This window comes from Desertivirga brevis (genome assembly GCF_017355835.1).
In genome coordinates this window covers 1-57671 of record NZ_JAFEWF010000017.1, presented here as the reverse complement: position 1 = coordinate 57671, position 57671 = coordinate 1, and the positions used below count along the sequence as shown (strand labels likewise).

48 protein-coding genes (1 of these 48 running past the window's edge) are annotated in these 57671 nt (G+C 41.0%); 29 read left to right on the top strand and 19 right to left on the bottom strand.

Annotation, left to right across the window (positions count from 1 at the left end):
- The 3 genes from bglX to J4N25_RS26435 all read left to right on the top strand — a co-directional run.
- Nucleotides 1-1799, top strand: the 3' portion of a protein-coding gene (bglX, locus tag J4N25_RS26445; RefSeq protein ID WP_207424905.1) for a beta-glucosidase BglX. The gene continues 487 nt to the left of window position 1, outside the view; 1799 of the gene's 2286 nt are visible here — the last part of the coding sequence; its start codon lies beyond the left edge, outside the window; it ends in the stop codon at nt 1797-1799.
- 184 nt (nt 1800-1983) lie between these two features.
- Complete coding sequence (locus J4N25_RS26440; RefSeq protein WP_207424904.1) at nt 1984-2796, top strand: carboxylesterase family protein; 813 nt, start codon at nt 1984-1986, stop codon at nt 2794-2796.
- Between the two features lie 117 nt (nt 2797-2913).
- A complete protein-coding gene (locus tag J4N25_RS26435; RefSeq protein ID WP_207424903.1) occupies nt 2914-5793 on the top strand; it encodes a ligand-binding sensor domain-containing protein in 2880 nt (959 codons plus the stop codon).
- A 135-nt stretch (nt 5794-5928) separates the two neighbouring features.
- On the opposite strand, the gene J4N25_RS26430 is transcribed toward J4N25_RS26435, so the two are convergent.
- Together J4N25_RS26430 and J4N25_RS26425 are read right to left on the bottom strand one after the other, a co-directional pair.
- A complete protein-coding gene (locus J4N25_RS26430) occupies nt 5929-6336 on the bottom strand; it encodes a hypothetical protein (RefSeq protein ID WP_207424902.1) in 408 nt (135 codons plus the stop codon).
- A gap of 50 nt (nt 6337-6386) precedes the next feature.
- Nucleotides 6387-7505, bottom strand: coding sequence for a response regulator (locus tag J4N25_RS26425; RefSeq protein WP_207424901.1), 1119 nt, complete (start codon nt 7503-7505; stop codon nt 6387-6389).
- 294 nt (nt 7506-7799) lie between these two features.
- Between J4N25_RS26425 and J4N25_RS26420 the strand changes: the two genes are divergently transcribed.
- The 18 genes from J4N25_RS26420 to J4N25_RS26335 all read left to right on the top strand — a co-directional run bounded on the left by J4N25_RS26420 (nt 7800) and on the right by J4N25_RS26335 (nt 29377).
- A complete protein-coding gene (locus J4N25_RS26420) occupies nt 7800-8666 on the top strand; it encodes a universal stress protein (RefSeq protein ID WP_207424900.1) in 867 nt (288 codons plus the stop codon).
- A 124-nt stretch (nt 8667-8790) separates the two neighbouring features.
- Entirely contained in the window at nt 8791-9789 is a 999-nt protein-coding gene (gene gap, locus J4N25_RS26415) for a type I glyceraldehyde-3-phosphate dehydrogenase (RefSeq protein ID WP_207424899.1), read from the top strand.
- Between the two features lie 139 nt (nt 9790-9928).
- On the top strand, nt 9929-11119 hold the full coding sequence (locus J4N25_RS26410) for a phosphoglycerate kinase (RefSeq protein ID WP_242696039.1): 1191 nt from the start codon (nt 9929-9931) through the stop codon (nt 11117-11119).
- A 275-nt stretch (nt 11120-11394) separates the two neighbouring features.
- Nucleotides 11395-11859 (top strand): division/cell wall cluster transcriptional repressor MraZ, encoded by a 465-nt coding sequence (gene mraZ, locus J4N25_RS26405; RefSeq protein WP_207424898.1) that lies wholly within the window; start codon nt 11395-11397, stop codon nt 11857-11859.
- Nucleotides 11849-12754, top strand: a complete 906-nt coding sequence (rsmH, locus tag J4N25_RS26400) for a 16S rRNA (cytosine(1402)-N(4))-methyltransferase RsmH (protein WP_207424897.1) — start codon at nt 11849-11851, stop codon at nt 12752-12754. Before mraZ ends, rsmH begins: the two co-directional genes overlap by 11 nt.
- 87 nt (nt 12755-12841) lie before the next feature.
- Complete coding sequence (locus tag J4N25_RS26395; RefSeq protein ID WP_207424896.1) at nt 12842-13249, top strand: FtsL-like putative cell division protein; 408 nt, start codon at nt 12842-12844, stop codon at nt 13247-13249.
- Nucleotides 13250-13283: 34 nt separating this feature from the next.
- On the top strand, nt 13284-15407 hold the full coding sequence (locus J4N25_RS26390) for a PASTA domain-containing penicillin-binding protein (protein WP_207424895.1): 2124 nt from the start codon (nt 13284-13286) through the stop codon (nt 15405-15407).
- Nucleotides 15407-16867: a UDP-N-acetylmuramoyl-L-alanyl-D-glutamate--2,6-diaminopimelate ligase gene (locus tag J4N25_RS26385; RefSeq protein ID WP_207424894.1), complete on the top strand. Its 1461-nt coding sequence runs from the start codon at nt 15407-15409 to the stop codon at nt 16865-16867. The genes J4N25_RS26390 and J4N25_RS26385 overlap by 1 nt, the downstream gene beginning before the upstream one ends.
- Complete coding sequence (gene mraY, locus J4N25_RS26380) at nt 16867-18108, top strand: phospho-N-acetylmuramoyl-pentapeptide-transferase (RefSeq protein ID WP_207424893.1); 1242 nt, start codon at nt 16867-16869, stop codon at nt 18106-18108. The genes J4N25_RS26385 and mraY overlap by 1 nt, the downstream gene beginning before the upstream one ends.
- Nucleotides 18108-19502: a UDP-N-acetylmuramoyl-L-alanine--D-glutamate ligase gene (murD, locus tag J4N25_RS26375; protein WP_207424892.1), complete on the top strand. Its 1395-nt coding sequence runs from the start codon at nt 18108-18110 to the stop codon at nt 19500-19502. The genes mraY and murD overlap by 1 nt, the downstream gene beginning before the upstream one ends.
- Before the next feature lie 25 nt (nt 19503-19527).
- Nucleotides 19528-20724, top strand: a complete 1197-nt coding sequence (locus J4N25_RS26370) for an FtsW/RodA/SpoVE family cell cycle protein (RefSeq protein WP_207424891.1) — start codon at nt 19528-19530, stop codon at nt 20722-20724.
- 106 nt (nt 20725-20830) lie between these two features.
- The gene (gene murG, locus J4N25_RS26365) at nt 20831-21931 is read left to right on the top strand and encodes an undecaprenyldiphospho-muramoylpentapeptide beta-N-acetylglucosaminyltransferase (RefSeq protein WP_207424890.1); all 1101 of its coding nucleotides are present in this window, start codon (nt 20831-20833) and stop codon (nt 21929-21931) included.
- 216 nt (nt 21932-22147) lie between these two features.
- On the top strand, nt 22148-23503 hold the full coding sequence (murC, locus tag J4N25_RS26360; RefSeq protein WP_207424889.1) for a UDP-N-acetylmuramate--L-alanine ligase: 1356 nt from the start codon (nt 22148-22150) through the stop codon (nt 23501-23503).
- Nucleotides 23496-24371, top strand: coding sequence for a cell division protein FtsQ/DivIB (locus tag J4N25_RS26355; protein ID WP_207424888.1), 876 nt, complete (start codon nt 23496-23498; stop codon nt 24369-24371). Before murC ends, J4N25_RS26355 begins: the two co-directional genes overlap by 8 nt.
- Before the next feature lie 4 nt (nt 24372-24375).
- The gene (ftsA, locus tag J4N25_RS26350) at nt 24376-25725 is read left to right on the top strand and encodes a cell division protein FtsA (protein ID WP_207424887.1); all 1350 of its coding nucleotides are present in this window, start codon (nt 24376-24378) and stop codon (nt 25723-25725) included.
- 126 nt (nt 25726-25851) lie between these two features.
- Nucleotides 25852-27507 carry a cell division protein FtsZ gene (gene ftsZ, locus J4N25_RS26345; RefSeq protein ID WP_207424886.1) on the top strand — a complete coding sequence of 552 codons (1656 nt, stop codon included), beginning with the start codon at nt 25852-25854 and terminating at the stop codon, nt 27505-27507.
- Nucleotides 27508-27659: 152 nt separating this feature from the next.
- Nucleotides 27660-28901 carry an aminotransferase class I/II-fold pyridoxal phosphate-dependent enzyme gene (locus J4N25_RS26340; protein WP_207424885.1) on the top strand — a complete coding sequence of 414 codons (1242 nt, stop codon included), beginning with the start codon at nt 27660-27662 and terminating at the stop codon, nt 28899-28901.
- A gap of 284 nt (nt 28902-29185) precedes the next feature.
- Nucleotides 29186-29377: a BF3379 family histone-like protein gene (locus tag J4N25_RS26335; protein WP_207424884.1), complete on the top strand. Its 192-nt coding sequence runs from the start codon at nt 29186-29188 to the stop codon at nt 29375-29377.
- Nucleotides 29378-29460: 83 nt separating this feature from the next.
- On the opposite strand, the gene dapA is transcribed toward J4N25_RS26335, so the two are convergent.
- On the bottom strand, nt 29461-30336 hold the full coding sequence (gene dapA / locus J4N25_RS26330) for a 4-hydroxy-tetrahydrodipicolinate synthase (protein WP_207424883.1): 876 nt from the start codon (nt 30334-30336) through the stop codon (nt 29461-29463).
- Nucleotides 30337-30500: 164 nt separating this feature from the next.
- Nucleotides 30501-32513: an NAD-dependent DNA ligase LigA gene (ligA, locus tag J4N25_RS26325; RefSeq protein WP_207424916.1), complete on the bottom strand. Its 2013-nt coding sequence runs from the start codon at nt 32511-32513 to the stop codon at nt 30501-30503.
- 102 nt (nt 32514-32615) lie between these two features.
- Here ligA and J4N25_RS26320 point away from each other — a divergent pair, with 102 nt between their 5' ends.
- Nucleotides 32616-33206, top strand: coding sequence for a NanQ anomerase/TabA/YiaL family protein (locus J4N25_RS26320; protein ID WP_207424882.1), 591 nt, complete (start codon nt 32616-32618; stop codon nt 33204-33206).
- Nucleotides 33207-33272: 66 nt separating this feature from the next.
- Here the strand turns inward: J4N25_RS26320 and J4N25_RS26315 are convergent, their stop codons facing one another.
- The 4 genes from J4N25_RS26315 to J4N25_RS26300 are packed head-to-tail and all read right to left on the bottom strand — an operon-like array spanning nt 33273 to nt 36696.
- Nucleotides 33273-34280, bottom strand: a complete 1008-nt coding sequence (locus tag J4N25_RS26315; protein WP_242696038.1) for an MBL fold metallo-hydrolase — start codon at nt 34278-34280, stop codon at nt 33273-33275.
- Entirely contained in the window at nt 34277-35404 is a 1128-nt protein-coding gene (locus J4N25_RS26310; protein ID WP_207424881.1) for a putative type IX sorting system protein PorV2, read from the bottom strand. The genes J4N25_RS26315 and J4N25_RS26310 overlap by 4 nt, the downstream gene beginning before the upstream one ends.
- Nucleotides 35388-36074, bottom strand: coding sequence for an ACP phosphodiesterase (locus J4N25_RS26305; RefSeq protein WP_207424880.1), 687 nt, complete (start codon nt 36072-36074; stop codon nt 35388-35390). Before J4N25_RS26305 ends, J4N25_RS26310 begins: the two co-directional genes overlap by 17 nt.
- A gap of 52 nt (nt 36075-36126) precedes the next feature.
- Complete coding sequence (locus tag J4N25_RS26300; protein ID WP_207424879.1) at nt 36127-36696, bottom strand: NUDIX domain-containing protein; 570 nt, start codon at nt 36694-36696, stop codon at nt 36127-36129.
- A gap of 83 nt (nt 36697-36779) precedes the next feature.
- On the opposite strand from J4N25_RS26300, the gene tyrS reads away from it, so the two are divergent.
- The gene (tyrS, locus tag J4N25_RS26295) at nt 36780-38066 is read left to right on the top strand and encodes a tyrosine--tRNA ligase (protein WP_207424878.1); all 1287 of its coding nucleotides are present in this window, start codon (nt 36780-36782) and stop codon (nt 38064-38066) included.
- A gap of 303 nt (nt 38067-38369) precedes the next feature.
- On the opposite strand, the gene J4N25_RS26290 is transcribed toward tyrS, so the two are convergent.
- A complete protein-coding gene (locus J4N25_RS26290) occupies nt 38370-39359 on the bottom strand; it encodes a LuxE/PaaK family acyltransferase (protein ID WP_207424877.1) in 990 nt (329 codons plus the stop codon).
- Between the two features lie 336 nt (nt 39360-39695).
- Here J4N25_RS26290 and J4N25_RS26285 point away from each other — a divergent pair, with 336 nt between their 5' ends.
- Together J4N25_RS26285 and glgB are read left to right on the top strand one after the other, a co-directional pair.
- Complete coding sequence (locus J4N25_RS26285; protein WP_207424876.1) at nt 39696-42155, top strand: glycoside hydrolase family 31 protein; 2460 nt, start codon at nt 39696-39698, stop codon at nt 42153-42155.
- Nucleotides 42156-42168: 13 nt separating this feature from the next.
- Entirely contained in the window at nt 42169-44166 is a 1998-nt protein-coding gene (gene glgB / locus J4N25_RS26280; protein ID WP_207424875.1) for a 1,4-alpha-glucan branching protein GlgB, read from the top strand.
- A 58-nt stretch (nt 44167-44224) separates the two neighbouring features.
- Here the strand turns inward: glgB and J4N25_RS26275 are convergent, their stop codons facing one another.
- The 8 genes from J4N25_RS26275 to rpmB form a co-directional block, all read right to left on the bottom strand.
- Nucleotides 44225-45325, bottom strand: a complete 1101-nt coding sequence (locus tag J4N25_RS26275) for an Ldh family oxidoreductase (RefSeq protein WP_207424874.1) — start codon at nt 45323-45325, stop codon at nt 44225-44227.
- Between the two features lie 2 nt (nt 45326-45327).
- Complete coding sequence (gene bshC / locus J4N25_RS26270; protein WP_207424873.1) at nt 45328-46920, bottom strand: bacillithiol biosynthesis cysteine-adding enzyme BshC; 1593 nt, start codon at nt 46918-46920, stop codon at nt 45328-45330.
- Between the two features lie 49 nt (nt 46921-46969).
- Nucleotides 46970-48298, bottom strand: coding sequence for a 30S ribosomal protein S12 methylthiotransferase RimO (gene rimO / locus J4N25_RS26265; RefSeq protein WP_207424872.1), 1329 nt, complete (start codon nt 48296-48298; stop codon nt 46970-46972).
- Between the two features lie 321 nt (nt 48299-48619).
- The gene (locus J4N25_RS26260) at nt 48620-48832 is read right to left on the bottom strand and encodes a hypothetical protein (RefSeq protein WP_207424871.1); all 213 of its coding nucleotides are present in this window, start codon (nt 48830-48832) and stop codon (nt 48620-48622) included.
- Between the two features lie 19 nt (nt 48833-48851).
- On the bottom strand, nt 48852-49814 hold the full coding sequence (ftsY, locus tag J4N25_RS26255; RefSeq protein ID WP_207424870.1) for a signal recognition particle-docking protein FtsY: 963 nt from the start codon (nt 49812-49814) through the stop codon (nt 48852-48854).
- A gap of 278 nt (nt 49815-50092) precedes the next feature.
- Complete coding sequence (locus J4N25_RS26250; RefSeq protein WP_207424869.1) at nt 50093-50254, bottom strand: DUF4295 domain-containing protein; 162 nt, start codon at nt 50252-50254, stop codon at nt 50093-50095.
- A gap of 79 nt (nt 50255-50333) precedes the next feature.
- Nucleotides 50334-50516, bottom strand: coding sequence for a 50S ribosomal protein L33 (gene rpmG, locus J4N25_RS26245; RefSeq protein WP_207424868.1), 183 nt, complete (start codon nt 50514-50516; stop codon nt 50334-50336).
- Nucleotides 50517-50536: 20 nt separating this feature from the next.
- Entirely contained in the window at nt 50537-50770 is a 234-nt protein-coding gene (gene rpmB / locus J4N25_RS26240; protein WP_207424867.1) for a 50S ribosomal protein L28, read from the bottom strand.
- Between the two features lie 276 nt (nt 50771-51046).
- On the opposite strand from rpmB, the gene J4N25_RS26235 reads away from it, so the two are divergent.
- The 4 genes from J4N25_RS26235 (at nt 51047) to J4N25_RS26220 (ending at nt 55450) form a co-directional block, all read left to right on the top strand.
- Nucleotides 51047-51328, top strand: coding sequence for a DUF485 domain-containing protein (locus tag J4N25_RS26235; protein WP_207424866.1), 282 nt, complete (start codon nt 51047-51049; stop codon nt 51326-51328).
- Nucleotides 51325-53283 (top strand): solute symporter family protein, encoded by a 1959-nt coding sequence (locus J4N25_RS26230; protein ID WP_207424865.1) that lies wholly within the window; start codon nt 51325-51327, stop codon nt 53281-53283. The genes J4N25_RS26235 and J4N25_RS26230 overlap by 4 nt, the downstream gene beginning before the upstream one ends.
- Complete coding sequence (gene acs, locus J4N25_RS26225; RefSeq protein WP_207424864.1) at nt 53280-55190, top strand: acetate--CoA ligase; 1911 nt, start codon at nt 53280-53282, stop codon at nt 55188-55190. Before J4N25_RS26230 ends, acs begins: the two co-directional genes overlap by 4 nt.
- A 74-nt stretch (nt 55191-55264) precedes the next feature.
- Entirely contained in the window at nt 55265-55450 is a 186-nt protein-coding gene (locus J4N25_RS26220; protein WP_207424863.1) for a CsbD family protein, read from the top strand.
- Nucleotides 55451-55595: 145 nt separating this feature from the next.
- On the opposite strand, the gene J4N25_RS26215 is transcribed toward J4N25_RS26220, so the two are convergent.
- A complete protein-coding gene (locus J4N25_RS26215; RefSeq protein ID WP_207424862.1) occupies nt 55596-56261 on the bottom strand; it encodes a DUF6266 family protein in 666 nt (221 codons plus the stop codon).
- 312 nt (nt 56262-56573) lie between these two features.
- The gene (locus J4N25_RS26210; protein ID WP_207424029.1) at nt 56574-57536 is read right to left on the bottom strand and encodes a transketolase family protein; all 963 of its coding nucleotides are present in this window, start codon (nt 57534-57536) and stop codon (nt 56574-56576) included.
- Nucleotides 57537-57671: the final 135 nt, after the last annotated feature.

The following is a 57671-nucleotide window of genomic DNA, read 5'->3' as shown; positions in this document are numbered from 1 at the left end:
CGAGGTGGGGGCGAATGTCGGAAGGTTCAGGGGAAGATCCCTACATCGGAGCGCAGATTGCAAAAGCGATGGTAAGGGGTTATCAGCAGTCGGACCTTAGCAAAAACAATACGATCATGGCTTGTGTGAAGCACTTTGCTTTGTATGGAGCAATTGAAGCGGGAAGGGATTATAATACCACCGACATGAGCCGCCTGAGGATGTATAACGAGTACTTTTTACCCTATAAAGCCGCAATAGATGCCGGCGTAGGAAGTGTGATGACGTCATTTAATGAGGTACACGGCATCCCTGCAAGTGCGAATAAGTGGTTGATGACAGACGTGCTGCGCAAACAATGGGGCTTTGATGGCTTTGTGGTTACTGATTATACAGCCATCAATGAGATGGTAGATCATGGTTTGGGGAATTTAAAAGAGGTTTCTGCCTTATCCTTGAAAGCTGGTGTAGATATGGATATGGTAGGAGAGGGCTTTTTAACAACTTTGAAGCAATCCTTACAAGAGAAAAAGATTACACAGGAGCAGATAGATATTGCCTGCCGCAGAATTTTGGAGGCAAAATATAAACTTGGGCTGTTTGAAGATCCTTTTCGTTATTGTGATGTTCAGCGCAGCAAAACCGAGATTCTTACTGAGTCTAACCGCCGTGAAGCAAGAAATATCGCTGCTCAATCGTTCGTATTGCTTAAGAACCAAAACAATGTTCTGCCCTTAAAAAAGAGCGGCACTATCGCTCTGATTGGTCCGCTGGCAGACGCCAAAGAGAATATGCCGGGTACATGGAGTGTGGCTGCCGATTTTAAGCAATCAATATCTGTACAGGCAGGACTGCAAAATGTGCTGGGGAATAAGGCAAAAGTACTATACGCTAAAGGTTCTAATCTAACGGCTGATAGTGCGCTAGAAGAAAGGGCGACCATGTTCGGTAAAACGCTCAACAGGGATAAACGTCCGGCGGATGTTATATTAAAAGAAGCATTGGCCGTCGCCAGAAAATCCGACGTAATTGTTGCTGCTTTAGGCGAATCAGCCGAAATGAGTGGAGAAAGTTCCAGTCGCACCAACATAGAAATTCCTGATGTGCAAAAAGACCTGTTAAAAGCCTTACTGCAAACGGGCAAACCAGTAGTATTGGTATTGTTCACTGGCCGGCCCCTCGCTTTAAAGTGGGAGGATGAAAACGTGCCAGCTATTTTAAATGTATGGTTCGGCGGTACGGAAGCTGGAAATGCTGTTGCCGACGTATTATTCGGTGACGTTAACCCTTCGGGAAAGCTAACCGCCACTTTCCCGCAAAATGTCGGACAGGTTCCTCTTTTCTATAATCATAAAAATACAGGAAGACCTTTAGCTCAGGGAAAGTGGTTCGAAAAATTCAGATCCAATTATCTCGATGTTTCAAATGATCCTCTTTATCCATTTGGCTTCGGACTGAGTTATACGACATTCAACTATGGAGACATTAAGCTGGACAAATCGTCTTTTAAGCCCGGTGAAAAAATTACTGCAAGTATTTCGGTGAGTAATACCGGATCGAGAGAGGGACAGGAAGTTGTACAACTTTATATACGGGATCTGGTAGGGAGCGTAACGAGGCCCGTTAAGGAATTAAAAGGGTTCCAGAAAATCCATTTAAAGGCAGGCGAGTCGCGGACGGTGCAATTTGATATCACAGAAGAAGATCTTAAATTCTATAATTCCGACTTAAACTTTGTGGCCGAGCCGGGGGATTTTAAGTTATTCATCGGCACGAACAGCCGGGACGTAAAAGAAGCAGATTTTAGACTGAACAGGTGATCCGGCTGGAATCCTGAAGGTAAATCTTCTTAAATTAGGAAAGTTAATAAGTCAAGGGATTTTTAAGGATCCTCTGACTTATTGATTGCCTTAAAAATAATTTCCTTTGAAAAGTAGTGAGGAGTTGAAACTGAACTGTCAGCCGGCAGACTGGGGCTCCAAATACTGAATTAAAGAACTGTAAATGAAACGAATTTCTTTTTTGCCAGTCCTCTTCATTATACTTTGTGTGGCAGGCGCTAAGGCTCAAAACCTTGATCTATACCAAAAACGGCTGTTCATTTCAAAAGCCGATACACTTCCTTACCGGATACTTTACCCCGAGAATTTCGATCCCGGGAAAAAGTACCCGGTAATGTTATTTCTGCATGGGAGGGGAGAGAGCGGGAAAGACAATCAAAAACAATTAACTCATGGAGGGAAGATGTTCCTTCGGGATAGCATCCGTAGTCGTCATTCCGCTATTGTTATATTTCCTCAGTGTCCTGCCGACAGCTACTGGGCTAATGTAAATATTGTTACTGATAGTTCCGGCAAACGGCATTTTAACTTTATAGAGGGCGGAGAACCCACTCTGGCCATGCAGATGCTCCTGGATTTTACTAATGATTTTCTAAGGAATCCGTTTGTCGATAAAAGGAGGGTTTATGTTGGAGGTTTATCTATGGGGGGAATGGGTACCTTCGAAATCTTAAGAAGGAAAGATAAAACGTTTGCTGCTTCGTTTGCTATTTGCGGAGGAGACCATATTGCCAATGTCAAGAAGTACAGAAGAGTTCCTTTATGGGTGTTTCATGGAGGCAAAGACGACGTTGTCCCGCCGAAACATTCAGAAGTGGTGGTAAATGAAATGAAAAAACTGGGAGGTTCTGTTCGATATACTCACTATGCTAATGCCAATCACAATAGCTGGGATCCTGCTTTTGCTGAGCCAGGCTTGTTAAACTGGCTTTTTTCTCATGAGAAGAAAAGCTGGTTAAGGCGTCTGTTTAACTGATCGAAATTTAAAGTCATCTGAAAGGATTTATTACAGGTTTAAGCCTTCCTTTGTATACTATTAGTTCATTTTGCTACATTTATCCCCTACTAGAAATTCGAAACTGACCAGTCTGGAATGAAGAGACCATTTGAGCTTTTGTGTTTTATTGTTCTTTTTTGTTTGCCTTTCCTGACTTATGCTATTGAAATAAAAAATGTAGGGGCCCCCTACGTTCAGAACTACCCAAAGTCGGTTTATCAGGCCGGAAATCAAAACTGGTCCGTGACCAAAGATGAAAGAGGCGTCATGTATTTCGGCAATTCTGAAGGGGTACTGGCCTTTGATGGCAAACATTGGGAGTTATATCAAATGCCCAACCGCCTGATAGTAAGAGCAGTTGCATCTGATAAAAAAGGCAAGCTTTACGTCGGTGGTTTCGGCGAGTTTGGTTATTGGTCGTACAACAATAAGGGCCGGTTTACTTATACATCACTTGCCACAAAAATTGATAGTAAATCCGTTTCACAGGATGAGATCTGGAAGATTTTTGTTGACGGGGAGCGGGTGATTTTTCAGTCGTTTTCAACCATCTACATTTATGAAAATGAGGGGATAAGTATTGTTAAGCCCAAACAATCTTTTCTTTTCTTAAATAAAAGCGGCAAGCGGTTTTTCGCAGGAATAATATCTGAGGGTTTGTATGAGCTGGTTGGGAAAGATTTGAGATTTATTCCTGGTAGCGAGTTTTTAAAAGATGGAATCTTAACGATTTTACCTTTTAAAGGGAATAGTCATCTTATTGGTACTGCCAGAGAGGGACTTTTTATTTACGATGGCAAGACGATTAGTCCCTGGGAGATCCAGGCAAATGCGCTTCTCAAGAAAAATCAGCTTAACAATGGAGTGGCTTTACCGGGGGGGTATTTTGCTTTCGGTACCATACTGGACGGAATAGTCATTGTTGATGGATCTGGTAATGTTGTACAGCGGGTTAATAAATCGGCGGGACTGCAGAATAATACTGTATTAAGCTTGTTTACGGATGATAAACAAGACCTATGGGTGGGCCTGGATAATGGAATAGACCGTATTGACATAACTTCTCCTCTTTATTTTTACGTGGATAAAGCCGGGAAACTGGGGACGGTATATTCCAGTATAATTGTAAATGATAAGATCTATCTAGGGACGAATCAGGGCTTGTATTACAGCAACTGGTCCTCAAGTGATAAACTGTTCCACTCCTTTGATTTTAAACTGGTTGAAAAATCGCAGGGGCAGGTATGGAACCTTTCCGTAATTGATGGACAACTTCTCTGCGGACATAACGAGGGGACTTTCAGAGTAGACAACGGATCTTTCCAAAAAATCTCCGAGATAAAGGGTGGTTGGACAATAAAAGAGCTTACTAGTTCGCAAGGTGTTCTGGTCCAGGGCACCTATACAGGGCTTGTAATCTATAAAAAAGATGCTTCGGGAAACTGGTTTTTTTCGCATAAGGTTAGCGGATTTGGTTCCCCTTCGCGCTTTGTTGAGCAGGATACTAAAGGGAATATTTGGGTGAGTCATGCAAACAGAGGGGTTTATAAGCTGAAACTGGACGCAGAGATGAGGCGGGATGTTTCTATCAAAAGCTATGACAAGAGCTCAGGGCTCCCGACTGATTTTCATGTAAATGTTTTTAATCTGGATAATAGAATTGTTTTCTCCTCTAATTCAGGTTTTTATATTTATGATGATATTGCTGACAAGTTTTTTCCTTATACACAGCTGAATGATAAGTTGGGTTCTTTTTCCACTTCAAACGGTATCATTCAGGCATCTGAGAATAAGTATTGGTTGATAAATCACGGTAAAGTTGCATTAGTCGAAATTGACGCCGGAAAGCTGTTCGTCGACTATGCGACATTCAGCAGCTTGAATGGCCGGATGGTCCAGTATTACGAAAATATCAGCCGCATAAGCAAAGACATTTACCTGATAAGTGTGGATGAGGGTTTTGTGGTTTTTAAAGAAACCCGAACAAAACGACCGAAGGGTCCGCTCCCAAAAGTATTAATTAGAAAAATTGAAAATATTACCGACTCATTAAATGTCTTAACCGAAAACGGAGATACCGATGTTGAAATACCTTATAGCAGGAATAATATCCGCATAACCTATTCGCTTCCGGAGTATACCGTAACTGCGGTCGAATATCAATATTTTTTAGAAGGCTATTCCAATAAATGGTCAGAATGGAGCAATCTGGCGGTAAAGGATTTTACGAACCTGAAGTATGGTGAGTATGTTTTTAAGGTAAGGGCAAGAGTTGGGGGCAGGGATCCTTCGAAGATAACGGTGATGCGGTTTACTATCCTTCCCCCCTGGTATGCTACAAATTTTGCAGTGGCGTTTTACGTTGTCCTTGGTCTGGTTCTGCTCTTTGTTATCAAGTATTTCTATGATCTTAAACTTAAAAAGCATCAGGAATTTATACATCAGAAATTTCAGAAAGAGCAGGAAGAGCTTCTTCAAAGAGAGGCTATAACTAATGAGCAGAAGATCGTTTCCTTAAAAAATGAGCAGTTACAATTAGATCTGGAGGGGAAGAACCGCGAATTGGCCAATTCTGCGATGAATATTGTTTATAAGAATGAGCTGTTACAAAAAATAAGAGATGAGTTAGGTCGCCTGAAAGATTCCGGTGGGAAGAAACTAGCCTCAGATCAGTTAAGAAAAATCAATAAAGTAATAGAGGAGGGAATGAACGATGAGCGGGATTGGAATCTGTTTGAAAAGAGTTTTAACGAGGCCCACGAGAGCTTCTTTATAAAATTGAAGTCTACGTACCCTGATCTGGTTCCTAACGATATAAAGCTTTGCGCTTACCTGCGTATGAATATGAGCAGTAAAGAAATGGCGTCCTTATTAAATATTTCTGTTCGCGGAGTAGAAATAAGAAGGTATCGCCTTAGAAAAAAACTGAACCTGGATCATGATAAAAACCTTGCTGAGTTTTTTATGGAGTTATGATGTGATGTAGCTCTCGAGTAACTTGGTACCTGCTTCCGGAACCTCCGCTGACAAGATGTGTTCCCAAGGCCAGAGCCATAGAGGATGAGAAGTTTACTAGAAAAGATACGTAGCTGCAAAAGACATGAATAGTGCTTATGGATTTATCTTAGCAAATATTACTCCTGCTACTACTGCCTGTACAAATCCGTACAAGAACCAACTTGCAACCATTGTTATTGTAATATCCAAGGAGCTGAATGTGATCCACATAACCGGTAGTAAGGCAACCAATGCATATATAAGACCAAATTCCAGCCCCCTAAGTAGGAAATGTCCGCTGAATAAACTCTTAAACCGCTCCCAAAACCAGGAAAGCGCAAAGCTGATAATGAATGCGTGCAGATAGAAAAGAACATCTCTGCTACCATCTGAGTTGAAAAGTGGGTTGTTGTATAATAAAAAGAATTCAGGAAAGAATCTAATGGCCAGGTATAGTCCGCCGTAGCTGATAATAAATAAACTAACACCAGCTATAATGCCTGAGTACAGTATCTTTTTCATTTATTGGTAGCCTTTTTATAACAAAACAGGCATAGGCGAAAATAGTCATTTTAACCAGGTTGCCCATGATTAGTATTTTTATGAATTATGATGTCAGTCATTTTTAGATTAGAGTCTGTGAAGGTTCGCAATCGTTCCTCGTCTAGAATAATAATGCGGCCATCTTCAATGTCGATGAGCTTTTCGCTTTTGAATTCCTTTAACAGTCGAATTAGTGACTCCTGTGCAGAGCCAATAATGTGAGCGAGATCTTCCCTTGAAATTTCTATTGAGGCGTAGCCTCTTCGTTTATTGCTGAATTTCTCGGCTACTTCGATGATTCCATTTGCTATCCGTTTCCGTAAAGGGTCGTATGCCATCTTAATAAGCTTTTCCTCTTTAACAGTTAAATTATGTGACAGAATTTCAATAAACTGTTTGGCGGTTTGCGTATCATGGTTTAACAGCTCCAGGAACTCTGCCTTAGGAATAAGTATGAGTTCAGCTTCTTCAATCACCTGTGCATTCTCGGTATAAAGGATCTGTTCAAAAACCTGCCTGTATCCTAGAAAGTCACCCGCGCCATAGATGTTGGTTATTAGTTCTTTCCCTTCCTGGTTGAACCGGTATTCCTTTAATTTTCCCGACACCACATAATACACGTTTGAGGGCACTTGTCCGGCAGTATATAAAATATGTCTCTTTTTAAAGCGGTAGGGCTCTTTGTTCCTGTTTTTAAATTTAATGGTACCTTCGGGAGTTGCTGATTTTGGCATTTCCTCAGTAGTATTTAAATCTGACGAAAAGCTTCTACGGAGATCATCTGATTTCTTCAGTCGCAGATCTATGGTCTGCAAAAGTTCTATTTCTTGAAAAGGTTTCACCAGATAGTCATCTGCACCCATTCCCATACCTTTTCGTAGATCATCAGATTCTTTTTTCCCGCTAAGAAAAACAAACGGAGTAAGCTTTGTTAGAGGGTGCCGGCTTAGAATATTAAGGACGCCGTACCCATCGATCCCAGGCATCATGACATCACATAATATAAGGTCTGGTCTTTCAATAAGCGCTTTTTCAATTCCGCTTTTACCGTCGGCAGCTGTAATAGGAATAAATTCGCAAAGCGTAAGAACTTCTGCGATGGTATCTCTTAAAGATTCGTCGTCATCGATTAACAAAATCTTTTTCATATTCATATTGTGTAAATACAGATAACCTGAAGTTGCAAATTATGGGAGGAATGCCGTGTTATCTTAGTAATGATTTAACAAGACAAATTTGTAAGATTGGATGTCTTAATAAAATGAGAAGGGTCATAATTTGAAAATAAAATATATGGAGATCTTTCATCTAATTAGTGTAGCCCTGCATTTTGTCATTCTCCCTCTCTCAAGGCAATGTAATTAGTGTCAAACGTATTAGTGATGCATGTCATTGAGCTTCGACGGCTTTTAACGCATTTTTATAAAAAAATACAAGCCGGTATGAGAACTATCCTAGTGTTGACAGATTTTTCGGAGAAATCAAAGCACGCTGCAGAGGTGGCCTGGACAATAGCTAAACAAGCCCGGGCTAACTTGCTACTTTATAATGCCTGTTATATTCCAGATTCTAAAGCTGTATTAGCAGGGCCGAATAGGTTATATTATGATAATTATACGATATATAACGATGCGACGCGGATAAATCTGCAGGTAATGGCAGAAAAGTTGATGGCGAAGTTGTGTGTTCAGGGCGAGGAGTTTAATCCCACCATCAGATGTACCCATGATATCGGTACCTTAAAGGATAATATAAAGTCGATTCAGGAAAGGGAGGATATCTGGATGATCGTAATGGGAGATAAGAGTGATGAGGGAATTATTCATCAATTAGTATATAGCAGTGATAGTAATGAAGTAGTTAATAAGGCAAAGTGCCCAGTTCTGCTTGTTCCGGAAAAGTTTACATTTAAGAGTATTAGGAAGGTTGCCTTCACTACCGATGTTTTTTCCAACGTGGATTTTCGTGCTCTGAATTATGTAGCTGACCTGGCAAAACCGTTTAATGCTGAAATACTGGTTACTCATATTAACTTAAGTGAGCTAGGCGAGAAAGCCGGCTCTGCTCATTATAAGGCAGTGCAGAAGGCGAAAGGCGATATTGAGTATGATAGAATAACTTACAAGGAGATATTGGCCGATGAAGTGCCGAAAACCCTGGCGCAGTACGCGTACAATATACATGCTGATATTATTACCCTCATTCACAAACGCTATTCGTTCTTTGAAGATTTATTTCATATCAGTACAACCAAAAGGATTATGAACTATCACCTTCTGCCAATGTTGATCTTCCCTTCGGAATTCTAGGTCATAACAGTTGTTTTGCAACGCTGAGATTAACGCCAGTAAGCTAATTCTAAATGCTAACTTTGACCGAACAAAAATAAGTACTCCGGGTTCGGAGACTAAACAGAGCATAGCATTTAGAAGGATGAGAATTGCAATAAATGGTTTTGGAAGGATCGGCAGAACAGTTTTAAGAACTTTGCTTGCTGGCAAAACAGGTGAAGTGGTAGCAATAAATGATTTAACAGACGCTGCAACCTTAGCACATCTGGTAAAATACGATTCTGTACACAGAGGGTTTAATGGAACCATTGAAGGTGGCGAAAAGGAGATTGTAGTTAATGGAATGCGAATTCCTGTTTTTGCAGAGACTGATCCTGTAAACCTTCCGTGGAGGGAGTTGGAGATTGATGTTGTCATCGAGTCGACGGGAAAGTTTACTTCAGAAGAAAAAGCTTCACTGCATTTACATGCAGGGGCTAAGCAGGTTATAATTTCTGCACCGGCTGCGACTAAAGGCGTGCCGACAGTAGTACTTGGCGTAAATGATCATGAAATAGACTTTACTGCGCCTTTGCTTTCTAATGCATCTTGCACGACAAATAATATTGCTCCAATGATCAAGGTGTTAGAAGATAACTGGGGAATTGTGAATGGTTATATTACTACCGTGCATTCTATGACGGGAGATCAAAACCTTCATGACGCTCCACATAAAGATCTTCGACGGGCGAGGGCTGCCTCGTCTTCGATCATTCCGACTACGACAGGAGCGGCAAAGGCAATCACAAATATATTCCCCCACCTGGAAGGAAAGCTGGGAGGTGCAGGGATAAGGGTACCTGTTTTAAACGGTTCCCTAACTGATTTTACCTGTATTCTAAAGAAGCAACCCTCGGTGGAGGAGATCAATGATGCATTTCGGCAAGCTGCAGAAGGGTATTTGGAAGGAGTAATGTTTTATACCGAAGATCCGATCGTGTCGGTAGATATTTTAGATAATTCTCACTCGTGTGTTTTTGATTCCAAACTTACTTCTGTGGTAGGCGGCTTAACTAAGGTTGTTGGATGGTACGATAATGAATACGGGTATTCAAGTCGTTTAGCCGATCTTATCAGAAAGATTGAGAATGTAAAAAGGTAGAGTTTTGGATAGTGCTTAGTGTGTTAAATACACTTTTGTTTTTAATTAAATTCGTGTAGTTTTACCGCTCTTGGAAAGCGGTATTCAAAATAGATGAACTGAATTTCTAATAACCCCATAATAAACAAATTTAATTCTGATGAAGACAATCGATAATTTGAATTTTGCTGGTAAAAAGGCGTTAATACGAGTTGATTTTAACGTTCCTCTTGATAAAGAATTTAACATCACTGATGATAATCGTATTCAGGGAGCATTGCCAACTATCAAAAAGATATTGAATGATGGAGGTGCAGTGATCCTTATGTCGCATCTTGGAAGACCGAAAGAAGGTCCTACCGAAAAGTATTCTTTAAAACACCTGGTAAATCATTTATCATCAGTGTTGGGGAAAGATGTACAATTTGCAGATGATTGTATCGGTGAACAAGCAATAGAAAAAGCAGCGGCTCTTCAATCAGGAGGGGTATTGTTGCTGGAGAATCTCCGTTTCTATAAAGAGGAAGAAAAAGGAGATGAAGCCTTTGCTGAAAAATTAAGTAAGTTAGGCGATGTTTACGTGAACGATGCTTTCGGAACTGCTCACCGTGCGCATGCTTCAACAGCGATTATTGCAAAGTTCTTCCCTGATGCAAAGTATTTTGGCTACCTGATGGCTGGAGAATTAGCAAATGCAGAGAAAGTGCTAAATAATGCTGAAAGACCATTTACAGCTATTATGGGCGGTGCGAAGGTTTCTGATAAGATCTTGTTAATTGAGCGTTTATTGGAAAAAGTAGATAATCTTTTGATTGGCGGCGGCATGGCGTACACCTTTGCGAAAGCACAAGGTGGAAATATCGGTAAATCTTTGGTAGAGGATGATAAATTAGAGTTAGCTCTTAGTTTAATTGAAAAAGCAAAATCAAAAGGGGTAAACCTTGTATTGCCTACTGACTCTATCATTGCTGATAATTTTGCAGCTGATGCTAACAGTGATATTGCAAGTAATGATGATATCAAAGAGGGTTGGATGGGACTGGATATCGGTCCTGATTCTGTTAAAGTTTATAAAGACGTTGTAGCTAATTCAAAAACTATCCTTTGGAACGGACCAATGGGTGTATTTGAGATGGAGAAATTTGAAGCAGGAACCAAAGCTGTAGCTGAAGCGGTTGTAGAGGCGACCGAAAAAGGTGCATTCTCTTTAATTGGAGGTGGTGATTCTGCGGCTGCAGTAGCAAAGTTCGGCTTTGAAGAAAAAGTAAGTTATGTTTCTACCGGTGGTGGTGCTCTTCTTGAATACATGGAAGGAAAGGAGCTCCCAGGTGTTGCAGCCATTAATGCATAATTAATAGGATAAGGCCTGGCCCAGGTTTCTTATTTTTAGTTCCTAAAGTGGGAAAATGTGGATGAGTTCCTCCACATTCTCCCACTTTTTCTTTTTTATATCCCCTCTCTCCCAGTGGTCTGCCGAGGCCCTCTGTCGTGTTTTCTTTAGTTTTTTTTACTCCTCTCAGGGGTAAAGTGGTAAATAATTTCTTGTTGAAAACTTTTTGTGGAGTAAAGTGGTAAAAAGTGGTAAAAGCTTTTTACTTTTACTCTGTTAAATAGTCTAGAACCCTGATGTCTCACTTCTTAGGAGAATTTGAATGCAAACTTGACGCTAAAGGCAGAATGATGCTGCCTTCAGGTCTGCGCAGGCAAATGCCCGAAGCAGAGAAGGAAGGATTGGTGATTAACAGAGGGTTCGAGAAGCATCTGGTGGTGTATACCCGCAGTGAGTGGGATAAAATAATGGAGGATTTGAGTAAGCTTAATCAGTACGAAAAGAAAACGAGGGAATTCATTCGCTATTTTACTCGTGGCGCAACGGAGTTAACTCTGGATGCTGCTGGTAGAGTATTGCTACCTAAGTCATTGCTCGATTATGCTGAAATTGGATCAGATGTAGTATTGTCTTCGCAATTTAACAAGATAGAAGTTTGGGCTAAGGATGCTTATGATGCCCAAATGGATAACGAACCTGAAAACTTTGCGAATCTGGCAGAGGAAGTAATGGGTGGCCTGGGAAGGAGGGATGATGATTAACTATCACGTTCCTGTGATGCTGAAAGAGTGTATTGAGTCGCTGGATATAAAACCCGAAGGGACGTATGTCGATGTAACTTTTGGCGGTGGAGGCCATTCAAGAGAGATTTTGAAGAATCTTGGGGAGAAAGGCAGATTGCTTGCTTTTGACCAGGATGTGGATGCGCAAAGGAATATTCCGCAAGATGATCGGTTAACCTTTATAGATCAAAACTTCCGCTATCTAAAAAACTATTGCCGTCTGCATCAGGCACTGCCTGTAGATGGTATTCTGGCTGATCTCGGTGTTTCATCACATCAGTTTGATCAGCCGGAGCGGGGGTTTTCCACTCGCTTTGATGCTGAGTTGGATATGAGGATGGACCAAGGCGGGAGTTTAAATGCGAAGGAGGTTGTTAATGTTTACTCTGAGGAGGACCTGCACCGGATTTTTGGAATGTATGGAGAGATCCAAAATGCAAAATCGCTTGCAAGGGTGATCGTAACATCAAGACTAAACAGGCCTATAGAGACTATCGCTGAATTGAAAGAGGTTATAAAAAAGCTTATTCCAAAAGGGAAAGAACATAAGTATTTAGCGCAAGTATTTCAGGCCCTCAGAATAGAGGTGAACCAGGAGCTTGAAGCATTGCAGGAGTTTTTGAATCAATCTATAGATGTGTTGAAGCCTGGAGGAAGACTGGTAATTATGTCTTATCACTCTCTTGAAGATAGGTTGGTGAAAAATTTTATATCAAAGGGAAAGTTTAAGGGTGAGGTTGAGAAGGACTTCTTTGGTAATGAAATTAAGCCACTGGAGGCTGTGACAAGAAAGGCGATAGTGGCTTCGCAAGAGGAAATTTTAATAAATAACAGGGCACGAAGTGCAAAGTTGAGGGTAGCTGTTAAGCTTTAGATAAATGGCAGAATGGGTAGGCTCGGTAAGGTTTGACCCAATTTGACACGGAGAAGCTTTTTGCACTATTAAATTTGAATTTTTTATATGACAAACCGTTTCAGAGCTGAATCAGAAGAAGAGGAGTTTGAGCCAGAGGTGCAGCTTGAGGAGAAGGAGGTCAAGGCGGAACTACCGAAAAATTTTTTTACAACGCTCTTGATGGAGGGCGTGGTCTCAAAAGAGGCTGCTACGGAAACGCTTCCGTTTATTGTTTTTCTTGCCATGCTGGGAATGTTCTATATCGCAAACCGGCACTTCGCGGAAAGGAACATAAGGGCGATTGATAAGCTAAACAAAGAGGTGAAGGAGCTGAGCTGGGATTATAAGACTTTAAAGGCAGATTTGATGCTGAAGAGTACACAAACTGAGGTAGCCAAGCTAGTAGATACGCTGGGATTGCACGAGCCGGTAGAGCCTCCTAAAAAAGTAATTATAAAAGAAAACGAATATTAAAAAAAGCATTATTTAGCCGTTTTAGCAGACACTTATGAATATCAGGACCGACATATTGCTGCGTGTGTACATCGCCTTTGGGTTGATCGTACTTCTTGCGTTTGCTGTGTTGTTCAAGCTGTTCCATCTTCAACTAGTGGAGGGGAGTAAATGGAAAGCAATGGCTGATAGCCTCTCTACGAAATATGTTAATGTCGAAGCTGTTAGAGGAAACATCTATTCGGTAGACGGAAGCCTTTTGGCAACCTCTGTTCCGGAATATGAGTTGAGGATGGATTTGCTGGCAGCGGGTATTGAGAAGGACAAAGTGTTCTATGAGAAAGTAGACTCCCTTGCGGAAAAGCTTTCGGGATATTTTGGAGATAAAAGTCAGAGATATTACTCAAGAATGCTGCGTGAAGCACGCAGAGACAAGGCCAGGTATCTTTTGATCAGAAGGAGGGTAACCCATCAGGAATTGAATGTGATCCGCACCTTCCCTGTATTTAATCTTGGAAGATATAAAGGCGGGCTAATTACTATTCAGAAAAATAAAAGGATACTTCCATTTAAGACCCTTGCAGCGAGGACAATAGGTTATAAAAATGAAAACGTGCAGCCGGTAGGGCTAGAAGGCGCTTACTCGAGCTATATCGACGGTGAAAGTGGCAGACAACTGATGCAGCGTATTGCTGGTGGGGTTTGGATGCCGGTTAATAAAGAAGTGGAAATTGCACCAAAGGACGGTGCTGATATTATTTCAACCATTGATATTAACATGCAGGACGTAGCGCAGAATGCATTAAGAAAGCAATTGATAAAGAGCGATGCTGATCATGGTTGTGTGGTATTGATGGAAGTGGCCACTGGAGAGGTTAGAGCGATTGCAAACTTTACAAAGGTTTCCGAGGGTCAATACGAAGAGAAGTTTAATTACGCTATTGCGCAGAGTGCAGAGCCAGGATCTACCTTTAAGCTAGCTTCATATTTAGCCCTGCTGGAAGATCACAAAGTGGATACCAGTACTCGTGTTGATTGTGGTGGTGGTTTGTTTAAAGTTTATAATCACCGGAACAGATTGGTTAAAACGGTGAAGGACTCACATCTTGGTCTTAAAGTGGTTTCGGTGAAGAGGGCTTTTGAAGAATCCTCAAATGCTGCGATTGCAAAGCTTATCTATACCCATTATAAAAATGAACCTGAACGTTTTACTGACCGGTTGCGCGAGTTGCATTTGCATGAGAAGGCGGGATTGGAAATTCCAGGTGAGGGTATACCGTACATTAAGACTCCTGAGAGTAAAGCTTGGTATAAGGGCTTAAGTTTAGCCCAGATGGCGTATGGTTACGAGTCGAAAATGACTCCTTTGCAAATGCTTACCTTTTATAATGCGGTTGCAAATAACGGTAGAATGGTGGCTCCAAAGTTTGTTCGTGAGATCAAAAGATTGGGTAAACCTGTTGAGGTTTTTGAAACTAAGGTGATTGATGAAAAGATCTGTTCGGATGAAACTTTGTCGAAACTTAGAGGAATGCTTGAAGGGGTTGTTGAAGAGGGATCAGGAAAGACAACCGTGAAAAGTTCTTTATATAAGGCTGCCGGGAAAACCGGGACGGCACAAATTGCTGATGGGGCGAGAGGCTATCGGGGTAAACGTTCCTACCAGGCTTCATTTTGCGGTTATTTTCCCGCGGATAAGCCGAAATACGCTATGATCGTCGTTATCACGAACCCTCAGGGGGCCTACTATGGAGCTTTGGTTAGTGGTCCCGTATTTCGTGAGGTTGCTGATAAGATTTATTCCCAGGATGTAGAAATGTACAATCCTGTGAATAACCTGAAATATGTTGGTAATACTACTTCTCCGCCTACAAAAGCAGGGAGCAATGTTGCTGCTAAAAAGGTATACAAGGCCTTAGGTGTAAAATCTTACCTGGCTGCTAATAATGATATTGCAAGTGAGGTTGATACAAATAATGGTATTGATTTAAAAGAAATAAAGGTTAGGCCAAGAGTGGTGCCCGATGTGACTGGGATGGGATTGAAGGATGCTATGTTCCTTTTAACCAGTGCGGGCCTTAAGGCTGTGGTAAAAGGAAGCGGTAAAGTTGTTAAACAATCTATTGTGCCGGGTGTACGTACAGTTGCAGGATATCCTGTGACGATTGAACTACAATAATGAAAGAATTAAAAGAACTACTGGAAGGCGTTAAGGTATTGGAGCAAAAAGGCTCAGGTAACTCCGAAGTGCACTCTGTTTGCTTTGACTCAAGGCAGGCAGTAGCGGGTTCATTGTTTGTTGCTGTTCGAGGTACTGTAGCCGATGGTCACGATTATATTGACAAAGCAACAGCACTGGGTACTTCAATTATTGTTTGTGAGGAAATCCCTGCTGAAGCTAATAGTGAAGTGATTTTTATAAGAGTAGAGAACTCTGCTGTCGCCCTGGGGCGAATTGCAGCGAACTTTTATGATAACCCTTCTGCTGATCTTAAGCTGGTAGGAGTAACGGGGACCAATGGGAAAACCACTGTTGCGACCCTTTTATATAAATTGTTTGAGGAGCTAGGGTATAAGACAGGATTAATATCAACTGTTCAAAATCATATCCACACTACAGTTGTGCCATCAACTCATACTACGCCTGATCCAGTTGCTTTAAATAAGCTTCTGGCAGACATGGTTGCTACGGGTTGTGATTACTGTTTCATGGAAGTAAGCTCTCATGCAGTTGTTCAACATCGAATTGAGGGGCTGAATTTTACTGGTGGGGTGTTTACTAATATCAGTCATGATCACCTGGATTTCCATAAAACTTTTGATGCTTATATAAAGGCTAAAAAGGCCTTTTTTGATGGATTGGGAAAAACTGCCTTTGCTCTTACAAATGCCGACGACAAGAATGGTAAAGTGATGCTTCAAAATACGAAGGCCCATGAGAAGACTTACGGGTTAAGGGGACTGGCTGATTTCAAAGGTAAGATCATTGAAAATCAATTTTCAGGGTTGTTGTTGGAGGTTAACCACCAGGAGGTATGGTTTAAGCTTGTAGGGAGCTTCAATGCCTATAACTTATTAGCAGTGTATGGAACAGCGATGCTTCTGGAGCAGGACAGTACCAAAGTTCTGACAGTATTAAGTCGTTTATCGGGTGCTGAGGGAAGGTTCGACTATATCGTGTCTCCTAATGGAGTTATAGGAATTATAGATTACGCACATACTCCCGATGCAGTGCAAAATGTGCTTAGTACCATTCAAAATATTCGAAAGGGAACAGAGCAAGTAATTACCATCATTGGATGCGGTGGAGACCGGGATAGGGCGAAACGTCCGTTGATGGCCCAGGTAGCATCTGAGTGGAGCGATAAAGTGATCTTAACCTCTGATAATCCCCGTTCTGAGGAACCTGAATTCATTATTGAAGAAATGGAATCCGGGTTAACATTAACAAACAAGAAAAAGGTTTTGACTATAGTGGACCGCAAGGAAGCAATACGCACTGCCTGCCATTTGGCTAAAACTGGTGATATCATTCTTTTAGCGGGAAAAGGACACGAGAAATATCAGGAAATAAAAGGGGTGAAGTATCCTTTTGATGATAAAGCGATTTTAACAGAACAATTTAACTTATTAAGCTAATGCTGTATTACTTATTCACCTGGTTAGACAGAGAATATGACGTGCCCGGGGCTGGAGTTTTCTACTACATCTCCTTCCGTACAGCTATGTCTATTATCGTGTCTCTGTTATTTACAACCATTTACGGTAATAGGCTAATTAAGATACTCAGAGCGAAGCAAGTAGGGGAAACTGTTCGTAACCTTGGTTTGGAAGGCCAGATGCAGAAACAAGGCACTCCAACAATGGGTGGTATTATAATCTTGTTAGGTATTCTGATCCCTACATTGTTATTTGCTAAACTTGAAAATATCTATGTGATTTTAATGATTGTGACCACTGTTTGGATGGGAACAATTGGATTTATAGACGATTATATCAAAGTATTTAAGAAGGATAAGGAGGGACTGGCAGGCCGGTTTAAGATCATGGGCCAGGTTGGGCTTGCTTTGATTATTGGTTGGACTATGTATTTTCATCCTGATATTGTTGTAAGGCAGGCGGTTACTTTACCCACAACCAATACAGCTCCTCTTGAAGTGCATCAGCGAGGAAATGAGTACTATTTTACTCAAAACTTAAAATCAACAAAAACTAATATTCCTTTTTATAAAAACAACGAGTTTGATTATTCAAAAGTGCTCAAGTTTTTGGGTGAGGGATATGAGAAGTACGCTCTTGTAGTGTTCCTGTTTTTTGTAATTTTAATAATTACAGCAGTTTCAAACGGAGCAAATATTACGGACGGGATTGATGGGCTAGCTACTGGTACCTCTGCTGTAATTGGGGCTACCTTGGGCATTCTCGCTTATGTGTCTGGTAACACTATTATCTCAGAATATCTGAATATCATTTATATCCCCAACTCAGGCGAGCTGGTGATATTTGCAGGTGCCTTCGTCGGTGCTTGCGTAGGCTTCCTCTGGTATAACTCATTCCCTGCTCAAGTTTTTATGGGAGATACAGGAAGCTTGGCAATCGGTGGAATCATTGCAGCCTTTGCGATCATGATTCGTAAAGAAATGCTTATTCCAATCCTCTGCGGAATCTTCTTGGTAGAAAATATGTCAGTTATTATGCAGGTTTCCTATTTCAAATACACGAAGAAGAAGTTTGGAGAGGGGCGGCGCATATTCCTGATGTCTCCATTACATCATCATTATCAAAAGAAAGGTTATCACGAAGCGAAGATTGTAACTCGCTTCTGGATCATAGGAATTATCCTCGCTGTATTAACTATCGTAACGCTTAAACTACGCTAATGGCAGGGAAGGAAAATACAGATATGACGATGGGTGAGCTTCCTGCAGGAGAGGCGAAAGGCCTTATTGTAATCCTTGGAGCTGGTGAAAGCGGTACCGGGGCTGCAGTGTTAGCAAAGAAACAAGGCTTTGATGTTTTCGTATCCGATCTGGGTGAAATAGGAAACTCTTACAAAGCGGAATTATCAGAGCATGGAATAGCATTCGAAGAGAAACAGCATACAGAGGATAAGGTATTATCAGCAATTGAGGTAATTAAAAGTCCAGGAATCCCCGAAAAAGCTCCTCTGATCAAGAAGCTTAGGGAAAAAGGTGTCTCTGTAATATCTGAGATCGAATTTGCCGGAAGATATACTAATGCAAAAAAGATCTGCATTACTGGTTCGAACGGAAAATCAACCACTACCATGCTTTCTTATCACATTCTTAAGAATGCTGGATTAAATGTTGGTCTTGCGGGGAACATTGGTAAAAGCTTTGCCCGTCAGGTAGCAACAGAAAACTTCGACTACTATGTTCTGGAGATCAGCAGCTTCATGCTGGATGATATGTATGAGTTTAAAGCAGATATAGCTGTGTTGCTTAACATTACTCCTGATCATTTAGATCGATACGACTATAAGATGGACAATTACGTGGATTCCAAGTTTAGGATTCTGCAGAACCAGACAGAGAACGACATTTTTATATACTGTGCCGACGATGAGGAAACCGTGAAGGGCCTCGAACGACATACGGTTAACGCCGGAGTCTTTCCCTTTTCAATACTAAAGGAATTGTCATTAGGCGCATTTTTAGCGAACGAAAGTATTTATATAAACCTGGGAAACCAACAAACATTCAACATGTCAATTAACGATCTTGCTCTGCAAGGGAAACACAACATCTACAATTCTATGGCTTCAGGAATCCTTGCTAAGGCACTTGAACTGCGTAATGAAAGCATCCGTGAAAGCATGGGTAATTTCCAAAACATCGAGCACCGTTTGGAGCATGTTGCGCGAATTGCTGGTATTGATTTTATTAATGACTCAAAGGCAACTAACGTTAATTCAACATGGTATGCCCTGGAAAGCATGAATAGTGATGTTGTTCTGATCCTTGGAGGAGTGGATAAGGGTAATGACTATTCGATGCTTTTAGACCTGGTGAGATCTAAGGTAAAAGCTATTGTTTGTTTAGGGAAAGATAACAAAAGGATCCATGATGCTTTCGAGGATGAAGTGGAGGTGATTGTTAATACATTTTCTGCAGAAGAAGCGGTGCAGATTGCGTACCACCTTGCTAAGAAAGGGGACACCGTTCTGCTTTCTCCTGCATGTGCCAGTTTCGATTTGTTCAGGAATTACGAAGACCGCGGAAATCAATTCAAGGATGCAGTAAGAGAATTATAAGATAGAAGCCGAAGCTCAAAATATAATGTTTAACGCAATTTTAAATAAGACGAAAGGGGATCGCTGGATTTGGCTGATTGTGATTGTACTCTCAATCTGGTCGCTTCTGGCTGTGTATAGTGCTACGGGAACACTCGCTTATAAGAAAGGCGTAGGGACGGAGGCTTTCCTGATGAAACACCTGATTTTTATTGTAGGTGGGGTGGCCTTGATGTATTTTTCACATCTTCTTGATTACCGGTACTATGCCGGAATATCAAAGATCTTGATGATCATTACGATCCCCTTGTTGCTTTATACTCTACTATTTGGTGCTTCGGTCAATCAGGCAAGTCGCTGGGTGACCATTCCTGTTATTAATCAAACATTCCAAACATCCGATATGGCCAAGTTAGCGCTGATAACTTTCCTGGCCAGGATGCTTACAAGGAAGCAAGAGAATATAAAGGATGTAAAGGATGCTTTCCTCCCCATTATGGGCTCAGTTTGCTTGGTGTTCATTCTAATTGCATTGGCGAACCTTTCAACAGCAATAATGCTTTTTGGAGTAAGCATATTATTGCTCATAATAGGACGCATTAGCATAAAGCAGATTTTGATCGTTTGCCTTGGGGGACTTATTCTGTTGATGGGAGTTATTTTTCTGGGACCAAGAAGGGAGACCTATAAATCGCGTATCAACACTTATTTGCATCCAGAGCTGGCGGACAAAGACAAGGCATTCCAGGGGAATCAATCAAAGATAGCAATAGCAACAGGAGGAATTTTCGGCAAGGGGCCTGGTAATAGTACCCAACGCAATTTCTTGCCTCACCCGTATTCGGATTTCGTCTTTGCATTGATCATTGAAGAGTATGGTCTCGTTGGAGGAGTAGGTTTAATTGTAATTTACCTGGTCTTTCTCTACCGGTGCATATTGATTGTAACTGCTAGTCCCAAGGCTTTTGGTGCTTTGTTAGCAGCAGGGCTAAGTTTTAGCTTAACAATACAGGCTTTTGCAAACATGGCCGTAGCTGTTGGACTGGGGCCAGTAACAGGGGTTCCACTTCCTTTGGTAAGTATGGGAGGTACCTCAATTTTATTTACCAGCGTGGCCTTCGGAATTATTTTAAGTGTAAGTCGCGATGTGGAGGAAAAGAGGAAGGCAGGCACCGCTACTGACACAACAGAAGAAAAAACAAAAAATAAGAGAGACAATAAAGTAATAGTAGGAGAGATATAAATGAATGAAGGATAGAAGGATTGATTAATAGAATTAGTTATGGAATCATTTATTCTTTCATTCACTCATTCATTCATTCATTCACTCATTCTATCATTTTTAAAATATGACAAAGGTAATCATTAGCGGAGGTGGAACCGGAGGACATATCTTCCCGGCAGTTGCAATTGCAAATGCCTTGAAGCGTATTGATCCTGCGATTGAAATTCTTTTCGTTGGAGCTAACGGAAGAATGGAGATGGAGAAGGTGCCGGCAGCTGGTTACAAAATTATCGGTCTGGATATTCAGGGATTTCAACGAAAAGCCTTGTGGAAGAATTTTATGCTTCCAATAAAGATGTTGAAAAGCTTATTAAAAGCCAGATCTATTATAAAAGAATTCAAGCCCGACGTTGCGGTAGGTGTTGGAGGATATGCTTCAGGTCCTTTATTGTATGCAGCCGGTCAAATGGGCATTCCCTATTTGATACAGGAGCAAAACTCATATGCTGGTATCACTAATAAGAAACTTGGTGCAAAGGCAAAGAAAATATGTGTGGCATTTGAAGGGATGGATAAGTTTTTTCCGGCAGAGAGCCTTTTGTTAACAGGAAATCCGATAAGAAAGCAATCTGTGGATATAGAAGGGAAGAGAGAAGAGGCATTATCCTCATTTGGCTTGTCTGCTGATAAGAAAACGATCCTGGTAACCGGGGGAAGTCTTGGAGCTGGCACGTTGAATAAAGCTATGATTGCCGGACTCAAGAAACTGGTTGATCAGGATATTCAACTTATTTGGCAAACTGGCAGGTATTACTATGCGTCGATCATTAAGCAGGTTGGTGATAGGCCCGGTACAAATGTTATTGTGTTAGAGTTTCTGAACCGGATGGACTATGCCTACGCTGCCGCGGATGTAATTATTTCAAGGGCTGGGGCAGGTACTATCGCTGAATTATATGTGGTAAGGAAACCGGTAATTCTGGTGCCATCTCCGAATGTTGCAGAAGATCATCAGACTAAAAATGCAATGGCTCTGGTTGATAATAATGCAGCAATCCTTGTGAGAGATGCAGTTGCAGAGGAGGAGCTTGTTGAAAAAGCAATAGCGTTGATTGGGGATCCTGCAACGTGCACAGCACTAAGTAATAGTATAGGCAAGCTAGCCTTGCCGAATGCAGACGAAGTGATTGCAAGGGAAGTTTTGAAAATAGCTTCCAAAGGGTAGAGGTGAAAGTGTAAAGCAGAAAGGTGAAAGCTTTTTTGCTAAAAGAATAAAGAAGAAATGTAAGATTAGCAGAGCTGCTGTTCGCTCTGCTTGAGCTTTCATTTTAAAAAGGATAAAAGATAAGACGTTAGCAGAAGCTTTATGCTTTTTGCTTTCGGCTTTGAGCTTTCAGTAGGAGTTTTGTGCTCGCTGCTATAAGCTTTCAGCTTAAAACAAATGGAATTAGACAATATAAAACAAGTTTATCTGGTTGGTATCGGTGGAATCGGTATGAGTGGCCTTGCTCGTTATTTCCATAAGAGGGGGTGCGAAGTGGTAGGTTACGACCGCACTCAAACGACACTAACGGATAGTCTTGCCGAGGAGGGACTGGCAATTACATACGTAGATGCTGTAGATGAAATTCCTGCTAATTTCAGAACATCTTCGGATAATTTGCTCGTGATCTACACTCCGGCAATTCCTAAAGACTCTGCTATCCTTAACTATTTCCAGGAGAATAACTTTGATCTCAAAAAGCGTTCAGAGGTGCTGGGGATTATCAGTAAGGGGATGTTTACTGTTGCTGTTGCAGGAACGCATGGAAAGACAACTACGTCCACTATGGTTGCTCATATCTTAAAGCATTCTGGTTTTGATTGCACTGCTTTCCTTGGGGGGATTTCTTCTAATTATGATACCAATGTTCTTTTCGGAAGTAACAATGTAGTAGTTGTCGAAGCAGATGAATACGATAGATCATTTCTTCGTCTTCATCCCGATATCGCTATTATCACGTCTATGGATGCTGATCATCTGGATATTTATGGGGATGATTCTCATGTAAAGGAGTCATTCAGGCTATTCGCATCGCAACTAAAAGAAGGCGGGAAACTAATCCGAAAGAACGGATTGCCTCTTGAAGGTGGAGCAACTTATTCTGCTAAAGAGCCTTCAGAAATATTTGCCACTAACGTCAGAGTGGAATCTGGTACTTTCTTCTTTGATTTTAAAGCACAGGAAATAGAGATCAATAACATTGAACTAGGTTTACCGGGCTTGCATAATGTGGAGAACGCTACTGCTGCAATCCAGGCAGCTTTACTACTTAACATTGAAGCGGAAAAGATCAAAGAAGCATTAAAGGAATTCAAAGGGGTTAAAAGACGGTTTGAATATGTAATTAAGACCGATGATAAGATTTTTATAGATGATTATGCTCATCACCCTGAAGAGCTTAGGGCTTGTATTTCTGCAGTGAAACAACTTTATCCTGGTAGAAAGTTAACCGTAGTGTTTCAGCCTCACTTGTATTCGCGTACAAGGGATTTTGTTGATGGATTTGCAGAGGTGTTAGATATGGCCGATGAGCTGGTATTGCTAAACATTTATCCAGCCAGAGAACTTCCAATTCCGGGAGTCACTTCTGAGATCATTTATGATAGGATGAAATTGGAGAACAAGCAAATTGCTTCCAAAGAGAGTGCTGAAGCGATTATAGCAGGATTACAACCTAAGCTTCTTTTAACAGTAGGAGCCGGGGATATAGATACATTGGTATTGCCTTTTAAGGAAATTTTAGAAAATGCTTAAACGAATAAACTGGAAAGCTGTATTTATTGCCTTTACCTGGGTTCTAAGCCTGGGCGGGGTAGTTGCGCTTATGAGTTTTATTGAAGTTAAGAAGAACGAGGTAAAATGTAAGGACATAAAAGTAATTATTCCAGGGATTGAAAGTTTTATAGACCGTCATGAAGTCGATTTGATTATACAGCGTGCGACAGGAAATCTCGTTGGAAAACCATTGCATGAAATTGATATTCACAGAATTGAGGAGGCCTTAAAATCAAATCCCTACATCCAGGAGGCAAAGGTATACGCAGAAATGGACGGTGTTATCAATGTGGCTATAAATCAGCGGGAGCCGGTACTACGTATTATAAATATTGCCGGACAAGACTTTTACGTGGATAAAGAGGGCTATAAATTGCCCCTCTCTAATAGCTTCACCCCTAACGTAGTGGTAGCAAATGGGTTTATAGTGGAGCATTTTTCTGGTAAGGTGGATACATTGAAAACTGAAATAGCTATAGGCCTTTATAATGCTTCACTTTTTATCCGGAAAGATACTCTGTGGAACGACCAAATTGAGCAATTGTACGTGAACGAGAAAAGAGAGATAGAAATGATCCCGAGGGTTGGTGATCATAAGATAGTTCTTGGAGAGGCAGATTCTCTTGAAACGAAGTTCAGGAATCTTCTGATTTTTTATAAAAGAGCACTTCCCAATGTTGGCTGGGAAGCCTATAAGACTATAAATATTAAATATGCCAACCAGATTGTTTGTGTGAAGAGGGTCACAGACAGCACAAAGTTAATAACGAAATCTACGGTTGTTGCAAACGCACCAACTGACACGATAAAAACAATTCAGGATACTTTAATAACAGCAACGCATTAAATTTATGGAAAAAGGTACTTCTACATCATCGAAAAGCTCTCCTATAGTGGTAGGACTTGACATCGGTACAACAAAGATCTGTGTAATTGTTGGCCGTAGGAGCACGCATGGAAAAATAGAGATACTGGGCATTGGGAAAGCAGAATCGGCGGGGGTAACACGCGGTGTAGTATCAAACATTCAAAAAACTGTTCAGGGAATACTGCAGGCAGTTGACGAGGCTAGTGCACAATCAAATGTGGATGTAAAGATCGTTAATGTGGGTATTGCCGGCCAACATATAAAAAGCCTTCAGCACAGAGGGATTTTGACCCGTAAGGATCTGAATAATGAAATCCAGCGGAAGGACATCGAAAAGCTTATCGAGGATATGTATAAGCTGGTGATGCCTCCGGGAGAGGAGATCATTCATGTGTTGCCGCAGGAGTTTACTGTTGATAATGAGCCTGGAATTAAAGATCCTATCGGGATGGCCGGCGTTCGTTTAGAGGCAAATTTCCATATCATTTCAGGTCATGTAAGTGCTGTTAAAAATATCTTGAAATGCGTAACCAATGCAGGTTTGGAGACTCAGGAATTAATCCTTGAGCCACTTGCTTCATCTGAGTCTGTGTTGTCTGAAGAAGAAAAAGAAGCTGGGGTTGTTTTAGTTGATATTGGAGGTGGTACAACGGATATCGCCATCTTCCACGAAGGCATTATCCGTCACACAGCTGTTATACCTTTTGGAGGTAACAGTATCACTGAAGATATTCGGGAAGGTTGTGCAGTTATGCGTAATCAGGCGGAATTGTTGAAAACCCGCTTTGGATCTGCATTGGCTGACGAGAATAAGGAGAACGAAATTATTTGTGTTCCAGGTTTGAGAGGCCGGGAACCAAAAGAGATCTCAGTAAAGAACCTCGCTTATGTAATTCAGGCAAGAATGGAGGAAATACTGGAGCACGTTTACTATGAAATCAAGGCATCTGGATACGAGAAGCGATTAATCGCAGGGATCGTGATCACTGGTGGTGGTGCACAGCTAAAGCACTTGCCGCAGTTAGTGGAGTATGTAACAGGATTAGATTGCCGCGTTGGATATCCAAATGAGCATTTGGCAAAGAACGAGGTATTACCAAAGAACATCTATGATGATTTAAAAAGTCCGACGTTTGCTACGGGTATAGGTTTATTAATTAAGGGAATTCAAAAAGCAGAGGAAATGGTGGAGATAATTAAGCAACCAGGTGTATTTGTGGAAAAACCACAACCAGAAAAACCGAAAAAATCTTTCGGATTATTTGATAAGCTTCTGCAGACAGGAGCAAAATTTATTAAGGACGATATTAAAGACGAAGACTATATTAAATAGTTTTCCACAATCGCGAAGTTTTCCACATTGCTAACAGTTGTGGAAAACGTTTGTGTAAAAAATATTAATATTACGACTAGGTATAGGTAAAAGAAACGGAAATCTACTAAGCTGAGAATTAACGATATGCAGTTTGAAATGCTAAAAGAAAAATCATCAATTATCAAAGTAGTTGGTGTAGGTGGTGGCGGTGGCAATGCGGTCAACCACATGTTTAGACAGGGAATCACGGGTGTTGACTTCATTATCTGCAATACTGATGCGCAGGCGTTGGAGTTAAGTCCTATTCCTAATAAAGTACAGTTAGGTGCGAGCCTGACTGAGGGAATGGGAGCTGGATCGATACCTGAGGTGGGAAAAAACTCTGCTATCGAAAATATAGAAGATATTAAGCGCATGATCGGTGCCAATACCAAGATGTTGTTCATTACGGCAGGAATGGGTGGTGGTACAGGAACAGGTGCTAGTCCCATAATTGCCAAAGCTGCAAAAGAAATGGATATCCTTACAGTAGCGATCATCACTACTCCATTTTCTTTTGAAGGAAAGCGTCGTAAAATGCAGGCTGAGGAAGGCCTCGATGAGTTGAAGAAATATGTTGATTCATACCTCGTCATCTCAAACGACCGCTTGAGAGAGATTTTCGGAAACCTTACTTTAAGTGCTGCTTTCGCTCAGGCTGATAATATATTAACAACCGCCGCGAAAGGTATCGCTGAGATCATTACTATTCCGGGTTATATCAACGTGGATTTCAAAGACGTTCGTACTGTAATGAGTAACAGTGGTGTGGCTATCATGGGTAGTTATGCTGCTGAAGGTGAAAATCGTGCTCACCGGGCCGTTGAAGGAGCTCTTGCTTCTCCATTATTAAAGGACAGCGAAATCCAGGGTGCTCGTTACATCTTGTTAAATATCAGCTCAGGGTCAAGAGAAGTTTCTATGGACGAGGTAAGCGTAATTACCGATTATATCCAGGAGGAAGCTGGTTTAGCTGCAGATCTGATCTGGGGTAATTGTGTTGACGAATCTCTTGGAGAAAAAATCCTTGTGACTATTATTGCAACCGGCTTCCAGACAAAGGAAGAGCGTGAAGTAGAGAAAAGTCAGCAAAAAAAGGTTTCTTTATTGACTCCTGAGAATGCTCCTATGGTTAAGCCAGTAAATGCGGTGAATTCATTTATCGCGGTAGAACCAAAAGTTGCTGACTCACAAATAGAGGCTAAAGCAGAGGAAGATATGCAGTCTGATCTATTCGGCGGTGTTTTTTCTCAAAGAAATAATGTTGAAGAACGTGTCCCTGTAGTTCCTTCTGAACCGAGGATCGTTCGTCATACTTTACATGATGAAGAGCCTGCTGCAAAACCTGCCGAACCATCCCCATTTGAATTTGGAGTTAAGACAGTGGAGTCGGAATTTCAGTTTGGTGGACCTAAGGCAGACGATTTGAGAACACCGGAATCTTACGGAACACCAGAGCCGCAACCTGTGGCACCTCAACCAGTAGCTCTTAATCCAGACGATAGTAAGACCGATGAGTCTATTGAGGAACAATTACGTAAATCAAGAGAGCGGATCCTTCGCCTTAAGGATTTAAGTATGAAGCTACGTACAGCAAACGGTTTGCAGGAATTGGAAAACGAGCCTGCTTACAAACGTAAGCAAATGGCGCTTCAGCAAACACCTCACTCCTCAGAGTCTCAAGTTTCAAGATTTACTATTTCCAATGAGACTGGGGAAATTCGTCCGAATAACTCCTTTCTTCACGACAACGTAGATTAATAAATTGAAAAATAAAAAAAAGCCTTTATCTTAAAGATAAGGGCTTTTTGCTTTATGTATCCTTTACAATAGGTGTAAATTAATTGTTTATCAATCATTAAACTTTAACTTTGCGCCTATTATCCTAATAATAACTTTTAAAAATTAACACATTGGATTTATTTGATAAAATAGCGAAACACATGGGGCCTATTGGGCAGCATCAGAAATGGTCTCATGGGTATTTTTCATTTCCAAAACTTGAGGGAGAAATTGCCCCTCACATGAAATTTCGCGGGAAAGAGCATTTAGTGTGGAGTCTAAACAATTATCTTGGGTTAGCCAATCATCCTGAAGTTCGGGAAGCCGATGCTAGAGGCGCCGAAGAATACGGCTTGGCATACCCGATGGGTGCGAGGATGATGTCGGGAAATTCAAATCATCATGAAGCTTTAGAAAAAGACCTTGCCGAATTTACTGGATTTGACGACGCATTTCTACTAAACTACGGCTACCAGGGCATGGTGTCGATTATAGATACTTTGGTTGATCGTAACGATGTAATAGTCTACGACGCAGAGTCGCACGCGTGTATTATCGATGGCGTTCGTTTACATATGGGAAAACGTTTCGTTTATCAGCATAACGACATCGACAGCTGTCGCAAGCAATTGGAGAGAGCAACAAAATTAGTAGAGCAAACAGGCGGAGCAATTCTTCTAATTACAGAAGGTGTTTTCGGGATGTCAGGGGCGCAGGGTAAGTTGAAGGAATTGGTTGAGCTAAAGAAGGATTTCAAGTTCCGTTTACTAATTGATGATGCTCATGGTTTCGGAACAATGGGGCCAACTGGTGCAGGAACTCATGAAGCTCAGGATGTAATTGATGGGGTTGATGTGTATTTTGGTACTTTTGCTAAATCTATGGCAGGGATAGGTGCTTTTGTTGCATCTAAAGAAGAGATAGTAAACTTCCTTCGCTATAATATGCGTTCTCAAACTTTTGCTAAGGCCTTACCAATGCCAATGGTTGTAGGTTTGCGTAAACGCTTAGAGCTGCTTAGAACAAAACCAGAGTTACGTGAAAAATTATGGCAGATTGCTACAGCCTTACAATCAGGTTTACGTGAGCGTGGATTTGATCTAGGAGTAACAAATACCATGGTTACTCCTGTGTTCCTTAAAGGAGAACTGCATGAAGCTACTGCAATAACAATGGATCTTCGTGAGAACTATGGTATCTTCTGTTCTATTGTTGTGTATCCCGTTATTCCTAAAGGGCTTATGGAGTTGCGAATTATCCCTACTGCAGCTCATAGCCTTGAAGATGTGCAAAGAACTTTAGACGCATTCTCAGAGGTTCAGGAAAAGCTTCAGAAAGGATATTATAAAGAAGCTAAAGCAATGCCTGTATAGGTTCTTGTTAATCTTAATAAATTAAAAAGGTGCACTTGTTGCGCCTTTTTTTGTTTTATTTTTTACTAATACCGGTACTCCTGCGAAATGTATTTTTAACCTAGTTAAATGAATTTATTGTTCTTGCTATATAGCAATTGTGAAAATAAGTTTGATTGTGGAAAAAAAGGGCTTTAAGACGCTATAGGAATATTTTTAAAATGTTTTTTTTTTTGAAAAAAGCCGTTACATTAGCTTAGCTTATTAAAATAATTAACTTATTAAAAACTAAACTAAGCACTACAATGGCAAATTATGAAAGATTTACGGAGCTTAAGGACCTAATTGTTGGTCTAGAGGCTGATGCAGACAAGTTCTACAACAAAGGAAACAATGCTGCTGGAACACGTGTGAGAAAAGGTTTGCAGGACGTGAAAAATCTTGCTCAGGCTATTCGTCTTGAGATTCAGGAGTCTAAAAATGCAGCTGCAAAATAAACCCTGTTAGAAAAGAAATTAAAAAGCCCGAATGTTGTCATTCGGGCTTTTCTTTTTGATATCTATTAACTATAAATAAAAATCTACAGAGCTTCGTAAGCTGCTTTGATTTTTTCAGAAGTAGCTGTACTAACACTTACGAGAGGTAGTCTGAGGGTATCAGAGCAGATCCCCGCATGTTTCAGAGCCGATTTAACTCCTGCAGGATTACCCTCTGCAAACATCAGGTTTGTGAAGTCGATCAATTTATAATGAAGAGGTTGTGCCTCTTTGAACTTTCCTTCCAAACACAAACGAATCATATCAGAGAACTGCCTTGGTATTGCATTTGCAACCACAGAGATAATACCTGCCCCTCCCATAGCTATTATCGGTAGAGTAACTGAGTCGTCTCCCGAAATAAAAAGGAAATCAGCTGGTTTATCTTTTAATATCTGGTTAAACTGATCAAAATTACCCGAAGCTTCTTTTACTCCGAAAATATTTTTAAAATCAGAAGCAAGGCGCAAAGTTGTTTCTGGTGCCAGATTACTTCCTGTACGACCCGGAACATTATAAAGAAGAATTGGAAGGTGAGCAGCTTCTGCTATCGCTTTATAGTGCTGATACATCCCTTCCTGCACCGGCTTGTTATAATAGGGACTAACAGAAAGAATTGCTTCGTAGCCAGCAATTTTAAATTCTTCAACAGCTTTTACGATCTCTCTGGTGTCATTTCCACCAATTCCTGCCATCAACGGCACCCGTCCAGCAACTTTTTCAGCAGTAAATTCCCAGATAGCTTTCTTTTCATCTTTAGTTAAGGTTGCCGATTCTCCTGTCGTACCTAGGGCTACAAGATATTCAACTCCACCGTTTATCTGATGTTCAATAAGTCTTTCTAAACCCCTGAAGTCAACTTCTCCGTCTGATGTGAAAGGAGTTACAAGGGCGACTCCTGTTCCGTAAAATTTGTTCATTATTTTCTTTAAACCTGACCCGTTAATAGTTGCTGATTAATTACGACATCTTTGGGATCTGTAAAATAGGCCGCTAATTTAGCAAAGAGATACGAGAATTCAGACATGAGTTATCAGAAATACGTTGTAGCAAGAATCTCCTTCTTTTAGTTTCTGAACGGGTCCTATTGAATCATTGCGAGCAACTCCTGATCAGAGATGATGGGAATGTTCAATTTATTTGCTTTCTCCAATTTCGAGGGGCCCATATTATCACCAGCTACGAGATAATTCAACTTTCCAGAGATACTGCTTAAGATCTTTCCTCCGTTTGATTCAATTAGCTGGGCCAGCTCTTCGCGGCTGTAATCAGCAAATACTCCTGATATTATAAAAGTTTTGCCGGTCAACCTATCACTCGCCAGAGAAATTTCTTTTTCTTCCGTTTTAAATTGAAGGCCTGCCTGCTGAAGCTTTTGTATTTGGTCGAGATGTTTCGGACTTTTAAAGTACTCAACAAGGCTTTCTGCTATCCTTCCACCTATTTCATCCACTGAAGTTAATTCCTCGTAGGAAGCATTGATTAAACTGTCTACGTTTTTGAAGTGTGCTGCGAGCTTGCGGGCAACTGTTTCTCCAACATAGCGTATCCCCAATCCAAATAGCACTTTCTCAAAAGGCATTTGTTTTGATTTCTCAATTCCGTTTAGCATGTTAGTGATCGACTTTTGTCCAAATCGCTCCATTTGCTTAAGGTCGTCCATCTTCTCGTGGAGGATATAGAGATCACTTATATGTTCTATCAGTCCTTTTCGGTATAATGCCTCAATTGTTTCATCACCTAGTCCGTCTATATTCATTGCTTTGCGCCCGATAAAGTGCTGCATCTTCCCGACTATTTGCGGCGGACATTCTTCATCATTCGGACAGTAGTGAACAGCTTCACCTTCCTTTCGCAACAAATTGCTGCCGCATTCAGGACACACTTCGGGATATACTACCTTCTTAGCATCATCCGGTCGTTTCAAGGTATTCACTGAAATTATTTTAGGAATAATTTCACCCCCCTTTTCAACGAATACAGTATCACCTTCGTAAAGGTCCAGCCGTTCGATCTCGTTTGCATTATGCAGCGTTGCTCGCTTTACAGTAGTTCCTGCAAGTAGGACTGGTTTCAAATTAGCAACGGGGGTAACAGCCCCAGTTCTTCCTACCTGATAAGTTACTGCTTGTAAAATCGTTTCAACTTGCTCGGCCTTATACTTGTACGAGATCGCCCAACGGGGCGACTTGGCCGTGAAACCCAACTCATGCTGCTGTGCATAATTATTAACTTTAATTACGATACCATCAATATCATAACTTAAATTAAAACGGTTCTTATCCCAATAATGAATGAAGTCTAAAACCTCGTCGATGTTCCCCGCTAGTCTGTTATGTTCGCAAACATGAAATCCCCATTCTTTTACTGCTTCAAGGCTCTCCCAATGCGTTTTAAATATCTCCCTCTCGGTATATAGGAAGTATAAAAAGCAATCTAAAGGTCTTCTAGCCACTTCAGCTGAGTCCTGTAATTTCATCGTTCCCGAGGCGAAATTTCTGGGGTTCGCGTATGGCACTTCGCCTTTTTCAATTCGTTCATTATTTAAACGTTCGAAGGCTGCCCTATGCATAAAAACTTCTCCCCTGATTTCAAAATTGTCTGGAAAGCCTGATGCACGAAGTTTTTTCGGAATTTTATTAATTGTCTTTACGTTAGTCGTTACATCATCTCCCTGTGTTCCATCTCCCCGGGTAACTGCTCTTAATAGTTTTCCATTTTCATAAGTCAGGCTCATGGATAAGCCGTCGAACTTTAGTTCACATACGTATTCGAAGTTATCTCCGATAGCTTTCCTGATACGCTCATCAAAATCCCTCAGATCCTGCTCGCTATAGGTATTCCCAAGAGAAAGCATAGGCCAGCGATGTTTTACTGTCTTGAACTCCTTGGTAACCTCTCCTCCAACTTTTTGAGTAGGCGATTCAGGGTCCTGATATTCAGGATGCTGTTTCTCCAATTGTTCCAACTCTTTGAGCTTCTGGTCAAATTCTAAGTCAGAGATAGTTGGCTGAGCAAGAACATAATAGTTATAGTTATGGATATTAAGCTCCTTTACCAGAGCATCCATATGTGCTTTAACATCCGGTTTTGACATGGAACGAAGATAAGATTTTTGCATTTTATATCACCGGCATAAGTGTTTCCTGTTCGCCGGATACTCTTAAAAACGCTTATATTGCCGGGCCAAACAATAACAATGAAATCAAAGATAAAAGTACTTCAGCTTCTCGCTATTTGTTCTTTACTGTTTTTTAGCGCCTGTTCTTCTACAAAAAAAACCGTATCCTGGTTCAAAAGAGGGGATTGGTATAATGGTGTTCCTTTAGTGCCATATGCGGATATTGATAAAAAGGAGTTTGAATCTCAGTATCAAAGGAATAAAGCATGGTGGGATTTGGCTTTTAAATATTTGAAGGAGACTGATTTGGAAAATGTAGCACCTGGTAAGTATGCACTGGATGGGGATAATGTTTATGTTTCTGTAACGGAGGGCCCGGGTAAGAAATTTGAAGCCGCCAATTGGGAGTCGCACAAAAGGGTGATCGATATCCAATACATCGCCAGGGGGAAAGAGAAAATGGGGATGGCCCCAGTGGCAAAAGCTACTGTAACTAAGCCTTATGATGAAAAGAGGGACGTGGCAAATTACACTGTAGATGGGAAGTTTTATATAGCAGAACCAGGTACGATGTATATCTTCTTCCCCGGTGATGCCCATAAGCCAAGTATAGATGTTGATGGAAAACCAATTAAGAAGGTGGTTGTGAAGATCAAATACACTGAATAGTTAAACATTCATCGCAATACAGAATGGGACATCAATTAAAGGTGTCCCATTTTTGCTAGTTGTAAATTAGGTGTACTTCCGCCACCAAAGGTTGTGATATTCCTTTATTGATACAGTTTCGCCGGGTTGGGGTAGAAGTAATTTAATACCTTTTTTTTCCGCTGCCACAAGAAGATCTTCAGCAGGTTCTTCCCAGGGATGAGGAGCAAGATTGAAGGTAGCCCAATGGATGGGAAGCATCACTTTTCCCTTCAACATAAGATGTGCTTCTGCAGCTTTAATTGGGCCCATATGAATATCTTCCCAGTCGTCATCTGCTGCACCAATTTCCAGTGCAGTCAGGTCAAAGGGCCCGTATTTTTCTCCAATTTCCGCAAAGCCCGGAAACATCCCAGAATCACCACCATAAAACATGGTATGCTCAGGGCCTTGAATAACCCAGGAAGCCCAAAGCGTTTTATACCGGTCCGAAATCCCGCGTCCCGAAAAATGGCGCGCAGGAGTAGCTATGATCTTGAAGCTTTTTTCAATTTCAAGCTCATCCCACCAACCAAACTCATGGATGTTTCTTATATCAGCACCAAATGCTTTAAGCCACTTGCTTACTCCCAGTCCGCAGAAGAATTGAGCCTCGGGCATTATTTTAGCGATTTGCCTGATGGTCTTTTCATCAAGATGGTCATAATGATCATGGGAGATTATAATGCCATCAATGGAGGGTAGTTCCTCAAGCTTGATAGGAGAGTGGAAAAAACGCTTTGGACCAATAAAACTAAAGGGAGAAACCACATTAGACCATACGGGATCGGTAAGGAAACGCTTTCCATCAACTTCCATGATAAGAGTTGAATGACCAAGCCAGGTAATGCGTATTCCGTTAGGTGCCAGGTTGTTTAGAAGCCGTGGGTTAGCGGGGAATGGACCAAGGCGCTTTTTGGGCTCGCGCAAATGTTTCCTTCTGTCCAGAAAGTTTTCCCGGATTATTTTTAAAAAAGCGCCTTGTTTAGTAACAACAGTCGGGATTGGGTTTAAAAATATTTTTCCATTGAAGTTGGGCGATTTGTAAATCGTCATTTAGTAGGATTATTGAAAATTAGCCTTACCGAAAACACATTGCTATACAGCGCATCCGAAACGTTTCCTAAGTCTGTTAACGCGTAATCAATGCTAAAGTTCTTTATCCTGATTCCAATTCCTGCGTTTGGTTGGAACTGATAAGAGTCCCGGCCTTCAAAGTCTTTGGATTTCTGTATGTTGCCTACTCCTGCTCTTAAAAAGGCTATTTTTTTAAAATTCCCTTCTATGCCAATTGTAGGGTCTGCACTTACGGGGTCTGCCGATATCAGGACATTCCTTTTTCCATCGGTAGTTAAATTGAGATTAGTTTCTGCTGAAATGCCAAAGTTGTTATTGATGGGTGTGGAATAAGCGGCGCCCAGAACAATACGTGGATAAGTTATTTCTGTGGAGTTTCTGGGAATGTTATTTCCGGTAGAAGCGTACACTGTTGAAAGTTTTTCGGCATTATAACTCCATGAATTATAAGTGGTAGTAATATCCCTCCCCATAATTCCGAATGACCAATGCCTTCTTAAATACTGGATACCAAAGTCGAGCCCAAAGCCAAAGGATTTTCCATATTCCCCAACCTTTCTATGAATTACTTTAACGTTTCCTCCATAACTGAGTCCCTGACTTTCACCATCAATGTTTTCACTGTCTCCTATTGAAGCAGGACCTACTCTTCGTTTTCTTGCGTTCCTGGCGTACGAAAGGATGAAGGCATAGTCGGCAGCTGAAAACGATCTAACACGGTCGTAATTGATATTACCATCTGCATCGATCAGTTCCGACGTATCAGGGATATCATCAACAGCAAAACGAACTACTGAAAAAGAGACAACGGCGGTGTGGTCTGATACAGCAGTGGCCAGGCCAGCATAATCGTATCGTGCCAGGCCCGCAAAATATTCGGAGTGCATCACACTCGCTTGTACCGGGCCTTCCATACGCGTTAAACCAGCCGGGTTCCAATAGGCAGCAGTAACATCGTTTGCAGAGGCTATTACAGATTGTGACATTCCGAAAGCTCTTGATCCAACTCCAATATTCAAAAACTCATTGCTATACTTTTCTTGAGCAAAAGAAATTGCAGGTAGTAGTAAGGCTAACAGAAGAAGTTTACTGCGAAATGTCATTATTCAGAATGCTTTCAATCTCTTCAAAGATAAGCATAAAATCTCGCTGAAGTTTTTGCTGATAATCGATCAGCACTGCCGTTAATTGAAGTTTTTGAGTTTCTGAAAATGGTTCTTCCCAAATACGCATGCAAATCCTGTTTAATGCATACATAATGTTTGTAGCTTCCCTGTAACTGTCAAGGTAGGAAGCTTCTATAAATTCATCTAAGAACTTAAAGAACTTATCTGTATCAAAAACAGAATTTAGCTCTAAAAAACACTCTAAGGCTTCACGGTCTACCTCGGCAAGTATGGAGTAGAAGTTTTCTGCTTCGACCTTAGATTCGGTCAGGAGCAAGCCATCCAGCATTAACTCTAAAGCAATATGAGCAACGAAGGAAGGGCGGGCAGGAGAGTTCTCCAAAATAGGGGAAATAAGGGTTTTGATCTGTTGCGTATGCTGACAAAAGAAGTCTGACGAGTGGAAGTAATTGTCTACCGCAATATGTCTTTTCCAGCCCCAGAAGATATTACTTACATTCTCGTCGTCATAAAAAGCTTCCTGCTTTTCAGGGCGAAGGCTCCATTCTTTTTTTGCATTTTTTACAAGATCAGGCAATACCACCCCAATCACCCTCTCCGGGTCGCGGTTGTCCCTGTCAAAATAAAAATGCGATAAAAAATTCATGCAATGCTCCCTTCGCTTGTGCGAGTTGTTACAATATACGGAATTTTTGTGATTAAATCAGGTTGTTCAGTAAGGCATGTTGAAGCAAAAGGATTGTTTTTACGTCTTTTACTTCGTTTGTACGTAGCTTATGTCTTATTTCCTCTCCTGTGAACTCCAGTACGTCGATATATTCACCTTCCTCTTTTAAGCCGCCTCCCTGTGCAATACGCATATCAGGAGTGTATTTGCCAACGAAGAAGTGAACGTATTCTGTAAAAGAAGATGGAGAAGTGTAACCTTCAGCCACTTTTTCTATTTCTGAAATTCTGAAGCCAGTTTCTTCTTCCACTTCACGAACGATAGCGTGTTCCGGCAATTCTCCTTCGTCTAATAGACCTGCACACGCTTCAAGAAGCTGCTGGTTGTTATCTAGATAAACAGGCAATCGAAATTGCTTGGTAAGGATCACTGATTTTCTGGCCTGGTCGTACAGTAAAATTGCAGCTGCAGGGGGGCGATGAAAGAGCACTCTTTCTAGAGTTTGTGTTTCTCCATTATGTTTCTTCTCAATACTTATCGACTCGAGCTTGCCGTGATGTTCTGATAAAGTTCGTCTTTCAAGGATTTTGATGTCTGGCATGTAATACTAACAATGTGAAGTATAGGTGAGTTTTTAATTTCTCAATTCTTCTATCTTTGCAGTCCTTATTAATACCCCTAAAGATGAATTTTGTAGAAGAATTACGTTGGAGAGGCATGCTTCATGATATCATGCCCGGAACTGAAGAGGAACTGAATAAAGGAATGGTTTCAGGCTATATAGGTTTTGATCCGACTGCGGATTCTCTTCATGTTGGCCATCTTACCCAAATTATGACGCTTATCCATTTTCAAAGGGCAGGTCATAAACCAGTTGCTTTAGTGGGTGGCGCAACAGGAATGGTGGGCGACCCCTCAGGGAAGTCAGCCGAGCGTAATTTGCTATCTGAGGATGCTCTTACGAAAAATGTTAATGCGCTGAAGTCTCAGCTAAAGAAGTTCCTCGATTTTGATAGTGATGCTGCAAATGCTGCGGAGATGGTGAACAATTACGACTGGTTCAAGAGCTTTAATTTCCTTGATTTCATCCGCGATGTGGGTAAACACATCACCGTGAATTACATGATGGCGAAGGATTCGGTGAGAAAGCGTTTGGAGGGAGAGACCGGCATGTCCTTTACTGAATTTACTTATCAGTTGGTGCAGGGTTACGACTTCTACTGGCTTTGGAAAAATAAGAATTGTATTGTACAAATGGGAGGATCAGACCAGTGGGGCAATATTGTTACCGGTACTGAGTTGATTCGTCGTAAAGATGCAGGAACTGCTTTCGCAATAACTACACAGCTCATCAAAAAGTCTGACGGGACCAAATTCGGAAAGACCGAAAGTGGAGCCGTGTGGCTCGATCCAAAGAAAACGTCCCCATATAAATTCTATCAGTTCTGGTTAAATGCAGCTGATGAAGATGCGAAGAACTGGATAAGGATCTTCTCATTAAAAGGAAAAGAAGAGATAGAAGCGATTGAACAAGAACACGATGCAGCACCGCATTTAAGGGTGCTTCAAAAAGCTCTAGCTGCTGAAATTACTGTCCGGACCCATTCGGAAGAGGCCTTGCAAACTGCATTAAAGACCTCTGGCTTTCTTTTTGGTAACGAGTCTGTAGATTTTCTTGAGAGCTTATCTGAGGATGAGGTTTTAGAGGTATTTGAAGGAATCCCACAGTTCCCTGTTTCAAAAGAGGAGTTAGCGGGAGGTATCTCTGCAACCGATCTTTTAGCTGAAAAAACAAAGGTGTTCCCGTCAAAAGGAGAGGCACGTAAGATGATTCAGGGTGGAGGAGTTTCGATAAACAGGCAAAAGATAGGTGATGCTTCTGAGAATGTTACTGCAGCGAGCCTCGTGAAAGGCAAATATTTAATCGCTCAGAAGGGAAAGAAGAATTACTTCCTTTTGATAGCTGAATAAAAATAATAAACACGAATTACACGAATTACACGAATTACACGAATTACACGAATTACACGAATTACACGAATTACACTTCCTAGACGCCGTTTTGAACTATACTTGTGTATTTCGCTTGCATTGTGCTTTTCGCTTCTTGAACTATGCTTAGTGAAATTAGTGTAATTCGTGCTTTTCACTACTTGAACTTAGCTTCGTTAAATCTGAGTAATTAGCACTTTTCAATCACTCGCCATGCATTCGTGAGAATTCGTGTAAATTCCCCTAATTCGTGCTCATATAAAATCGTGCTCATAAAAAACCTTATTGCACCAACAAATTACAACCCCTTATATCACTATTATCAAACCTTCCCAGTACTTCAAACCTCCCATCATCATACACCTTCCCTAAATCCTGGGTAGCAATAAACGAACAAGAGTATACATTAGCCAGATCAATCACATTGATTCCACCGGTTTGACCACTAGACAAATAAGACAAGGGATCATTAGTGTCTCTTATTAACACTTTCATCCATGCAGGGCACTCAAAAATTCCATCACCTTTGGAATAAGCCTGAGATAACAACTCCGTCATACCATACTCAGAATAGATCTTCGAAACACCAAAACCGGCCGTAAGTAAGCTATGCAGTTCTTCCCGGATCATCTCCTTTCTCTTACCTTTCATTCCCCCGGTTTCCATCACCATCAGCTCAGGGAAGGTAACTTCATAAACCTCAATAAAATCTAATAGGGCATAAGTAACTCCTATCAATATCACTTTCCTCTTTTGCTGCTTCAAAAGCTGCAGTTTCTGATAAAGCTCCTCATGGTTATATAGATAATATCCACTGTCTACATTTTGAGTTGCCCTGATAAGAGAATCAACCATGTAGATTAGAGATGAGCCATCACGTTCAAGATAGCTGGGAAGCAAGGCCAGAATTGTAATATCAGTAATATTTTCGTGCAATATTTCAAAACCTTTTTTGAAACTCTGTTCGTATAACCCGATGTCTTTAACTAAATGTTTACTTTGAGACATGCCTGTAGTTCCGGAGCTGGAGAATATAGTTTCAGCGCCAGTTACATCGCCTGTAATAACACGATGGCTTTTGAAGAACTCAATAGGGAGAAAAGGAATTTGCTCAATAGAACGGACCTTGCTTGCATCAATGTTCAATCCATTAACAAATGCCGAGTATACTTTATTTTCTTTTGCCTGATATCTGAAAATATCAAGGGCTTGGTGCTCAAAAGCTTCCGGAGATTGAATAGAGAAGATACCCTCTGTCGAAAAGTTACTCACATTGTAAAGATAAGACGCAAAATTAGTAAGATTAATAAGGATATTATCCTTTTAAATGCTCATAGTTTTGATGTAGAATGCGACATTTTTAAAAAAGAGTGAAGAAGGCTAATAACATTTCATTTCAGCCTTCTAATGTTTGGGAATTTATTAACATTGCTAGACGATTGTTCTGTAGTTATTTGTAGTTTTAATTATATTTAGCCCGTACATTAAAACTGTTCTAAATTGTACAGTTTTGTGAACAATTAGCGACTATAGCCGTTACTAGGGCGTCTTTAGTTTATTAGCTGGTAATTTGTAGCTATAGATTACAAGCAAAGTTATTTAACTTTAATGGTAGAAAAAGAAAACAAGGAATCTCTGCCCGAGTTCAGTCTCGAGCAGTTGGAGGAAGGTGTTCAACACGTCAACAATCCTATTATAGGATTAACACCGATTGAAAAACGATATCTGAAAGCCGTAAAGGAGTACGTGCAGAACGGGAATAATTTTTATTTCTCCGACGGTGAAGCCCGTGTAGAAGTAAGGGTTGTGAGTGATGAGATAATACGGGTAAGGTTGGCTCCCCATGGCACCTTTCTTGAAGAATTCTCTTATGCTGTAAGCAATCTTGACCAACGGGTTACCGTATTCTCATTTGACGAAGATGAGGAGTTCTACAAAGTAAAAACCAATACAGTAATCTGTAAAATAAATAAAGCAGACTTTCATATATCCTTTGAAGACAACCTTGGTCTAGTAACTAACGAAGACCAGATCCCTATGCACTGGGAGGAGAACGTTGATTTTGGGGGGTATTATGTTTTCTGTACGAAGAAATGTCCTGCCGACGAAAACTTCTACGGATTGGGCGACAAGCCTTCTGCTTTCAATATTAAAGGTCGTAGGTTCCAGAACTGGAATACCGACACCTACTCTTTCGCCCGCGATCAGGATCCTTTGTATCGCTCGATTCCTTTCTACATTGGGTTAAATGAAGGTGTAGCATACGGTATCTTCTTTGATAATACATATAAGACCCACTTCGATTTTGCACATCAGGAGCACGATAAAACGAGTTTCTGGGCAGATGGAGGCGAGCTCCAATATTATTACATACATGGGCCTCATATGATGGACGTGGTAAAGCGCTATCATACTTTAACTGGAACGCACCCGATGCCTGCTCAATGGACACTTGGTTTCCATCAATGCCGTTGGAGTTATTATCCGGAAAGCAAGGTGAAGAACCTGGCTAAGAACTTCCGTGATAGAAAGATACCTTGTGATGCTATCTATCTTGATATAGATTACATGGATGGGTACCGTTGTTTTACGTGGAACAAGAAGTACTTCCCGGATCCTAAACGAATGGTGAAGGAACTGTCTGATGATGGTTTTAAAACTGTAGTAATTATCGACCCAGGGATCAAGGTTGACGACAATTACTGGGTATTCCGTGAAGGAAAGGAAAATAAATATTTCTGCCGCCGTAGTGATGACTATTTCATGGAAGGCCACGTTTGGCCAGGAAGATGCCAGTTCCCGGATTTTACTAACCCAGATGTTAGAACTTGGTGGGGTGGTTTGTTCAAAGAGCTGGTAGAAGTTGGTGTAGCAGGAGTGTGGAATGATATGAACGAACCTGCTGTGTTTGGTTCAGGAACATTCCCTAACGATGTGCGCCACCAATACGATGGTCATCGCGGATCTCACCGTAAAGCCCATAACGTTTATGGAATGCAAATGGTGAGGGCTACTTACGAAGGCCTCAAGAAACTTCAGAAAAATAAGCGTCCGTTTACCATAACCAGAGCTGGGTATTCTGGAGTACAACGTTATTCTTCTGTGTGGACAGGGGATAACCTGGCATCATGGGATCATTTGAAATTGGCCGCGTTACAGTGCCAGCGTTTATCGGTTTCCGGTATTTCCTTCTGTGGAACTGACATTGGTGGATTTACAGGAGAGCCAGACGGTGAACTATTTACCCGCTGGATCCAGTTAGGTGTATTCACTCCTTTCATGCGCGCTCACTCTGCCGGAGATACCCGTGAACGTGAGCCATGGAGTTTTGGTAAGGACTATGAAGACATTAACAGGAAATTCATAGAGCTAAGGTACAGGTTACTCCCATACATCTATTCAGCGTTCTGGGAACAGCACCGCTATGGATTCCCAATTCTTCGCCCGGTAGTGATGATAGAACAGGATGTGAGACTGAACCTGCATCGTGAAGAAGAATTTACATTTGGTGATAAAATTCTTATTTCACCTGTAATGCAGCCTGGTCAAAAGTCAAAAGTTGTATACTTGCCGAAAGGTAAGTGGTTTGACTATTGGAGCCATGAGGAGTATGAAGGTGGAATGGAACATACCGTGCAAACACCTTTAGACAGCATGCCAATCTTCGTTAAGGCTGGTGCTGTTATCCCTGAGTGGCCATTAATGCAGTACGTGGGTGAAATTGAACCTGATGAGATCAAATTCCAGATCTATTATGCAGACTATGAGGTGAACTCATTCTATTATGAGGACCATGGAGATACGTTTGCTTACGAGCAAGACATCTACACAGAGAAGAAGTTTGTAGTAAAAGGAGATGCCACAAGTTTAAATATCAAACAGTTTTCTGAGGGATTATACACGCCCCGTTACGAGACTTATGAATTGAAATTGATAGGATTGCCGTTTTTACCAAGCAAGGTTTACATTGACGGGAAGGAACAGCAGCAGGAGTTAAGCTTTGATGAATTAAAACGTGTAATTATAAGAGCAAACAAAAATTTCAGAAATATCGAGATCTTAAAATAAATGGTAAATAAGCATGAGTAAGTCGAAAAAGAAACCTGCGGCCACAGAAATACTTCTGGCAGAACCAGAAGTAAAACCAACCGAAAACCATGTAAGGCCTTTTACTAGGTTTACAGACTTCGACATACATTTATTCAGAGCGGGAAAACATTACAAGCTTTATGAAAAATTAGGGTCTCATGTAATGGAACTCGAGGGCCGTGTTGGTACTTATTTCGCTGTATGGGCACCCAATGCCAGTTCTGTTTCTGTTATTGGTAACTTCAATGGCTGGAACAAAGGAGCTCATCAGTTATTCGTGCGCTGGGATAGCTCAGGAATATGGGAAGGCTTTATTCCTGAAATTGGAAACGGCGAAGTATATAAGTACTTTATAAAGTCAAATCAGGGAGAGGACCTCGAAAAATCCGATCCTTATGCTCTTAGATGGGAACAACCACCAAGAACAGCTTCAATAGTTTGGGATACTTGGTATGAATGGAAAGATGCCGAATGGATGCAGCATCGTTACGAGCATAACAGCCTGAATAAGCCCTACTCCGTTTATGAGGTGCACCTGGGCTCATGGTTGCGCAGCCCCGAAGATCCTGAGAAATACCTGGGATACCGCTTGATGGCTGATAAGCTGGTACCCTACGTAAAGGAAATGGGCTTTACTCATGTCGAGTTCATGCCACTGATGGAGCATCCCTACTATCCGTCTTGGGGCTATCAGATAACAGGGTATTTCGCGGCTTCATCTATCTATGGAACTCCGCAAGACCTGATGTATCTGATCGAGCAATTGCACGTGAACGGAATAGGCGTTATTATGGACTGGGTTCCTTCTCACTTTCCGGGTGATATTCATGGATTGTTCCGTTTCGATGGATCGCATTTATATGAACATGCTGATGAAAAAGAGGGATATCATCCCGACTGGAAATCATACATCTTCAATTATGGAAGAAATGAAGTCCGTGCTTTCCTTATAAGTAATGCAATCTTTTGGCTCGAGCGTTTCCACGTGGATGGATTACGCGTAGATGCGGTAGCTTCTATGCTCTACCGTGATTATTCACGAAGAGAGGGAGAGTGGATTCCAAACCAATATGGAGGAAGAGAGAACCTTGAAGCTATAAGTTTCCTTAAGGAATTCAATATAGCAGTGTACAGCCATTTTCCGGATGTTCAAACCATTGCTGAAGAGTCAACCGCATTTCCAGGGGTAAGTCGCCCCGTATTTAGCGGAGGATTAGGATTTGGAATGAAGTGGATGATGGGTTGGATGAATGATACCCTGAAGTACTTTCAACAGGATCCCCTGAACCGTAAATATCATCACGGGCAAATCACTTTCAGTACGGTATACGCCTTCACCGAAAACTTCATGCTGCCACTTTCTCACGACGAAGTGGTGCACGGGAAAAAGTCGATGGCATACAAAATGCCTGGAGATGAATGGCAGAAGTTCGCTAACCTGCGTACCCTGTATACTTACATGTTCACACATCCTGGAGCAAAACTTTTGTTTATGGGAGATGAGTTTGGTCAAACTTCTGAATGGAATGTGAACCATTCGCTCGACTGGCACTTGCTCGACTTCGCTCCGCACAAAGGGATACAAGAACTGATTAAGGGTTTAAACAATCTTTACAGAACAGAGCCGGGTCTTTATGAGAAGAACTTCGAGTGGGAAGGATTTAAATGGATTGAGGTTGGAGACTCAGAAAATTCAGTCTTAGCCTATTGCCGGAAGGGAAATACAGAAAATACTAAATTGGTAATTGTATTAAACCTTACTCCAATTCCAAGAAAAGATTACCGTGTGGGCTTGCCTCATCATGGAGATTGGGAGGTAATATTTAACTCTGACGACCCTAAGTTCTACGGAAGTGGTTTTGAGATAAAATCAAAAGTATCTACTGATCCGATTCATTGGCACGGAAGATCTCAATCTGCCTTGCTTGATTTGCCACCCTTATCGGGATTGGTCCTTAAACGATTCAACAGAACCGCCAAGTTTTGGTAGTCCATAAAACTAAAAAAGCTCCTTAACGAGGAGCTTTTTTAGTTTTATACTATTTATTTTATACAGTCTTAAATTCTGACAAGGCAGCTATTCCCAAACTTACTGCTAGCTCATCCAGATCTCTCACTACCGGTTCTACCAATGGTATACCGCTTATCTTCCTTTCTCTTTCTGCTTCCGATTCTGGTTCCCCCGGAATAATAACAGGCTGCGCAGCATCAATAGGCTTAGCTGACTTGAAGCGTTCAATCCAGTTATCCATATGGGCTTTAAACTCTTCTATTGGTCTAAACCCGTCAACCCGCATAGCTCCCAGAAAATGTCCTATACCTTGTCCCGGTAAATCTGGAAGAGGGTCTAGAAACGCGACAAAAGGAGGAACCCAAGGCCCATAATTGGCACCGGAAAGAACTGCAGATAATATATCTACTGTTGCACTTAGTCCAAAGCCTTTATGACTGCCATGGTCTCTATCGCTACCAAGCGTTAATAAAGAGCCACCTGTTTTCAAAGCATGTGCGTCTGTTGTGTTTTCTCCGGTCTGCGTTTGAACCCAGCCTTCAGGAATTGGTTTTCCTGCTCTTTGTGCAATTTCCAACTTTCCGTTTGCTGCAGCTGCTGTGGCCATATCAACCACTACTGGTTCGTGTTTTCCTGCTGGGAATGCATAACACATTGGATTTGTTCCTAAAAGCCTTTCCGTTGTAAATGTAGGAGCAACTAAAGGACTTGCGTTGGTCATTGCAAAACCAATCATGTCTTTTTTAACGGCCTCCAGTGCATGGTAACCAGCAATACCGAAGTGATTGGAATTCCTTACAGATACCCAACCCGAACCGTATGTCTCGGCCTTTTCTATCGCTAGCTTCATTGCGAAAGGAGCTACAACCAGGCCAAGTCCGCCATCTCCATCCACTGTTGCTGTTGTTGCTGTCTCGTGGGCTATGGTAATATTAGGGTTAGGATTAATTCTTCCCTTTTGGTATAGGCGTACATATCCGCTTAAACGCGCCACTCCGTGAGAGTCTATCCCTCGCAAATCCGATGCTAGTAGTACATCTGCTGCCAGTGATGAATGTTCGGCAGAACAGCCTATTTTCTCAAAAACTGCTTCTGTAAATTTTCGCAGTTTGTCTTCCTGAAAAATAATAGAGTTCATATTTAAGGTTCAAGAATAGTGAACTTGAAGTCGAGAGGTTTAAAATGACGAACTAATTCTTCAATAAAACCGTCGCCATGTTTGATGTAGAAGCAAGCAAAATTTTCAATCCGTTCTTGTAGACCATTCCCCGGGAAGTATTTGCTTCTAAGGCTATCGATCTTTTCAAGTATTTCATCATGATTGCGAACGTCGGCCTTAATCATCTTCTTTTCAAGATTATTGATCGCTTTCTGCAACCGAACCTTTACAGCTTCAGTGCTGGGACTTAAAGTAGGATCTATTTTATAAGTACGAAGTTTTATCTTTTCAAAAATAGAATTCAACTCTACCCATTCCGCTGAAAGGTTTAAAGTATGATTGGAGTGGTTTATGACCCATTCCTTTTTCAATTCTTCTGCAGGTCTAAAAATGTCTTTATGACAGATTTGAAGACGGCAAAGTTTGTTAGTAAACTCTTCGTGGGTGATCAGCGCAGAGTTTCTTAGAAGAAGTATAGGAAAATCGATCTTATAAAAATCAAAGTTAGATTTCAGTTGCAGCCAGTATACTATTTCAGCCCCTCCACCTATATAAGCTAGATTGGGTAGTATCACTTCCTGGTACAAAGGCCGCATTATTACATTAGGGCTGAACCGCTCAGGGTAGGCTTTTATTTCCTGTTGAAGTTCTTCTTTAGAGAACTTTAACTCCGTGTTCAAAACATAATATTTTCCGTTCTCGAATACTATCCGTTCACGAACACCTTCTATCATATAGAAGAAATTTATCTCACGGGCATTAACCTGAGTGTTAAAACCTGCCTGAGCCAAGTTTGAACTAGTCTGGTTTATTAAGCTAAAGCTTCTTTGATTAATAATATCTTCCTCCATGATAGAGGCAAACTGTTGCTTTAATAATTTCTCATCTGCGTCAACTACCAGAAGCCCGTAACTCTCGAATAAAGCATTGACAAGGTACCTCGTAGCGTCGGCCAGGGTGTTATGGTGCAAGTATGCCTGCTCAATTATAGCAGATAGCTTCGCAGAATTATCAGAAACCCCAAGTACCTGTTGATATTCTCTTAGCGCCTCCCTTATCGTAGAGGGATCAACTTTTCCGGTTGCTCCTGATACTTCACTATCCCAACTTATCTTTCTTCCGAGAAGGCTTGTATGATTAATTTCCGCAAAGTCATGATCTTCTGAAGCCATCCAGTAAACAGGTACAAAATCTTTATCAGGATAAGCAAGCTTGAGCTCTTTAGCAAGATTTATCGCCGTTACAATCTTATAAATGAAATATAATGGTCCGGTGAAGATGTTAAGCTGATGACCTGTTGTTACTGTGAACGTCTTTTCGTCTCGTAGTAGTTCTATATTTTTTTGAACAGCAGCCGAAAGGGTGGTTTTCAACCTGGAATATTGATTCAACAGTGTTTCAACTAAGATCGTTCTGTCTGCACCTACTTTTCTTTCATGCAACAGTTTTCCAAAGTTATCAAGCGTAGGAAAGTATGAGATGAAAGGATTCAGGTTAGGGTCATGTGCCAGGTAGCTTAATATAGTAGGAGAGAAGCTTTTAGTATCGCTGTAATTTATATAAGTGGCTTTCATGAATGGACTAAAATAAGGGGAATTTAAAACATTCCCCTTTGTCCTTTTATTATTTGACAATTTGTCCATACAGGTCGAAATCTTCCGCCCGTTCAATCTTTGCATTTACAAAGCTTCCTACGGTAGAATAATTAGAACTTGCATGAAGAAGCACCTCATTATCAACCTCTGGAGAGTCAAACTCTGTCCGGCCAACGAAGTAATCACCTTCTTTTTTGTCAATTAAAACCTTAAATGTTTTGCCAACTTTTTCCTGATTTATATCAAAGGAAATTCCTTGTTGAACTTCCATTATTTCCTCAACACGTCGCTCTTTCACTTCCTGAGGAACATTATCCTCTAATGTGTGAGCATGTGTTTTTTCTTCATGAGAATAGGTGAAACATCCCAGGCGGTCAAACTTTGTTTCCTCAACCCATTGTTTCATCTCCTGGAAGTCTTGCTCTGTCTCGCCAGGGTATCCGCAGATCAAGGTCGTTCTCAAAGCGATATTTGGCACTTTATCCCGGATCTCATTAACGAGATCAGTAGTCTTTTGCTTCGTGATCCCGCGGCGCATGGATTTTAGCATATTATCAGAGATATGCTGTAATGGCATATCTAAATAATTACAGATGTTCTCACGCTCGTTCATTACATCGAGGATCTCCATAGGGAACCCTGAAGGGTAAGCATATTGCAAACGGATCCACTCTACCCCATTTACGTCAGAAAGGTTACGTAGAAGATCATCAAGACGACGCTTACCATATAGATCAAGGCCGTAATAAGTTAAATCCTGAGCAATCAAAATAAGTTCCTTTGTTCCATTACGAACTAAACCCTGAGCTTCTTTTACAAGTTCCTCAATCGGCTTCGATAAGTGCTTGCCACGCATCAAAGGAATGGCGCAGAATGAACATGGGCGGTTACAGCCTTCGGCAATCTTAAAGTACGCGAAATGGGATGGAGTAGTTAATAGTCGCTCTCCGATTAATTCGTACTTGTAATCAGCACCTAAACTGGAAAGGATATTCTGAAGGTCGTTCGTACCGAAGTACGCATCTACGTTCGTTATTTCAGCCTCTAGTTCAGGTTTATACCTTTCGGAAAGGCAACCGGTAACAATCACCTTTCCAACCTTACCTTTTTCCTTAAGTTCGCTGTATTGTAAAATAGTGTCTATTGATTCCTGCTTTGCATTGTCAATAAAGCCACAGGTATTAATTACAACAATATCATCTTTACCCACTTTTTCAGCCTCGTGCACTACGTCCATTGCGTTACCTTTCAGTTGCCCCATAAGAACTTCCGAGTCGTAAACGTTTTTAGAACAACCCAGTGTAATAACATTTACTCTCGGTTTACTTATAGTGGATATTGTTTTCTTAGTTTTCATGAATGAATATGATAAACATCTGTTCAGACGTTATAAGGTATGCTAAATAAAATGTTTCAGGGAAAGCGCTTGTAAATCTCTTTTCTGTGTAAAACTCTTTCGAAAAAAATATCGTCGCCAACTATCTAATTCCAAGCCGATAATCTCCGACCCATATTCGATAGAAATTGTTAAAACCCGAGAGCTTTTTTAAGGAGGGTATATCATGTAGTTGACTAAGCCCCTTTATATCCTCAAAAACAAGTTTTTCAATTTTGGCTCTGACCTTAGAAGGCACTGCGGCAAGTTCTTTCAGGAAAACCTTATTGTAATGAGCATTCATTATCGAGCCTTATCAAGACCTTTATAATACTCAAGTGCCTCGTTAAACTGAAGATGGTCAGCGGGATCATTTTCTTCGATCGCTTGTGCAATAACTAATTCTTCTTTTGCTTCATTATCTAGAACTTGAGATTTAAAGCCCATTTTGGTCGCAAGCTCTTGCAAAAGAGAAATGTCCTGGTCATTAGTAGTATGTATAATGATACTAGCCATAACTAAAAATAAGTAAAACCTACTTAAATAACGACTCTACAAAGTCTTTCTTATTGAACAGCTGCAAATCGTTCATGGCTTCTCCTACTCCAATGTATTTAACCGGAATTTTGAACTGATCTGAAATTCCAATTACCACACCGCCTTTTGCTGTTCCATCCAGTTTGGTTAATGCAAGCGCATTGACGTCAGTTGCCTGCGTAAATTGTTTGCACTGCTCAATTGCATTCTGCCCAGTGGAGGCATCCAGCACCAACAAGATTTCATGAGGGGCACCAGGAACAACTTTTTGCATTACATTTTTGATCTTTGTAAGCTCGTTCATCAAGGCTACCTTATTATGTAACCGGCCAGCTGTATCAATTATAGCAACATCTTCTCCATTAGCCACAGCTGATTGAAGAGTATCAAAAGCAACTGAAGCCGGATCTGATCCCATCGGCTGTGCCACAACGCGCACATCTACACGTTCTCCCCAAAGTTTCAGCTGGTCAACTGCAGCAGCTCTGAAGGTATCTGCAGCTCCAAGTACTACCTTATTTCCTGCCTGTTTTAATTTGTGTGCCAGCTTACCAATGGTCGTAGTTTTACCAACTCCGTTTACGCCAACAACCATAATTACATAAGGCTTATGATGGCCATATTCGAAGCTTTGGAAATCGTTACTGTTATTTTCTGACAAGAGGTTCTGAATTTCCTCTCTCAGTATCCCATTAAGTTCAGAAGTACTTACATATTTATCCCTGGCCACACGCTCTTCAATGCGCTCAATGATTTTCAAAGTAGTGGTAACACCAACATCTGAAGTCACAAGTATCTCTTCCAGTTCATCCAGCACATCCTCATCAACTGTTGATTTGCCAATTACTGCCTTGGTGAGCTTTGAAAAAAGTCCTTCTTTAGTTTTCTCAAGCCCTTTGTCCAGAGCTTCCTGTTCTTCCTTCGGTGTTTCTTTCTTTTTGAAAAAATCAAATAATCCCATTGCTTATATATGCAGAATATAGATGTTTACAGCGCAATATAACTATTCTAACTCGCTATCAGTTATACAAAAAAACCGCAAAGAAGATTTCTGCTAAAATAGGGAACACATTAGCAGGTCCTTTATGGATATTAAAACTTAGCGAAGCGACTCCTTGAGGCCTTTGAAAACAATTAATAGCCTCAATAGAAACAAATTAAACTTTCATAAAAAAAGCCTTCCTGATATTTATCGGGACGGCTTTATGTTTTTTTAAAGAATTTTAACTACTGAGCTTATTAAGCTTTTGAATCAGCAATTGCGTCTTTAACGTGGTCGTTATGAACAATGATTTCTTTAAAAGAGTAAGCGCCGGTTTTAGGTGATTTCACCATGGTAATTACTTTAGAGTATTCTTTACCTTTACCAGTTTTTAGGGTTGCAACTACTTTCTTTGCCATCTTTTTATAATGATTGAATGATGAATGAGTGACCGAGTGAATTTTTTATTCTTCTGTCATTCATTCATTCTATCCTTAATTATTTAATTTCTTTGTGAATTGTTACTTTCTTAAGGAAAGGGTTGAATTTTTTCAACTCTAAACGCTCAGTAGTGTTCTTTTTGTTTTTTGTAGAGATATAACGAGACATCCCAGGTACGCCACTTTCTTTTTGTTCAGTGCATTCTAAAATCACCTGAACTCTGTTACCTTTCTTTGCCATTTTATGTTTCTTTTAAAGAATTAAACGTATCCTTTTTTAAGGAATTTACTAATTACAGCACTAATACCGTTTTTATTGATGGTTTTTACTGCTGAAGTAGAAACTTTCAGAGTAATCCAACGGTTTTCCTCAGGGATGTAAAATTTCTTTACCTGAAGGTTAGGATAAAATTTGCGCTTAGTCTTAACGTTTGAGTTAGAAACGTTGTGACCGTTCATTGGCGCTTTCCCAGTTAAATCACAAATTCTCGACATGACTATGTAGTGTATCTTGTTGTATAAATATCAGTCTCTTAAAGAGTTTGCAAATATCAGGAGAAAAAACTAAAAATGCAATATTATTTTATTTATTTCTAAAGGGAGGATATAGCAGGATGAAGCAGGATAAATTTTAGGAATTTAACTTTTCTTTAGGATAAAAATTTATAATTTAAGCCCCTGAGAAATATGTAATGCAAAGATAGGGCTTCCCTTTCTATCTTCTGCATTTGTAACCTATATTATAGTACTAACCGCAAAATTGAAATCTATATGCATCATGGACCTGCTGTAGAACTGGGCGTTGACAATGCCTCAAAAAAGAAGGCAAAACTGGGTGTCCGGTTTTTCTTCCTCTACCTGTTTTTTTACGCTGGGTTTGTCGCCATCGGAGTTTTAAACTATGAACTTCTAAGTAAAGAAGTAATAGCAGGTTTGAACCTCGCTCTTTTTTATGGTATCGGCCTCATTTTATTCGCTGTAATACTGGGTATCTTGTATAATAATTTCTGCTCGAGATACGAGGACGAATTAAATAAGGAGGAGAAGTCATGATCTACGGAATATCTTACATAGCACTGTTTTTTTTCCTCGTTTTCGTCGGCCTCGTACTTGGCTTGTCCTTTTATTTCGCAAGGAAAACAAGATCAGCATCCTCTTACTATGCAGCTGGTGGGCAAATTCATTGGGCTGTTAATGGTATTGCTTTCGCTGGCGATTATCTGTCAGCCGCTTCCTTTCTAGGTATCTGTGGAATGATTGCGACTTTCGGTTTTGATGGGTTCCTGTATTCAATGGGATTCCTGGCCGGTTGGATCGTTGCTCTTTTTCTAATAGCAGAACCTTTGAAGCGATTGGGAAAATATACTTTCACTGATGCACTTAACTCAACGTTCAATTCCAGAGCAATTACCTTAACCGCTGCTATAAGCACCCTGATTGTTTCTATTTTTTACTTAATACCTCAAATGGTTGGGGCGGGCGACTTAGTTACTCCCTTACTTGGCTTGCCGCATTGGGTAGGGGTGGTCTTGGTGGGAGTTGTCGTAATTGTAATTGTTGCAAGTGCGGGAATGACCTCTACTACCTACGTACAGTTCATTAAGGGTGGGCTACTTCTTTTATTGTCTACTGCTCTCACCATCTATATTCTTAAAAATGGTTTAACCCTTAACCCGCAGCATGGAGAGCAACGGTACCACCAGTTTGAACAAATAGCACCTCAACTTTCTGGGAGTACAGTTGTTGCTGCCGGCACCTGGAAAGTTATTTCCCAACAGGATGTGAAAGGAAAAACATTTGTGAAACTTGAAAAAGCAGGTATCAGCAGGTGGTTCTATTTAAGTAAGAACAGCGAGCGTCCTGTGCTGACAGAAGCTTTGTCTATTGAAAAGCAAGCATCAGGTACTACCTTATATAACGGAGAACCCAAAGCAAACGCCAAATTTTTTCCCGTTGGTCATCTAAGTAAAATTGTGGTCGATGGAAAGGAAGTAAAAGAAACTGGGGCCTTAGGTCCTCTGGAGTATCTATCTACCATAGAAAAAAGTGAAGTAGTACGCTTCTCTGAATCTAAATTTTCAGATGGAAATAATAAGGTAGCTGTCTATTACCAGAACCCAACTTCAGGGAAGGATTTTATGCTGCCTGGTTTGAAGTATAAAATAGGAAAAGGAGGTACCATCTGGAGTCGTATGGATTTTATTTCACTGATGCTGGCTCTTTTTCTTGGAACAGCGGCTCTTCCTCATATCCTGATAAGGTATTATACTGTAAAGTCCCAACGCGATGCGAGAAAGTCAACCATTCTGGCAATTGCGGCCATCGGCGCTTTTTATGTTTTAACTTTATTTATGGGCCTCGGAGCTTCTGTTAATGGGGTACTTGATGTTGAAAGCAGCAATATGGCGGCCCCTTTGCTTGCCCGAGCCTTTGGAGTGGTATTATTTTCGATTATTTCCGCTGTTGCTTTTGCAACTATACTTGGTACCGTGGCTGGCCTTATTATAGCGTCTTCCGGTGCTATCGCTCATGATTTAATGCATAATTATTTTGGCATGGACCTGAATGATAATAAAAAGGTTCAGGCTGGCAAGATCTCAGCTTTTGCGGTAGGGATGGTGGCAATTGCTCTTGGTATTGCATTTAAAGGAATGAATGTTTCTTTCCTGGTAGGCTGGGCATTTTCAATAGCTGCGTCGGCCAACTTACCTGCCATTCTATTCTTGCTGTTTTGGAAAAAGACCACGGCAAAAGGGATAGCCTGGTCAATAGTAACGGGGATCGTCGTTTCGCTGGCCATCATTTTAACCTCTCCGACTATGTGGGATAAGTACGGACTTGATCCTGCAAATGCTATTCATAAACTGGATAATCCCGCTGTTATTTCATTTCCCTTAGCCGTATTAGCAGCATATCTAATTTCTTTAGCTACACAAAAAGACAATTCAACTAAAATAAATCTTACAGAATCAAAACCTGATAATAGAAAAAAGATTATTTCAACATGAGTTTATTACAGATAAAATCTTTTGAGAACTACAAACGAGTTTACGACTATAGTGTAAAAGAGCCAGAGAACTTCTGGTCAGATATCGCAAGTACATTTCATTGGCGCAAGAAATGGGATAAAGTTTTAGACTGGGATTTTAAAGCTCCTGATATAAAATGGTTCCAGGGTGCTAAGCTAAATATTACAGAAAACTGTATCGACAGGCATCTGAATACCCTCGCTAATAAACCTGCCATTATTTGGGAGCCAAATGATCCGGATGAGGCGCATCGTGTATTGACATATAAGCAATTGCACGATAAGGTTTGTCAATTTGGTAATGTGCTTAAAAATAATGGGGTCAAAAAGGGTGACAGGGTATGTATATATCTTCCAATGGTACCTGAACTAGCTATTGCTGTTTTAGCCTGTGCCAGGATTGGTGCTATCCATTCAGTGGTTTTTGGCGGATTCTCTGCTCAGTCTATTGCCGACAGGATCAATGATGCTGAATGTGCCTTAGTGATCACCGCTGATGGTGGATTTCGCGGAACCAAGGATATTCCTCTTAAAAGTATAATAGATGACGCTTTAGTTCAGTGCCGCAGTGTTCAGAAAGTTATTGTCTTAACCCGCAGTCGCACGCCTGTTTCAATGATTAAAGGAAGAGATGTTTGGTGGGAAGATGAGATACGCAAGGTAGAAACGATGGGAAATCCTGAATGTCCGGTGGAAGAGATGGATGCAGAAGATGTTCTGTTCATCCTTTATACCTCAGGTTCTACGGGGAAACCTAAAGGTGTGGTTCACACCACCGGTGGTTATATGGTTTATGCTGGTTATACATTTGCTAACGTATTTCAATATCAGCCAGATGAAGTGTATTTCTGTACTGCAGATATTGGATGGATTACTGGTCATTCCTACATTGTTTACGGTCCACTTTCTCAGGGAGCTACTACTTTAATGTTCGAAGGAATTCCAACCTGGCCAACTGCTGGTCGCTTCTGGGACATTGTAGAGAAGTACAAGGTTAACATCCTGTATACTGCTCCAACAGCAATACGCTCTTTAATGAGTTTTGGAGATGAGCCTCTAAGGGATAAAGATTTCAGTTCTGTTACAAAATTAGGTTCTGTGGGAGAGCCGATCAACGAAGAAGCCTGGCATTGGTTTGACGAAAAGATTGGAAGTGGAAAAGCGCCAATTGTCGACACTTGGTGGCAAACAGAAACTGGAGGTATCATGATCTCTCCAATTGCTGGAGTAACTCCAACAAAACCGGGATACGCAACATTGCCTTTACCAGGTGTGCAGCCCTTATTAGTGGATGAGAACGGTAACGAAATTGAGGGGAATGGAGTATCCGGAAATCTTTGTATCAAGTTTCCATGGCCGGGAATGTTAAGGACAACCTGGGGAGATCATGAGCGTTGCAGGCAGACTTACTTTTCTACCTATGAGAATATGTATTTCACAGGAGATGGTTGCCTTCGTGACGAGGATGGATATTACCGGATTACCGGTCGTGTAGACGATGTATTGAATGTATCCGGGCACCGAATTGGAACTGCCGAAGTTGAGAATGCAATTAATATGCACTCGGATGTGGTTGAAAGTGCTGTTGTTGGATATCCTCATGAAATAAAAGGACAGGGGGTATATGCTTATGTTATTCTCGGTCAATCGAATCACGACCAAGAGTTAACCCGAAAAAATATCCTGCAGACTGTTACACGTATTATTGGGGCGATTGCCAAGCCAGATAAAATTCAATTTGTTTCGGGCCTGCCAAAGACAAGATCCGGTAAGATCATGCGCCGCATACTCAGAAAGATCGCTGAGGGTGATACGTCGAACTTGGGAGACACTACAACTTTATTAGATCCAGCAGTGGTGGAAGAAATTAAATCGGGCGCATTGTAGGTGAATCATCAGCGAGAGTTTATAAAACATTTACAACTAATAATCTGTTCTTGATACAACAAATACCTAATGAAATGGACAGATTAGAATTAAAAGGTAAGTGGAATGAATTGAAAGGTAAGGCGAAACAAGCTTATGGAGATCTTACTGATGATGATTTAGCTTACCAAGAAGGACAAGAAGATGAACTTTATGGCCGTCTGCAGAATAAAACTGGTAAAACCAGAGAGCAGGTAATTGACTGGTTAAGAAGTTTGTAATACTTCACTATTATAATAGGCTGTCTCAATTTTTCTGGGACAGCCTTTTTTTATGCCATCTATAATTAGAACACTTAAGTAGCATAATCTTCTATCCAAAACAATTATCATCCTTTAAGCATGTGTTTAAGGCTTAGATTGAACATTAGCAGGCATCTTGAATGGAAGACGGCTGGTTGAATAATAAAGATCCAAGATATTGACTGGTCGACACATTTGTATTTGTTACTGATTTAAATGCTATCATAACTTCCATTCTTAAACCCCTGCATTGAGATGGTATTTTTAAAAGCATACTGCCTTCTCTTCTGCAATATCCACCAATACCCGTCTCTGCAGTTGTGTTTGCAGAAAAGTAAATTGCATACATCAGTACATCTGAAATTTCCGCTCCATTCAGGCATACTGGATTCCAGGTTATTGAAATCGTCTCTTCATCTATCAATTCTGCTTTTGCATCCGGAGCGTGAGGCAAGTCTCCAATGCTAAAATGAGCCTTGTTATAGTCTATGGAAAAGCCTTCTGGTCCGCTACTCAAAGCGTGAGTTGCATTGTATGAATGAGCTGACATTCTTCCGGTAATAGAAGGGTTATAACTATCAAAACCGATCATAACCAGTTGATTTATGGGGGCAAGCCATTTTGAAACAAAGGTTAAAGCAGTTTGAGATTTCTTTTTTCTTTCTGATGTTGGTTTTGTTGATTTTTTAGGAAGACTGCGAAGGTTTGGTTTCCCCTTCCAGCTGCTTCCTACAACATGGCCAAGCTTTCCCCGGAAGGGGCCTAATGGTCCAAAATCGTAATGCGCCATAAATGTTTAGTTTCTGCAAAAATACAAAATATTTCATATAATACTTTGTTATTGTCTTGAAACGATATTCGTTTTAACTTTATCTCCAGCGTATTTCTTCCAACTCCTGTCGGTGGAAAGTCGGTCAAGATACGGTCCAGATATGGTTTAGATACGGTTAAAAGCAGGACAAGGTATCAGTTTTGTTATTTCTTTAGAGTTAAAATGACTTGAGGGGATGTGAAAGGGATTTGGATAGTAGTGCTTCGAAAATAATAAAGGCACCAAAGGGAAATACCCAAGGTGCCTTTATCAGAATTTATTTATTTTTAGTTAAGCCTTCTTCTTTCTTTCAATTACCTTCTGAACTGCTTTGATGATATGCTCTGCATCCAGACCATATTTGGTCATCAGTTCTGCAGGTTTACCACTTTCGCCGAAGCTGTCGTTCACTGCTACATACTCTTGTGGAGTTGGATTATGCTGAGCAAGAAGCTGGGCGATGCTGTCTCCCAATCCGCCTAAACGGTTGTGTTCTTCTGCTGTTACCACGCAGCCTGTTTTAGCTACCGATTTCAGTACTGCTTCTGCGTCTAATGGCTTAATGGTGTGGATGTTGATGATTTCTGCATCGATACCTAGTTCTGCCAGTTTTTCACCTGCCTGAATGGCTTCCCATACCAGGTGACCTGTAGCGAAGATACTTACGTCTGCGCCTTCGTTCACCATCCATGCTTTTCCAATCTCAAATTTCTGATCAGGATCAGTGAAGATGGGAACTACCGGACGACCAAAACGCAGGTAAACCGGACCATGGTGCTCGGCGATCGCCATAGTTGCAGCTTTAGTCTGGTTGTAATCACAAGGGTTGATCACTGTCATTCCGGGAAGCATTTTCATCATACCGATATCTTCCAGGATCTGGTGAGTTGCTCCGTCTTCTCCCAGGGTTAAACCTGCGTGAGAAGCACAGATCTTCACGTTCTTATCTGAATAAGCGATAGACTGACGGATCTGATCGTAAACACGACCGGTAGAGAAGTTAGCAAAAGTACCTGTGAAAGGAACTTTACCTCCAATAGTCATACCAGCAGCAATACCCATCATGTTTGCTTCTGCAATACCGATCTGGAAAAATCGTTCAGGAAACTCCTTAATAAAAGCTTCCATCTTTAGTGAGCCAACTAAGTCGGCACACAGTGCCACTACCTCAGGGTTCTTTTTACCAGCTTCCAATAAGCCCGCTCCAAATCCTGAACGTGTATCTTTCTTTTCTGTAAAAGTGTATTTCTTCATTTTTTAGCTGTGAGATATGAACCACCAGCTTTTAGCGTAAGCTATGCTAATGTTTCAAGTTCATCTATCAACCTTCGAGATTTTGCTTGAGCAGGAAGCTCAAAGCTGACCTCTCAAAGCTGAGGGTCTAATAAT

Coding starts and splice junctions, on each gene's coding strand:
- J4N25_RS26395 (WP_207424896.1), top strand. CDS start 12,842: ATGACAAACCGTTTCAGAGCTGAATCAGAAGAAGAGGAGTTTGAGCCA.
- J4N25_RS26420 (WP_207424900.1), top strand. CDS start 7,800: ATGAGAACTATCCTAGTGTTGACAGATTTTTCGGAGAAATCAAAGCAC.
- rpmG (WP_207424868.1), bottom strand. CDS start 50,516: ATGGCAAAGAAAGGTAACAGAGTTCAGGTGATTTTAGAATGCACTGAA.
- J4N25_RS26305 (WP_207424880.1), bottom strand. CDS start 36,074: ATGAATTTTTTATCGCATTTTTATTTTGACAGGGACAACCGCGACCCG.
- J4N25_RS26230 (WP_207424865.1), top strand. CDS start 51,325: ATGATCTACGGAATATCTTACATAGCACTGTTTTTTTTCCTCGTTTTC.
- J4N25_RS26335 (WP_207424884.1), top strand. CDS start 29,186: ATGGCAAATTATGAAAGATTTACGGAGCTTAAGGACCTAATTGTTGGT.
- bshC (WP_207424873.1), bottom strand. CDS start 46,920: ATGAAAGCCACTTATATAAATTACAGCGATACTAAAAGCTTCTCTCCT.
- J4N25_RS26210 (WP_207424029.1), bottom strand. CDS start 57,536: ATGAAGAAATACACTTTTACAGAAAAGAAAGATACACGTTCAGGATTT.
- acs (WP_207424864.1), top strand. CDS start 53,280: ATGAGTTTATTACAGATAAAATCTTTTGAGAACTACAAACGAGTTTAC.
- J4N25_RS26300 (WP_207424879.1), bottom strand. CDS start 36,696: ATGCCAGACATCAAAATCCTTGAAAGACGAACTTTATCAGAACATCAC.
- glgB (WP_207424875.1), top strand. CDS start 42,169: ATGAGTAAGTCGAAAAAGAAACCTGCGGCCACAGAAATACTTCTGGCA.
- J4N25_RS26430 (WP_207424902.1), bottom strand. CDS start 6,336: ATGAAAAAGATACTGTACTCAGGCATTATAGCTGGTGTTAGTTTATTT.
- rsmH (WP_207424897.1), top strand. CDS start 11,849: ATGATGATTAACTATCACGTTCCTGTGATGCTGAAAGAGTGTATTGAG.
- J4N25_RS26235 (WP_207424866.1), top strand. CDS start 51,047: ATGCATCATGGACCTGCTGTAGAACTGGGCGTTGACAATGCCTCAAAA.
- J4N25_RS26215 (WP_207424862.1), bottom strand. CDS start 56,261: ATGGCGCATTACGATTTTGGACCATTAGGCCCCTTCCGGGGAAAGCTT.
- mraY (WP_207424893.1), top strand. CDS start 16,867: ATGCTGTATTACTTATTCACCTGGTTAGACAGAGAATATGACGTGCCC.
- J4N25_RS26250 (WP_207424869.1), bottom strand. CDS start 50,254: ATGGCAAAGAAAGTAGTTGCAACCCTAAAAACTGGTAAAGGTAAAGAA.
- rpmB (WP_207424867.1), bottom strand. CDS start 50,770: ATGTCGAGAATTTGTGATTTAACTGGGAAAGCGCCAATGAACGGTCAC.
- ftsZ (WP_207424886.1), top strand. CDS start 25,852: ATGCAGTTTGAAATGCTAAAAGAAAAATCATCAATTATCAAAGTAGTT.
- ligA (WP_207424916.1), bottom strand. CDS start 32,513: ATGTCAAAACCGGATGTTAAAGCACATATGGATGCTCTGGTAAAGGAG.
- J4N25_RS26310 (WP_207424881.1), bottom strand. CDS start 35,404: ATGACATTTCGCAGTAAACTTCTTCTGTTAGCCTTACTACTACCTGCA.
- J4N25_RS26410 (WP_242696039.1), top strand. CDS start 9,929: ATGAAGACAATCGATAATTTGAATTTTGCTGGTAAAAAGGCGTTAATA.
- J4N25_RS26440 (WP_207424904.1), top strand. CDS start 1,984: ATGAAACGAATTTCTTTTTTGCCAGTCCTCTTCATTATACTTTGTGTG.
- J4N25_RS26285 (WP_207424876.1), top strand. CDS start 39,696: ATGGTAGAAAAAGAAAACAAGGAATCTCTGCCCGAGTTCAGTCTCGAG.
- gap (WP_207424899.1), top strand. CDS start 8,791: ATGAGAATTGCAATAAATGGTTTTGGAAGGATCGGCAGAACAGTTTTA.
- dapA (WP_207424883.1), bottom strand. CDS start 30,336: ATGAACAAATTTTACGGAACAGGAGTCGCCCTTGTAACTCCTTTCACA.
- ftsY (WP_207424870.1), bottom strand. CDS start 49,814: ATGGGATTATTTGATTTTTTCAAAAAGAAAGAAACACCGAAGGAAGAA.
- mraZ (WP_207424898.1), top strand. CDS start 11,395: ATGTCTCACTTCTTAGGAGAATTTGAATGCAAACTTGACGCTAAAGGC.
- murG (WP_207424890.1), top strand. CDS start 20,831: ATGACAAAGGTAATCATTAGCGGAGGTGGAACCGGAGGACATATCTTC.
- J4N25_RS26370 (WP_207424891.1), top strand. CDS start 19,528: ATGTTTAACGCAATTTTAAATAAGACGAAAGGGGATCGCTGGATTTGG.
- J4N25_RS26435 (WP_207424903.1), top strand. CDS start 2,914: ATGAAGAGACCATTTGAGCTTTTGTGTTTTATTGTTCTTTTTTGTTTG.
- J4N25_RS26425 (WP_207424901.1), bottom strand. CDS start 7,505: ATGAAAAAGATTTTGTTAATCGATGACGACGAATCTTTAAGAGATACC.
- tyrS (WP_207424878.1), top strand. CDS start 36,780: ATGAATTTTGTAGAAGAATTACGTTGGAGAGGCATGCTTCATGATATC.
- murD (WP_207424892.1), top strand. CDS start 18,108: ATGGCAGGGAAGGAAAATACAGATATGACGATGGGTGAGCTTCCTGCA.
- J4N25_RS26385 (WP_207424894.1), top strand. CDS start 15,407: ATGAAAGAATTAAAAGAACTACTGGAAGGCGTTAAGGTATTGGAGCAA.
- J4N25_RS26390 (WP_207424895.1), top strand. CDS start 13,284: ATGAATATCAGGACCGACATATTGCTGCGTGTGTACATCGCCTTTGGG.
- J4N25_RS26355 (WP_207424888.1), top strand. CDS start 23,496: ATGCTTAAACGAATAAACTGGAAAGCTGTATTTATTGCCTTTACCTGG.
- rimO (WP_207424872.1), bottom strand. CDS start 48,298: ATGAAAACTAAGAAAACAATATCCACTATAAGTAAACCGAGAGTAAAT.
- J4N25_RS26260 (WP_207424871.1), bottom strand. CDS start 48,832: ATGGCTAGTATCATTATACATACTACTAATGACCAGGACATTTCTCTT.
- J4N25_RS26315 (WP_242696038.1), bottom strand. CDS start 34,280: ATGACGATTTACAAATCGCCCAACTTCAATGGAAAAATATTTTTAAAC.
- J4N25_RS26320 (WP_207424882.1), top strand. CDS start 32,616: ATGAAATCAAAGATAAAAGTACTTCAGCTTCTCGCTATTTGTTCTTTA.
- J4N25_RS26275 (WP_207424874.1), bottom strand. CDS start 45,325: ATGAACTCTATTATTTTTCAGGAAGACAAACTGCGAAAATTTACAGAA.
- ftsA (WP_207424887.1), top strand. CDS start 24,376: ATGGAAAAAGGTACTTCTACATCATCGAAAAGCTCTCCTATAGTGGTA.
- J4N25_RS26220 (WP_207424863.1), top strand. CDS start 55,265: ATGGACAGATTAGAATTAAAAGGTAAGTGGAATGAATTGAAAGGTAAG.
- murC (WP_207424889.1), top strand. CDS start 22,148: ATGGAATTAGACAATATAAAACAAGTTTATCTGGTTGGTATCGGTGGA.